This is a genomic window from Methyloparacoccus murrellii (assembly GCF_054657115.1).
Genome location: NZ_BAAHXD010000011.1, coordinates 1 through 56499, shown reverse-complemented (window position 1 = coordinate 56499; position 56499 = coordinate 1). Strand labels below are relative to the sequence as shown.

The 56499-nt window shown below is 65.8% G+C and carries 53 protein-coding genes, 1 tRNA gene and 1 pseudogene (1 of these 55 only partly in view); 27 read left to right on the top strand and 28 right to left on the bottom strand.

What is annotated here, in order from left to right; translation table 11 throughout:
• Both merE and ACYQ1H_RS04940 read left to right on the top strand, forming a co-directional pair.
• Positions 1 to 42: the end of a broad-spectrum mercury transporter MerE gene (gene merE, locus ACYQ1H_RS04945; RefSeq protein ID WP_103018490.1), read on the top strand. Its footprint begins 195 nt before the window's first position; the window shows 42 of its 237 coding nt (coding positions 196–237); its start codon lies off the left edge, out of view; it ends in the stop codon at positions 40 to 42.
• 19 nt (positions 43 to 61) lie between these two features.
• Positions 62 to 289 carry an EAL domain-containing protein gene (locus ACYQ1H_RS04940; protein WP_258007474.1) on the top strand — a complete coding sequence of 76 codons (228 nt, stop codon included), beginning with the start codon at positions 62 to 64 and terminating at the stop codon, positions 287 to 289.
• A gap of 125 nt (positions 290 to 414) precedes the next feature.
• Here the strand turns inward: ACYQ1H_RS04940 and ACYQ1H_RS04935 are convergent, their stop codons facing one another.
• From ACYQ1H_RS04935 to ACYQ1H_RS04905, 7 genes are all read right to left on the bottom strand, one after another.
• Positions 415 to 624 (bottom strand): hypothetical protein, encoded by a 210-nt coding sequence (locus ACYQ1H_RS04935; RefSeq protein ID WP_103018502.1) that lies wholly within the window; start codon positions 622 to 624, stop codon positions 415 to 417.
• 62 nt (positions 625 to 686) lie between these two features.
• The gene (locus ACYQ1H_RS04930) at positions 687 to 2738 is read right to left on the bottom strand and encodes a ParB/RepB/Spo0J family partition protein (RefSeq protein ID WP_460026949.1); all 2052 of its coding nucleotides are present in this window, start codon (positions 2736 to 2738) and stop codon (positions 687 to 689) included.
• A 65-nt stretch (positions 2739 to 2803) separates the two neighbouring features.
• Positions 2804 to 3634: a DUF932 domain-containing protein gene (locus ACYQ1H_RS04925; RefSeq protein WP_103018488.1), complete on the bottom strand. Its 831-nt coding sequence runs from the start codon at positions 3632 to 3634 to the stop codon at positions 2804 to 2806.
• Positions 3635 to 4414: 780 nt separating this feature from the next.
• Positions 4415 to 4825 carry a hypothetical protein gene (locus ACYQ1H_RS04920; RefSeq protein ID WP_460026948.1) on the bottom strand — a complete coding sequence of 137 codons (411 nt, stop codon included), beginning with the start codon at positions 4823 to 4825 and terminating at the stop codon, positions 4415 to 4417.
• 304 nt (positions 4826 to 5129) lie between these two features.
• On the bottom strand, positions 5130 to 6293 hold the full coding sequence (locus tag ACYQ1H_RS04915) for a PDDEXK nuclease domain-containing protein (protein ID WP_460026947.1): 1164 nt from the start codon (positions 6291 to 6293) through the stop codon (positions 5130 to 5132).
• On the bottom strand, positions 6290 to 7495 hold the full coding sequence (locus tag ACYQ1H_RS04910) for a tyrosine-type recombinase/integrase (protein ID WP_103018484.1): 1206 nt from the start codon (positions 7493 to 7495) through the stop codon (positions 6290 to 6292). Before ACYQ1H_RS04910 ends, ACYQ1H_RS04915 begins: the two co-directional genes overlap by 4 nt.
• 226 nt (positions 7496 to 7721) lie before the next feature.
• A complete protein-coding gene (locus ACYQ1H_RS04905) occupies positions 7722 to 8678 on the bottom strand; it encodes a hypothetical protein (RefSeq protein ID WP_460026946.1) in 957 nt (318 codons plus the stop codon).
• 442 nt (positions 8679 to 9120) lie between these two features.
• Here ACYQ1H_RS04905 and ACYQ1H_RS04900 point away from each other — a divergent pair, with 442 nt between their 5' ends.
• From ACYQ1H_RS04900 to dtd, 5 genes are all read left to right on the top strand, one after another.
• Positions 9121 to 10086, top strand: a complete 966-nt coding sequence (locus ACYQ1H_RS04900) for an HpcH/HpaI aldolase/citrate lyase family protein (protein WP_460026945.1) — start codon at positions 9121 to 9123, stop codon at positions 10084 to 10086.
• A 116-nt stretch (positions 10087 to 10202) separates the two neighbouring features.
• Complete coding sequence (gene sucC, locus ACYQ1H_RS04895) at positions 10203 to 11387, top strand: ADP-forming succinate--CoA ligase subunit beta (RefSeq protein ID WP_460026944.1); 1185 nt, start codon at positions 10203 to 10205, stop codon at positions 11385 to 11387.
• Positions 11384 to 12274 (top strand): succinate--CoA ligase subunit alpha, encoded by an 891-nt coding sequence (gene sucD, locus ACYQ1H_RS04890; protein WP_460026943.1) that lies wholly within the window; start codon positions 11384 to 11386, stop codon positions 12272 to 12274. Before sucC ends, sucD begins: the two co-directional genes overlap by 4 nt.
• Positions 12275 to 12338: 64 nt before the next feature.
• The gene (locus ACYQ1H_RS04885) at positions 12339 to 12659 is read left to right on the top strand and encodes a rhodanese-like domain-containing protein (RefSeq protein WP_460026942.1); all 321 of its coding nucleotides are present in this window, start codon (positions 12339 to 12341) and stop codon (positions 12657 to 12659) included.
• Between the two features lie 3 nt (positions 12660 to 12662).
• Positions 12663 to 13154, top strand: coding sequence for a D-aminoacyl-tRNA deacylase (gene dtd, locus ACYQ1H_RS04880; RefSeq protein WP_460026941.1), 492 nt, complete (start codon positions 12663 to 12665; stop codon positions 13152 to 13154).
• Positions 13155 to 13444: 290 nt separating this feature from the next.
• On the opposite strand, the gene ACYQ1H_RS04875 is transcribed toward dtd, so the two are convergent.
• The 3 genes from ACYQ1H_RS04875 to yihA all read right to left on the bottom strand — a co-directional run bounded on the left by ACYQ1H_RS04875 (position 13445) and on the right by yihA (position 18222).
• On the bottom strand, positions 13445 to 16801 hold the full coding sequence (locus ACYQ1H_RS04875) for a GH36-type glycosyl hydrolase domain-containing protein (RefSeq protein ID WP_460026940.1): 3357 nt from the start codon (positions 16799 to 16801) through the stop codon (positions 13445 to 13447).
• A gap of 117 nt (positions 16802 to 16918) precedes the next feature.
• Entirely contained in the window at positions 16919 to 17320 is a 402-nt protein-coding gene (locus ACYQ1H_RS04870; RefSeq protein WP_460026939.1) for a hypothetical protein, read from the bottom strand.
• 293 nt (positions 17321 to 17613) lie between these two features.
• Complete coding sequence (yihA, locus tag ACYQ1H_RS04865; RefSeq protein ID WP_460026938.1) at positions 17614 to 18222, bottom strand: ribosome biogenesis GTP-binding protein YihA/YsxC; 609 nt, start codon at positions 18220 to 18222, stop codon at positions 17614 to 17616.
• 151 nt (positions 18223 to 18373) lie between these two features.
• On the opposite strand from yihA, the gene ACYQ1H_RS04860 reads away from it, so the two are divergent.
• From ACYQ1H_RS04860 to ACYQ1H_RS04850, 3 genes are read left to right on the top strand one after another with little or no spacing between them, the layout of a single operon-like run.
• Positions 18374 to 18964 (top strand): c-type cytochrome, encoded by a 591-nt coding sequence (locus tag ACYQ1H_RS04860; RefSeq protein ID WP_460026937.1) that lies wholly within the window; start codon positions 18374 to 18376, stop codon positions 18962 to 18964.
• Between the two features lie 25 nt (positions 18965 to 18989).
• Positions 18990 to 19631, top strand: a complete 642-nt coding sequence (locus ACYQ1H_RS04855; RefSeq protein WP_460026936.1) for a thiol:disulfide interchange protein DsbA/DsbL — start codon at positions 18990 to 18992, stop codon at positions 19629 to 19631.
• 59 nt (positions 19632 to 19690) lie between these two features.
• A complete protein-coding gene (locus ACYQ1H_RS04850; RefSeq protein WP_460026935.1) occupies positions 19691 to 20539 on the top strand; it encodes an endonuclease/exonuclease/phosphatase family protein in 849 nt (282 codons plus the stop codon).
• Here the strand turns inward: ACYQ1H_RS04850 and ACYQ1H_RS04845 are convergent.
• The 5 genes from ACYQ1H_RS04845 to ACYQ1H_RS04825 all read right to left on the bottom strand — a co-directional run bounded on the left by ACYQ1H_RS04845 (position 20526) and on the right by ACYQ1H_RS04825 (position 27112).
• Positions 20526 to 21746, bottom strand: a complete 1221-nt coding sequence (locus tag ACYQ1H_RS04845) for an ABC transporter ATP-binding protein (protein WP_460026934.1) — start codon at positions 21744 to 21746, stop codon at positions 20526 to 20528. The genes ACYQ1H_RS04850 and ACYQ1H_RS04845 overlap by 14 nt on opposite strands.
• Before the next feature lie 45 nt (positions 21747 to 21791).
• Positions 21792 to 23075, bottom strand: coding sequence for a heme biosynthesis protein HemY (locus ACYQ1H_RS04840; protein ID WP_460026933.1), 1284 nt, complete (start codon positions 23073 to 23075; stop codon positions 21792 to 21794).
• Complete coding sequence (gene hemDX / locus ACYQ1H_RS04835; RefSeq protein WP_460026932.1) at positions 23072 to 25453, bottom strand: fused uroporphyrinogen-III synthase HemD/membrane protein HemX; 2382 nt, start codon at positions 25451 to 25453, stop codon at positions 23072 to 23074. The genes ACYQ1H_RS04840 and hemDX overlap by 4 nt, the downstream gene beginning before the upstream one ends.
• Before the next feature lies 1 nt (position 25454).
• Entirely contained in the window at positions 25455 to 26381 is a 927-nt protein-coding gene (gene hemC / locus ACYQ1H_RS04830; protein ID WP_460026953.1) for a hydroxymethylbilane synthase, read from the bottom strand.
• A 77-nt stretch (positions 26382 to 26458) separates the two neighbouring features.
• The gene (locus ACYQ1H_RS04825; protein WP_460026931.1) at positions 26459 to 27112 is read right to left on the bottom strand and encodes a thiopurine S-methyltransferase; all 654 of its coding nucleotides are present in this window, start codon (positions 27110 to 27112) and stop codon (positions 26459 to 26461) included.
• Positions 27113 to 27270: 158 nt separating this feature from the next.
• On the opposite strand from ACYQ1H_RS04825, the gene pgi reads away from it, so the two are divergent.
• From pgi to ACYQ1H_RS04810, 3 genes are all read left to right on the top strand, one after another.
• The gene (gene pgi / locus ACYQ1H_RS04820; protein WP_460026930.1) at positions 27271 to 28911 is read left to right on the top strand and encodes a glucose-6-phosphate isomerase; all 1641 of its coding nucleotides are present in this window, start codon (positions 27271 to 27273) and stop codon (positions 28909 to 28911) included.
• Positions 28908 to 29651, top strand: a complete 744-nt coding sequence (pgl, locus tag ACYQ1H_RS04815; RefSeq protein WP_460026929.1) for a 6-phosphogluconolactonase — start codon at positions 28908 to 28910, stop codon at positions 29649 to 29651. The genes pgi and pgl overlap by 4 nt, the downstream gene beginning before the upstream one ends.
• Before the next feature lie 87 nt (positions 29652 to 29738).
• Positions 29739 to 30968, top strand: coding sequence for a pyrophosphate--fructose-6-phosphate 1-phosphotransferase (locus tag ACYQ1H_RS04810; RefSeq protein ID WP_460026928.1), 1230 nt, complete (start codon positions 29739 to 29741; stop codon positions 30966 to 30968).
• Positions 30969 to 31064: 96 nt separating this feature from the next.
• Here ACYQ1H_RS04810 and ACYQ1H_RS04805 read toward each other — a convergent pair whose 3' ends face one another.
• From ACYQ1H_RS04805 to rpsB, 9 genes are all read right to left on the bottom strand, one after another.
• Positions 31065 to 31826 (bottom strand): DsbC family protein, encoded by a 762-nt coding sequence (locus tag ACYQ1H_RS04805; RefSeq protein ID WP_460026927.1) that lies wholly within the window; start codon positions 31824 to 31826, stop codon positions 31065 to 31067.
• 18 nt (positions 31827 to 31844) lie between these two features.
• Positions 31845 to 33209, bottom strand: coding sequence for an RIP metalloprotease RseP (rseP, locus tag ACYQ1H_RS04800; protein ID WP_460026926.1), 1365 nt, complete (start codon positions 33207 to 33209; stop codon positions 31845 to 31847).
• A gap of 21 nt (positions 33210 to 33230) precedes the next feature.
• Complete coding sequence (gene ispC / locus ACYQ1H_RS04795; RefSeq protein ID WP_460026925.1) at positions 33231 to 34406, bottom strand: 1-deoxy-D-xylulose-5-phosphate reductoisomerase; 1176 nt, start codon at positions 34404 to 34406, stop codon at positions 33231 to 33233.
• The gene (locus ACYQ1H_RS04790; protein WP_460026924.1) at positions 34403 to 35386 is read right to left on the bottom strand and encodes a phosphatidate cytidylyltransferase; all 984 of its coding nucleotides are present in this window, start codon (positions 35384 to 35386) and stop codon (positions 34403 to 34405) included. The genes ispC and ACYQ1H_RS04790 overlap by 4 nt, the downstream gene beginning before the upstream one ends.
• Before the next feature lie 20 nt (positions 35387 to 35406).
• Positions 35407 to 36189: a polyprenyl diphosphate synthase gene (gene uppS / locus ACYQ1H_RS04785; protein WP_460026923.1), complete on the bottom strand. Its 783-nt coding sequence runs from the start codon at positions 36187 to 36189 to the stop codon at positions 35407 to 35409.
• A gap of 102 nt (positions 36190 to 36291) precedes the next feature.
• Entirely contained in the window at positions 36292 to 36849 is a 558-nt protein-coding gene (frr, locus tag ACYQ1H_RS04780) for a ribosome recycling factor (RefSeq protein WP_460026922.1), read from the bottom strand.
• Positions 36846 to 37574 (bottom strand): UMP kinase, encoded by a 729-nt coding sequence (pyrH, locus tag ACYQ1H_RS04775; protein WP_460026921.1) that lies wholly within the window; start codon positions 37572 to 37574, stop codon positions 36846 to 36848. The genes frr and pyrH overlap by 4 nt, the downstream gene beginning before the upstream one ends.
• 74 nt (positions 37575 to 37648) lie before the next feature.
• Entirely contained in the window at positions 37649 to 38536 is an 888-nt protein-coding gene (tsf, locus tag ACYQ1H_RS04770; RefSeq protein ID WP_460026920.1) for a translation elongation factor Ts, read from the bottom strand.
• A gap of 147 nt (positions 38537 to 38683) precedes the next feature.
• The gene (rpsB, locus tag ACYQ1H_RS04765) at positions 38684 to 39448 is read right to left on the bottom strand and encodes a 30S ribosomal protein S2 (protein ID WP_460026919.1); all 765 of its coding nucleotides are present in this window, start codon (positions 39446 to 39448) and stop codon (positions 38684 to 38686) included.
• A gap of 202 nt (positions 39449 to 39650) precedes the next feature.
• On the opposite strand from rpsB, the gene map reads away from it, so the two are divergent.
• The 14 genes and pseudogenes from map to ACYQ1H_RS04695 all read left to right on the top strand — a co-directional run.
• On the top strand, positions 39651 to 40451 hold the full coding sequence (gene map / locus ACYQ1H_RS04760; protein ID WP_460026918.1) for a type I methionyl aminopeptidase: 801 nt from the start codon (positions 39651 to 39653) through the stop codon (positions 40449 to 40451).
• A 25-nt stretch (positions 40452 to 40476) separates the two neighbouring features.
• On the top strand, positions 40477 to 43068 hold the full coding sequence (glnD, locus tag ACYQ1H_RS04755) for a [protein-PII] uridylyltransferase (protein WP_460026952.1): 2592 nt from the start codon (positions 40477 to 40479) through the stop codon (positions 43066 to 43068).
• 121 nt (positions 43069 to 43189) lie between these two features.
• Positions 43190 to 44446: a serine hydroxymethyltransferase gene (glyA, locus tag ACYQ1H_RS04750; protein WP_460026917.1), complete on the top strand. Its 1257-nt coding sequence runs from the start codon at positions 43190 to 43192 to the stop codon at positions 44444 to 44446.
• Positions 44447 to 44480: 34 nt separating this feature from the next.
• Entirely contained in the window at positions 44481 to 44987 is a 507-nt protein-coding gene (nrdR, locus tag ACYQ1H_RS04745; RefSeq protein WP_460026916.1) for a transcriptional regulator NrdR, read from the top strand.
• Positions 44988 to 45062: 75 nt separating this feature from the next.
• Positions 45063 to 46199, top strand: coding sequence for a bifunctional diaminohydroxyphosphoribosylaminopyrimidine deaminase/5-amino-6-(5-phosphoribosylamino)uracil reductase RibD (gene ribD, locus ACYQ1H_RS04740; protein WP_460026915.1), 1137 nt, complete (start codon positions 45063 to 45065; stop codon positions 46197 to 46199).
• A 10-nt stretch (positions 46200 to 46209) separates the two neighbouring features.
• Positions 46210 to 46866, top strand: coding sequence for a riboflavin synthase (locus ACYQ1H_RS04735; protein WP_460026914.1), 657 nt, complete (start codon positions 46210 to 46212; stop codon positions 46864 to 46866).
• Positions 46863 to 47972 (top strand): bifunctional 3,4-dihydroxy-2-butanone-4-phosphate synthase/GTP cyclohydrolase II, encoded by a 1110-nt coding sequence (ribBA, locus tag ACYQ1H_RS04730; RefSeq protein ID WP_460026913.1) that lies wholly within the window; start codon positions 46863 to 46865, stop codon positions 47970 to 47972. Before ACYQ1H_RS04735 ends, ribBA begins: the two co-directional genes overlap by 4 nt.
• A gap of 19 nt (positions 47973 to 47991) precedes the next feature.
• Positions 47992 to 48327 carry a hypothetical protein gene (locus tag ACYQ1H_RS04725; protein ID WP_460026912.1) on the top strand — a complete coding sequence of 112 codons (336 nt, stop codon included), beginning with the start codon at positions 47992 to 47994 and terminating at the stop codon, positions 48325 to 48327.
• Entirely contained in the window at positions 48324 to 48806 is a 483-nt protein-coding gene (gene ribH / locus ACYQ1H_RS04720) for a 6,7-dimethyl-8-ribityllumazine synthase (RefSeq protein WP_460026911.1), read from the top strand. The genes ACYQ1H_RS04725 and ribH overlap by 4 nt, the downstream gene beginning before the upstream one ends.
• Positions 48803 to 49240 (top strand): transcription antitermination factor NusB, encoded by a 438-nt coding sequence (nusB, locus tag ACYQ1H_RS04715; protein WP_460026910.1) that lies wholly within the window; start codon positions 48803 to 48805, stop codon positions 49238 to 49240. Before ribH ends, nusB begins: the two co-directional genes overlap by 4 nt.
• Positions 49241 to 49247: 7 nt before the next feature.
• Positions 49248 to 50210 (top strand): thiamine-phosphate kinase, encoded by a 963-nt coding sequence (gene thiL / locus ACYQ1H_RS04710; protein ID WP_460026909.1) that lies wholly within the window; start codon positions 49248 to 49250, stop codon positions 50208 to 50210.
• The gene (locus tag ACYQ1H_RS04705) at positions 50188 to 50709 is read left to right on the top strand and encodes a phosphatidylglycerophosphatase A family protein (RefSeq protein WP_460026908.1); all 522 of its coding nucleotides are present in this window, start codon (positions 50188 to 50190) and stop codon (positions 50707 to 50709) included. The genes thiL and ACYQ1H_RS04705 overlap by 23 nt, the downstream gene beginning before the upstream one ends.
• Positions 50710 to 50801: 92 nt before the next feature.
• Positions 50802 to 50878, top strand: a tRNA-Met gene (locus ACYQ1H_RS04700).
• 290 nt (positions 50879 to 51168) lie between these two features.
• Positions 51169 to 51468 (top strand): annotated as a pseudogene (locus tag ACYQ1H_RS04695) (tyrosine-type recombinase/integrase); the annotation flags it as partial.
• Here the strand turns inward: ACYQ1H_RS04695 and ACYQ1H_RS04690 are convergent.
• The 4 genes from ACYQ1H_RS04690 to ACYQ1H_RS04675 all read right to left on the bottom strand — a co-directional run bounded on the left by ACYQ1H_RS04690 (position 51417) and on the right by ACYQ1H_RS04675 (position 56279).
• Entirely contained in the window at positions 51417 to 51614 is a 198-nt protein-coding gene (locus ACYQ1H_RS04690) for a cytochrome b/b6 domain-containing protein (RefSeq protein WP_460026951.1), read from the bottom strand. The pseudogene ACYQ1H_RS04695 and the gene ACYQ1H_RS04690 sit on opposite strands and share 52 nt — an antisense overlap.
• Before the next feature lie 222 nt (positions 51615 to 51836).
• Positions 51837 to 52325: a diheme cytochrome c gene (locus tag ACYQ1H_RS04685; protein WP_460026907.1), complete on the bottom strand. Its 489-nt coding sequence runs from the start codon at positions 52323 to 52325 to the stop codon at positions 51837 to 51839.
• A 14-nt stretch (positions 52326 to 52339) separates the two neighbouring features.
• Positions 52340 to 52747 (bottom strand): DUF1924 domain-containing protein, encoded by a 408-nt coding sequence (locus tag ACYQ1H_RS04680; RefSeq protein ID WP_460026906.1) that lies wholly within the window; start codon positions 52745 to 52747, stop codon positions 52340 to 52342.
• An 88-nt stretch (positions 52748 to 52835) separates the two neighbouring features.
• On the bottom strand, positions 52836 to 56279 hold the full coding sequence (locus ACYQ1H_RS04675; protein ID WP_460026905.1) for an HAD-IC family P-type ATPase: 3444 nt from the start codon (positions 56277 to 56279) through the stop codon (positions 52836 to 52838).
• Between the last annotated feature and the right edge of the window lie 220 nt (positions 56280 to 56499).

Genomic DNA, 56499 nt, shown 5'->3' with positions numbered 1-56499 from the left:
TCTGTGACGCGGCTGTTGCGGGTCTTCAGAGGTCGATCATGAGCGCCTCCCAACCCATTGAATGGACGGCGGCTCAACTGGCGAGGCGGTCAAGCGCGGGCAGCTTGAATTGCATTACCAGCCGATTGTCGATTTGCGCAGTGACCAGATTGTCGGCGCGGAAGCCCTGTTGCGCTGGTGCCACCCTGCGCTCGGACTGTTGCCGTCGGGCCAGTTCCTGCCCGTGGCCGAATCATCCGGCCTGATGTCGGAAATTAGCGCATGTAGCGCATTTCAACGCCGCGCCTGATTCCCTGCGAAAGCGGTGGCGTGGTGATTGGGGCTGTTGGGCTTCGACACCGGGCGCGGCCACTGCCGCGCCCGGATTTTTGAATCCACCGGCCCCAGCGCGAAACGCTGGGGCCGGTGCTGGCGTCATTCCTTGGTTTCGATGATCCACCACACGGCGCGCTGCAAAGCGCGGCCCGTGATGGGATGAATGTCGGTGAGGTCGACGCGGGCCGTCCAGCCCGAGGGCGGGCGGTAGCCGCGCACGTCGCTATCGCCGTGCCAGCGGCGGGCGCGCACCGTGCCTGGGGTGTAGATCGCCGCCATGCGCGGGCGGCTGGTGATGGTGCGGGTCATGGGCGGTTCTCCTTCCAGCGAAGCGCCCCGGTCGAGGCCGGGGCGCTTGCCTTCGGCGCTGGTCAAGCAGCCAGCGCCTCGGCGGGTTCATCCGCCATTGCCTCGGCACTCTCCGGGGCATCCTGTGCCTGCGGCTCCTCCGGCGCAGCTTCCGGCCCTTCGGCCTTGAAGATGGCGGGCATCCAGCCGGTGCCACCGGCCAGCCGTTCCGCTTCGCTGGCAATGTCGGCCTTCTTGAGCTTCGCCAGCCGGGTGACGGATTCCGGTGCAAACGCGCCCACGGCATCCAGAATCACGGCCTTGGAAACATGCTTGAAGTAGCCTTCGGCGGTCGGCTTCCACCATGCGGCCATGTCGAGGCCCACGGCCTGCGCCAGTTCCTCGCCGGGCTGGTGCGGCGTGGCGCGAGGCGTCACCACGTCCACCGTGGACGCGACGCACGCGGCCAGCAGCGCCATCAGTTCAGATTGCCCCATCGCCAGCAACGCGGGGAACAATTGGGCATCGTCCTGCGGCAGCCTTTCGGCCCATGCCTGCTGCATTTCGCGCAGGGCCACGGCGGCGAGTGATTCCGGCAAATCCGGGGCCAGGCCTTCCAGCCGGTCTTGCACCGTGAGGCGCACGCCCAGCGGCAGGTCATGCCCATAGCAGCGATCAAACAAAACGGTCTGCACCATGCCATGCACCAGCGCGGCCAGCGCCACCTGCGGACGGCAGGCCACCCCGATTTGCAGCGCGACGGTGCGGTGGGCGCTCAGACGCTGGGCCAGCCGGTCGGACATGGCGAGAGCCTTGGGCGTTTCGTCTTCCTCGCCTTCGCCATCGTTCACGGCGTCCTCGCTGCCGAACCCTTGGCGCAGCCGGTCCAGCGTGCGCAGCGCCTTGGCCTCAGCTTCCCGCAGCAGACCGCGATGAGTCACGGCCTCGCCGTTGCGGTCGATGGTGACGATGGCACCGGCTGCGGCCTTCACGGTCTGGCCGTAATCCTGCAAACCATCCTCCATCGCCTGCAACTGCTCGCCCAGCCGTTCGCCTTCCTCCTGCAAGGCATCGGCCTTGTCCTCGTCCTCGGCATCCATCGCGGCATCCACTACCTCGGCTACTTCCTGCATCTTGGCTTGCAGCTTTTCGATGCGCTGCGCCTCGCGTTTGTTCGGCTCGCGGCGCTCCCTCGGGGCACGCTGGAAGGCTTGCAGGTCGGCATACGTGGCAGCGGGTGCGGCATCCACCCAGGCCCAGCCCTCGGCCTTCACCTCGGCGGCGATGCTCGCCAGCTTGTCTTGCGCCAGCCGTTCCAGCAGCGCGGCGTCGTTGAGGTACACGCCCGCATCGCCTTCCGCGAACAGATCACGGCGCACGCCGCCGCCTGCGGCCTCGTAGCTGTCCAACCCGACGAAGCGCACCAACGGATGCCGGTAGGTGTCGATTTCCCTTTCGGTGAGGCGTTCGCGCAAATGCGAAGAGTGGCGCTGCCATTGCGGGGCGTCGTAGAAAGCGGCTTCCTGCGCGGCGTGGTCGTCGGTGATGGACAACGCCATCAACTGATCCAGCGTCACGGCATCGGCCCGATAGTCCGCCATCAGGCGCGGCGAGACATTCGCCAGCTTCAAGCGGCGCTGCACCACCAGCGGCGTGACGCTGAAATCCGCCGCAATGTCCTCGATGGGCCGGCCTTCGGCCACCAGTGCCGCGAAGGCTTCAAACTGGTCTGCCGGGTGCATGGCTTCGCGCTGCACGTTCTCGGTGAGGCTGGCCGTGCGTGCGGTGCCATCGGCCACCTGCAAACAAGGCACATCCCAATCCTTGGCGATGCGGTGTTTTTTCGCCAGCAGCTTCAACGCGGCGAGGCGACGGCCACCGGCCACCACCTCGTAATGCTCGCCATCGGCGGCGGGAATCACGATCAGGTTTTGCAGCAGGCCCACGCGCTGGATAGACGCTGCTAGCTGGGGAATGGACATGCGCGGGACGGTCTTGCGCACGTTGCGGCCCGTGGGGCGCAACACCAGCCGCGACAGCGGAACCAGAATCATGTGCTTGCTCGGGTCAGCGGCTTGCAGCACGTTGGCGCGGGTGTCGAGGGCTTGGGCTTCGGTGGTGGTAACGGCGTTCATGATGTATCTCCAATCGAGTGAAACAAGGGAATGGAGGGGAACCGCCCCTCCGGCGGGGGAACGGTTCAGGCTTTCAACTGGCGCAGGCCATCGGCCAGCATCCAAAGGGCGCGATTCAGGCGCACATCGGAATCAATGCCCTGCACAGGTCGGGTTTGCTGGCGGCGTCCGTTGGCGCTGCGGCCATGCAATCCGCCCTTGGTCAGGTTCTCCTGCGTGCGGTTGAACACGCTCCACAGGTCGGGGCGGCGGTCATCGAACCGGCGCGGCATCAAGATTTGCGATTCGGTGATGGGCGCGGGCTTGCTGTCGGTAGGGTCGTACTTGAGCGCCAGCGCGGAACGGGCGAACACTTCGGCTTCACCTTCGTCCAGCGTGGTCCCACGCATGGCATCGCGGGACTCCTTCACTCGGTCGAAGCCGCGCAAGACTTCGTAAGCGCCTTCGATGACATGCCCGGAAACATCGCCTTTGTGGGGCACGCGCACATCGGCCACGGTGTCGCCGCACACAAGGCCATTGCTGCACACGAACCGGAACATTCCGGCCAGCATCTGATAGCTGCTGGTGCCGTCGTGCGAGTTCAGCAGCACGATTTCGTTAGCCTCCGCACCGTTGATCTGGCTGGCGTGGCGCAGGCGCAGCATGTGTTTGGTGTGCTCGCGCTTGCCTTCATCGCGCACGCGGGTCTGCGTCACCATGAAGGGTTGAAACCCTTCCTTGCGAAGCTCGGTCAACACGGCAGCCGTGGGGATATAGGCGTACCGCTGCGAACGGCTTTCGTGCGGGGCGTCCGCAAAGATGGATGGGGCTACGCGGTGAATCTGGTCATCGGACAGCGGGTAATCGCTGCGCAGCGAGGGGGAACGGGAAGCGAAACGGGATGCGAGTTGCATGGTCTTTCTCCTGACAAAAAGAGGTTTGCTGTTCACACCGCACACCGGATTCCAAGATTCGGAGCCCAGCCTTTCGGCTGTTCTGTGCGGTCGGCACGAGGAACCCGGTTGGCCCTGTTGCCACCGTCTTTCCTGAGTTCATCGCCCGCGACGGTCAGGAGCGCGCGGACGGGGGCCGTCAAGGAAACAAGCGCAGGGTGGGTGCGGCCCGCAGGCGCAGCCGAGGACACGGCCCTGCGCGCCTTGACGGCGCACGGCCGCGGGCTACAGTCGCGGACAAGGTGATGGAGTCAGGGAAGACGGCTGGACATGGCAACGGCCTCCCCACACGCCGACCGCACGGCAAGCGAAGCGCGCAGGCCCGAAGCTGGAAGCCGGGCCGGAGGCGTCAGCCGAGCGGAGCGAGGGAACGATGGAAGCCCGACAGGGGCGAGACGCCGCAGGCGGCTCGATGCGCAACGCGCACGACAGCGCGACCGGCCATCTCCCAGGTGGCCGGGGACGCCCAGCCTTCAAAGCCGAAGAAACAACAGAATCAGGGCGAGCACACGCAGGGCATCGTGGATCTGTTGCAAATGCGGTCTGGCCGATCCGGCGTAGCCGGGTCGGCGGTCTTCAAGGGGCGCCAAGCCTGCGCGGCGGGGATAGCCCGCAGGGCTTTCCCCTGGAGGCAAGCACAGCGCGCAGCGCCGCAGGCGCGAAGGCATCGGCACCGGGCGCAGCAAAAAGAAAGGTGCGCCGCTCCCGAAGGAACGACGCACCGAAGGCAGCGCGGCGCGATCAGCTCGCCGCCGGCGCCGTCATCGACTGCAACTGTTCGATCACGCCAGGCTCAACGAACACGCAAGCCTGCTCGTCCTCGATCGGCATGTTGAACATCTGCGCGAACACCGTGCGCCGCAGATGGGCCAGTCGGCCCGTCCGGTACGCCTGCTCGGGCTTCATGCGCCCGCCGGCCTGCGAATCGCTGCGCTGCGGATCGCATTCGACCAGCGCCACAAAGCCATCGTCGGCCAGCTTCTGATGCTCGGGGCACAGGCCCCAGCCTGTCGCCGTATGGCGCCCCATGCTCGCGCGCAGGCGCTTGTCCAGCAGGATGGCGCCGGTATCGAACGCCGTGCCGCAAACGAGGCAAACATGCTGTTCGAGTGAAACGTGTGATTTGTCGTTCATGACGATCTCCGGTTGCACGGGCGGAATTGCCCGGAACCGTCGCCCTCACGGCGCAGCGCAAGCAGTCAAAGATCGAAGACGGCCGCTAGGCCGCAAGCGTGCCTGCACGCGCAGTCATTGACGGCGAGAACGCCGTGATACGGTGAAGGGAACAGCAAGACCGCCCACACCCCGCCCGCTGCACACACCCGCCTTTGGGCAAGCGCAGCGCGCAGGCCCGAGAGGGCCGGAGGCGTCAGGGATCAAAGCCGGATGGCCGCGATTCGGCACGAAGCGCGGGGCGTAGCCCGCGAGCCCGACGGCGGCACGCCGAGACGCCCGGTTATTGCTTGCGCCTCTTGGGAAGCAGGGTCACGCGAGATTCGATCAGCCGCCGCGTGTTCTCCAGTTCCTTTTGCAGCACTTCGGCATCCGGCAGCACCATCTTGTAGTTCGCCGCCATCACCTTATTGGGCAAGCCTTCCAGCGCGTACCGCGCCAAGGCGTGTCCCTTGTCGGCGCAGAGGATCAGGCCCACGGGCGGATTTTCCTCGGGGAACGTCCAGTGTTCCTTCGCATAGTTGCAATACAAGTGCATCTGACCCACATCGGCATGGGTCAGCGCACCGAGCTTCAAGTCGATGATGACCAGGCAGCGCAAGCGCCGATGGAAAAACAGCAGATCGACGCGATACCACGTCTGGTCAATGCGCAAGCGACGTTGCCGCCCGACGAAGGTGAAGCCGTCGCCAAGCTCAAGCAGAAAATCCTCCAGCCGTCGAATCAAGGCTTGTTCGAGGTCGGATTCCGAATACTCGTCCTTGAGGTCGAGGAACTCCAGCACATACGGGTCTTTGATCGCATCATCGACCGTCACGGCGTCGTCCGGCTTCGGCACGGCGCCCTTGACCAGCACCGCCGCCTTGTTCTTCGACAGCGCCGTGCGCTCGTAGAACTGGCTGCCGATCTGCCGGTCGAGCTGGCGCACGCTCCAGCCGCCGCGCAGGGCCTCTGCTTCGTAGAACTGGCGCGCGTGGTCGTCCTTGACCATCAGCAGCCGCACATAGGCCGACCACGGCAAGGGGAAGACCTGGGCCAGTTCGTCCAGCCGCCCAGGGCGCCCCTGCGCCAGCAGGAAATGCCCTTGCGACGGCGTTAGGGAAGATTCGCTAGACACTGTCTGGCGAATTGGCCAGGTCAGGAAGAACGACCGCATCTGCTGCAAGTTCGGGCGGCTGAACCCACGCCCGAACTGCGCAGTCAAGTCGGCAGACAGCCGTTCGATCAACTGCTCGCCATAGCCTGCGCGGCGTTTGCCCTGCTGCTCGGCCTCCACGATGCGGCGGCCGATTTCCCAATAGCTGGCGGTCATCAGCGCATTGACGCTGCGCGCTGTTGCACGGCGTGCAGCGTCGAGCAGTTCCACGATGCCGCCATGGATGCCGGCGTAGCCGGCAGGCAAGGCGGCAGGCTTGACCGCCACTGCGGCCGATTTCTTGCTGTTCATGCTGTCGCCTCCTGCGGCTGGCTCTGCCGCGCGCCCGTGATGGCCTGCCGCCGGCTGGCCACCAGCTCGGCCGCATCGCGCACCGGCTTGTCCTCGGTGTGGACGTAGTGCATGAACTGCGCGACGGTCTTGTGCTGGGTCAGCTCCATGCCGACCTTGATGGGGACGCCGGAATTGGCAATGTCCGTCGCCGAGCGGTGGCGGATGCCGTGCGTGCCAACGTGCGGCACGCCAGCGGCCTTGAGCACTCGGCACCAGCCACCGTAGTGCTCGCCGAAGGTCAGGTGCTTGTCCGGGTCGTTGGGCGAAGGCAGGACATAGGGGCAGCCTTCCCGGCGCGGAGCCGTCGAAAGCAGCCGATAGGCTTCCGCGCTCATGGGCTTGGACATGCCGCCGGTCTTGCTGTCAGGCCACTTCACTCGCCGCCCCTCGAAATCCAGCCAATCCCATTCGAGCGGGCAGATTTCGGAGCGACGCGCAGCGAACTCGAATTGCAGCCGGATCGCCAGCGGAATGACGTAGTTCTCCAGTACCTCCGCTTCCAGCTTCTCCAACTGGCGGAAGACGCGCACCAGTTCATCGTCCACGATGAGCCGCGTTTCCTTGCCAGGCGGGTACATCGGAACGTGGCGGCACGGATTCGTGCCGTCCGGGCGGAAGCCCCACACTTCGGCCAGGTTGAACATCTTGCGCAGCACGCCGAAAGCCTTGTTCGCTTCGGTCGGCTTGTAGGCCAGCTTCTCCATCAGGCCGGCAATGTCGGGCCGTTTCACGTCCTGAACCTTCTTGCGGCCTAGCAGCGGGATGATGCAGCGGTCGATGACGCCCTGATAGCCTTCCTGCGTGCTGGGCTTGTTGCGCTTCTTGGAGTAGTCCTCCATGAACTTCTTGCACAACTCGGCTATCGTAGGCGCCTTGCGCGCCTCGGCCTTGGCGCCGCCGGGGTCGCCGCCCCGGCGAACCTCGGCCAGCCAGTCCTGGGCCATGACGCGGGCCTGTTCAACCGTCAGTTCCCCGAACAAACCCAAGGCGGGCTTGCGGCGCTCTCCGGCGTTCGTGCGGTACTGGAGCATGAACACCCGACGGCCCGCCGGGGTGATCTTGCAGAGGAATCCGGGCACCACGGTGTCCCGCAGTTCGATGGCCGTGGCCTGGGGTTGTGCCGCCTCTACGGCGGTCTTGGTGAGCTTGATCTTTGCCATGATGACTCCTTGGAACGACCCGATTCCAGGAGCCAGATAGGAGCGGCGCGAGGGGAAATCGGGTCAGGTTTCAGAAAGCACCGGCATATGATGGACGCGCGTAAGTTATTGATAAACCTGCTGTATCGGGCTACAGCGCAGTCCAGCGAAATGTCGGGCTGGAGTCATCGTGAAACAAAAAAGGGGCCCGAAGGCCCCTTTGGGTCGGCAAACGGAACGGCTTTACTTAGAAGCCGATACCGATATAGCCACCTGCGGTGAGCCCCTGGGTCGGGGTGTTCTGCAGCAAGGTGGTACCGCCGTAGTTGACCTTGTAGTTCAGATCGCCGCCGGTGAACTGGTAACGGAAGTCGGTACCGAGCCAGATATCCTGCCAGAGGCGATATTCCATACCGGTGCCCAGCATCAGGCCCGGGTTGAGCACGGTGACGCCGCTGGAAGGCGGGCTGACGACATTGATTGCGAAACCGGCCGGGATGATCCACGGACGGAAGTTGCCGTCCATGAGGTTGAACTTCAACTTCGGCGACGCCGCGATGGTCAGCATGGTGACCTGGTTGCGAACCTTGACTGGCGCGCCAACCAAGCTGGAGATCTGGGCCGTTGCGTAACCGTTGTAGCCCTCGCCATAGTTCTGGTACTCGAACATCAGTTCGCCGTCCAGGGCGATCAGGTCGGTGGCGCCCCAAAGGTCATCCGTGGCACGGAAGTCCATACCAGCGCCGACGTACCAGCCGTTGCCATTGCCGTTGTTGGAGGGCACACCGGAAAACTGGGACAGGGTCGCGTTGGAGGTGAGCAGTTCGTTGTTGCGGTTGGAGGTCAGGGACGCAAAGCCGCCACGGAAGAAGACCAGGTTGTTCTTGGCATTCTCCTTGGCAGCCTCTTCGGCAACCTGGGTTTCCAGCTGCTGCTGCTTGGTCTCGACCTCGGCGTGGGCCGCCTTGGTGGCGCTGAGTTCGTTGCGCAGTACGCTGACCTCGTCTTCCAGCGCGCGCAGGCGGGCGTCGTCGGCACGCAGAGTCGCGGCGGTGCTGCTGTAGCTGCTGGAATGATGGGTGGCCGTGGTCTTCTTGGCGGACGTGCTGGTCTTGTGGGCCAGTGCCTCGGGGGCCATGGCTGCCATAGCCACGCCTGTGCTGACCGCGGCGGCCAGGCTCAGGGTGTTCTTGAGCGCTTTCATGATTATAGGTCTCCTTACTTTGGAGTTAGGAATGTATTGGTTGCCAACCTACAACAATTGTTGTTGCAGTGCCTAATCGTATCAAATTCCTTCATTTTTACAACTTTTTTGTCCTGCCGGGACTTTCAGGCCGCCTGAGATCAGGTTACGGGCCGGCCAAATCCCCCCACAGCCATCCCCACGAAACGGATTGTTATCCCGACAGACAACAGTGACATTGGCACGCCGGCATTTGTTGCATAAATGACACCTCACGACGCAAGACCGGTCCGATCAGGTTATAATTGGCGGCTTGATTCCAGCCCGGGCCATATCCAGCCGCAGGTGATGACGCCATCACCCCTCACCGGCCGGTCCTTGCCTTGCGATGGGCACGCTGGCCAAGTGGTCAGTAGCCGGGCACCCTCCGAATCCACCCAACATTGACACGAGGCAAGACACCATGGCGGTAAAGAATCGCTTGCACCGCAGCGAACTGGCAGTACCCGGCAGCAACAAGCGCATGCTGGAAAAGGCCCCCCTGTCGGGCGCGGATGTGGTCTTCCTCGACCTTGAGGACGCTGTTGCGCCGGACGACAAGGAACAGGCCCGGACCAACATCATCGAGGCCCTCAACACCTACGACTGGTCCCGCTGCGCCGTGTCCATCCGCATGAACGGCCTGGATACGCACTATGCCTACCGGGACCTGGTCGATATCGTCGAGACCTGTGGCGACAAGCTGGACACCATCCTCATCCCCAAGGTTGGTAGCGCCGCCGACGTCTACTTCGTGGCAACATTGCTGTCGCAGATCGAGGCCGCGAAGGGCCTCAAACCGATCAATATTCACATTCTCATCGAGACCGCGATGGGCATGGCCAATGTCGAGGAAATCGCCCGGGCCTGCCCCGAGCGCCTGGAGGCGATGGTCTTCGGCGTGGCCGACTACGCCGCCTCGGTGCGCGCCCGCACCACCCAGATCGGCGGCGCCAATCCGGAGTACGGCATGCTCACCGACCCGGACGAACAGGGGCACCGCGCCTATCACTGGGGCGACCAGTGGCACTTCGGCATTTCCCGCATGGTGGCGGCCTGCCGCGCCTATGGCCTGCGCCCCATCGACGGCCCCTTCGGCGACTTCAACGATCCGGAAGGCTACAAGGTCGCCGCCCGGCGCGCCGCCGCGCTGGGCTGCGAAGGCAAATGGGCCATTCACCCCTCGCAGGTGGAACTGGCCAACGACGTCTTCACCCCGACGGCCAAGGAGGTCGACCGCGCCCGCCGCATCCTGGTCGAAATGGAAAAGGCCGCCCGTGAGGGCAAGGGCGCCGTCTCCCTGGAGGGTCGCCTGATCGATGCCGCCTCCATCCGCATGGCGGAGAACGTCGTCAAGCAGATCGAGCAGATCGAGGCACGCCAGCACTGAACGGCGGGCGGGGGGCCACCACGGGCCATCCCCGCCGCCGCGAGCACGCGTATACCACGCCAACCGCCGTCCCCGCCACGGTCCGGCACCTGTCAGAAGCAGAGGAAACAGCACCCGTGAACATCCATGAGTACCAAGCCAAGGAACTCCTGCAATCCTATGGCGTTCCGGTCCCCACCGGCGGCGTCGCCTTCAATCCCACGCAGGCCCGCCAGGTAGCCGAAGAGCTGGGCGGCAGCCGCTGGGTCGTCAAGGCGCAGATCCACGCCGGTGGCCGCGGCAAGGCGGGCGGCGTCAAGGTCGTCGATGCCCTGGATGAGGTCAAGAAGGCCGCCGAGGCCATGATCGGCACGCGCCTGGTCACGCATCAGACGGGGCCCGAAGGCTCGCTGGTGCAGCGTGTCTGGATCGAGGAAGCCAGCCCGATCCGCCGGGAGTTCTACCTCGGCTTCGTCATCGACCGCGGCACGCAGCGCATTACCGTCATCGCCTCGAGCGAGGGCGGCATGGACATCGAGGAAGTCGCCAAGACATCGCCCGACAAGATCATCAGGGAAGTCATCGATCCCGCCATCGGCCTGCGCGACTTCCAGTGCCGCAAGGTGGCCACCGCCATCGGCCTGAAGGGCAAGCTGATGCCGCAGATGGTCAAGCTGATGAAGGCCATCTACCGCTGCCTGCGCGATCGCGACGCCCTGCAGGCGGAAATCAACCCGCTGGCAGTGGTCGGCAGCGGCGGAGAGGACGAAAAGCTGATGGTGCTGGACGCCAAGTTCAATTTCGACGACAACGCCCTCTACCGGCAGAAGACCATCGTCGAGATGCGCGACCTGGCCGAGGAAGACCCCAAGGAAGTCGAGGCCACCGGCCATGGCCTCAACTACATCGCCCTGGATGGCAACATCGGCTGCATCGTCAATGGCGCCGGCCTGGCCATGGCCTCGCTGGACGCCATCACCCTGCACGGCGGACGTCCGGCGAATTTCCTGGACGTCGGCGGCGGCGCCTCGCCGGAAAAGGTCACCAACGCCTGCCGCATCGTACTGGAAGACCCCAACGTCAGGTGCATCCTGGTCAACATCTTTGCCGGCATCAATCGTTGCGACTGGATCGCCAAGGGGCTCATCCAGGCCTGCGACAGCCTCAAGATACAGGTTCCGCTGATCGTCCGCCTGGCCGGCACCAACGTCGAGGAGGGCCGGAAAATCCTGGCCGAATCGGGCCTGTCCTTCATCACCGCGGAAAATCTGGATAACGCGGCCGCCAAGGCTGTCGCCATCGTCAAGGAACAACAGCCATGAGCGTATTCGTCAACAAGCACTCCAAGGTCATCTTCCAGGGCTTCACCGGCGAGCACGCCACCTTCCATGCGCAGGACGCCATGAGCATGGGAACCCGGGTGGTCGGCGGCGTCACGCCCGGCAAGGGCGGCACCACCCACCTCGGGCTGCCGGTATTCGATACCGTCGCCGAGGCCGTCGCCGCCACCGGCGCCGATGTTTCGGCCGTGTTCGTACCCCCGCCCTTCAACGCCGACGCCCTGATGGAGGCCATCGACGCCGGCATCAAGGTCGCCGTCACCATCGCCGACGGCATCCCGATCCACGACATGGTGCGCCTGCAACGTTACCGGGTCGGCAAGGACGCCATCATCATCGGCCCCAACACCCCCGGCATCATCACCCCGGGCGAGTGCAAGGTCGGCATCATGCCCTCGAACATCTACCGCAAGGGCAATGTCGGCATCGTCTCGCGCTCGGGCACGCTCAACTATGAAGCCACCGAGCAGATGGCCGCCCTGGGACTGGGCATCACCACCTCGGTCGGCATCGGCGGCGACCCCGTGAACGGCACCGACTTCGTCACCGTGCTCAAGGCCTTCGAGGCCGACCCGGAAACGGAAGTCGTGGTGATGATCGGCGAGATCGGCGGACCGCAGGAAGTCGCCGCCGCCCGCTGGGCCAAGGAGAACCTGAGCAAGCCGCTGATCGGCTTCGTCGCCGGCCTCGCCGCGCCGCCCGGCCGCCGCATGGGCCACGCCGGCGCCATCATCGCCAGCGAGGCGGACACCGCCGCGGCCAAGATGGATGCCATGGAGCAACTGGGCCACTATGTCGCCCGCAACCCGGCCCATATCGGCCGGACCGTGCTCCAGGCCATGCAGGAACGCGGCATCGCCGTCCGATAGGCCCGCCTGCCCGGAGCCGTCACCCACCACGGGCGGCTCCGCCCCAGCCCAGAACAGAATGCCCATGCGCCAGATCAGCCCTGCCGAACTCGACACCCTGCTCAAATCGGCCGATGATGCGCCGATGCTCCTGGATGTGCGCGAACCACACGAATTCGCCCACTGCCGGATCGACGGCAGCATCAACATCCCCATGAACAGCGTACCGTCCCGGCTGAGCGAACTCGACGCGGCAGCCGAGATCGTCACCGTCTGCCATCACGGCATGCGCAGCCAGGCCGTGGCCCAGTTCCTGGAATCGCAAGGCTATACCCGCATCACCAACCTGCAGGGCGGCATCGATGCCTGGGCCCAGACGATCGACCCGGCAATGCCACGCTACTGATCCATGATTGCCGTCATCCAGCGCGTCACCCGCGCCGAGGTGACGGTGCACGGCGAAAGCATCGGGCGCATCGGTCACGGCCTGGTCGCCCTGGTCGCAGTGGAGAAGGGCGACGGCGAGGCCGAGGCCGTGCGACTGGCGGAACGGCTGCTGGGCTATCGCGTCTTCGGCGACACGACCGGCAGGATGAACCTGAATGTCGGCGAGGTCGGCGGTGGCGTGCTGCTGATCTCCCAGTTCACTCTCGCCGCCGACACCCGCAAAGGCATGCGCCCCAGCTTCACCCCGGCGGCGGAGCCCGAGACCGGCCGCCGACTGTTCGCAGCGCTGGTGGAACAGGTGCGACAACGACACCCGACCGTCGCCACCGGCCAGTTCGGCGCCGACATGCAGGTATCGCTGGTGAACGATGGCCCGGTCACCTTCTGCCTGCGAGTGGCGCCGGCGGGCCCGGCAGGCGTATACCGGAATCCCCTGCCGCATCCCGCTGCCTGACCCGACCGGACTCGCCGCTTCCCCGCGTCCCCATCATCGCCTGCCCGAGACGGGGGACGGGTCGCATACTTGCGCAAACCGCAACCGGATGCCCTCTCCCAGGCGGGCACAGCGCCCCGGCTTGCTGCCGGGTTTCGCGGGTACCTGCCTGGGCCCCGCCGGCCGATCCTCGATTTTGCGCAACCCCGGCCTGGCCGGCCCGGTGACCTTGCTCGGCCAGCAGCCCATGACCACCCCGACAAGCCTCGGCAAGCTCGGCATATCCGAGCGCCGCTCGGGCGGGGTGCGACTCAGCCCAGCCTGACGGTCAGGCAGCCCGGCGCTTCCCCAAGCCTTTCCAGGATGCGTGCACGGGGGACCTCCACGCCCCCTGTGCGATAGGGATTGTCGAGCCGCCGGAACGGCAGATCCACCCCGTTCAGCGTCAGTGAGAGAGGACCGCAGCCGACGGGGCCGACCTGGTAGTGGATATCGAACGGGTGGCCATACAGATCGAGCCTCACCCGCAGCCCGTCGCAGCAGGCCGGCAACAGGGGATCGACCACCAGATGCGTGGCCGAGCGACGAAGGCCGAGGAGGCAGCGCAGTATCAGGCTGGTGGCAATGCCCGCACCGCTGGAGTAGACCCGCCAGCCGCCCTCCAGGGGGATGTCGCCGGTCAGGGCGCGCCGATAGTCAGCATGAGCCCGATAGCGGTCCCGGAATGCCGCGTCCGAGCTGGAGTAATAGCAATTGGCCTGGCGGGGAGCGGCGGCCGCCACCTGGGCCTTGATGTCGATGGGCACGATCTGCGACAGGGCCTCGCAGAAACCCTCGGCATCGCCGACCCGCCACAGCGCCTCGGCATAGCGCAGGTGCGCATGGGTATACATGTTGCCGATCTCGCGGCCGAAGAAACTGCTGCTCTCGGCGCGCTGGAAGATGCGCACGGGACCGCCACGGTACGCCATCGGCCAGTCGAACAGATGCGCCCCGTCCGGACCTCGCAGGTGCTGGCGGATCAGTGCCAGATGCTGGCGGGCCTCGTCGGGCGCCAGCATGTCGTTGATCACGGCGTGGATCATCGGCAGCAGGCTGTAGGTCAGGCCGGTTCTGCGGTCGCGCGGATGCAGCAGATAGTCGACGTCGCCGTCTACCCCGAAATACGCGTAACCGGCGATGACGCCATCCACCAGTAAATGGCGGCGGAAATCGGCCGCCACCTCGCCCGCCATGGACTCCAGGGCCGCAGCCGGCGCGACCTGGCCGATAAGGCCCAGCGCCTGGGCCAGGGTCGTCAGCGTCTGGTAATGCAGGGTGACGGTCCAGGCGCTGCAGAGCCGCTCCCGCAGCGCGGGATCGGCGGGCTGCAGGGAATCGTTCCAGTCACCATGGCCATAGGCGGCCAGATGCGTCCCGGGAATCACCCGCGCCTGGATCAGCGCCAGCGCCCGCTCGACATGCTGCCAGAGGGGGACCGGCCCGGCCTGCGCCGCATCGTCGGCGAAAAATGGCACGGGTGCCTCCAGCACGCCAGTGTCGCCGGTTGCGACCAGATACTGCGCCAGGGCCAGCAAGGGCCAGAAGACGATGTCGCCATGCGAATCGCCGGGCCGGATCAGGCGCTCGCGCTCGAAGAACATGAACCACTGCGGCCAGTCGCCATCCGGGTTCTGCTGACGGAAGACCCGCAGCAGCAACTCCCGCACGGGCGCGGACTGACCAATGGCCAGCATCAGCTCGACGGGACCCTGGGTGACGTCGCGCGTGCCCCAGCCACCGCCGGAATACTGCTCCAGCCCGCGCGGCGAGAGGAAATGGACGAGGGCGTTGTGCACGAACCAGGGCAGGATTTCGGCCAGGCGCTGCACTGGCAGGGGCGCCGGGGCGGAAATCGCCAGGCCGGCCGTCACCATGCGCCAGTAGCCGTCGGCATCCTCCAGGCCGGTCGCGGGCGCCGGCACCAGGTCGGCGGTAAGCCGTAGCCGTCGCTCGCGGGCCGGCGACAGCACCAGGCAGAGGAACGGCAGCCCGCGACGCCTGCCGTCGTCGAACAGGCATCGGTCGTCGTCGATGGCCTCGATCGTCGTGCCCGGCTGGGGTTCGATCAGGAAACCGCCGGCCGGGAAACGCCGGCCGACATCGCTGTCAGGCAGCGCCCGGACGCGCACGCCGGCGCCATGCCTCTCCCAGAGCACGGCCCGAGACTCGCTGCCATCGTCACCGTTCAGCGCCACGTGATGGGTGACCAGGCAGCGCATCGGCGATCCCTCATGGACGACGATGTCCAGGGTCAGCGCATGACATGTCGTCAGGGCGGCGCTGCGAATCTCGATCAGCACCTCCGGGAGCCGGTAAAGCCAGCGGCAGGCGTCCGGCCGCATGTCGAAGGCCGACGGCAGATCCAGCCGCCGCCAGCCTGCCGCCGTCTCGATGAAGATACGCTGACCGTGGCTGCGGAACAGGCTCAGATAGCCGTGGGTGGTGGACAGGAAACGGTTGATGCTGACGTGCCCCTGCGTGACCATCGAGTGGAACACGCCATCCATCCAGACGGTGGAGGTCATGGCCGCCTCGTCCGGCAGCAGCGTGCCGCCGCTGCGCAGAATGTGGCCATGCGGCCGCAGCACCGCCAGTTCCTTGCGTCGCAGCACGCCATGACGGCACCCCTCCAGGAAGAACGACAGCAAGTGGCCGTCGTCCCGCTCTTCCAGGCGGCGCGGGTTGCCGAACCAGCGGTCCAGCTCGGATTCGTCAAGATCCTGCGCCGTCAGCCCGGTCTGGCGGCTGAACAGGCCGGCGCCGGAAGGCCACGCCGGGCCGTCGCCGGCCGGCAACGCTGCGGAGCATTCCGGCAGGGCCAGCGCCCGGTCGACGAACGCAAGATCCGCCGCCGAGCTGGCATCCGGATGGTGTGCCTCCAGCCAGCCGAAGAAACCGCGCTCGACCGTTTCGCCGGGAGCGAGGCTGAAGGGCGCATCCTGGATCGCCACCATGGCATGCTCGTGCTGCCAGCGCTCATCCGGCAGCCCCCGGAGCAGACCGGGCGGCGGCGCGCCGGTGCGTCCCGCGAAGCCGAACACCTGCAAGGCATCGGTGGCGCAGGCGGCACCCTCGCCCAGCGCTCCCAGCAGGCACCAGGGATGGCGCCCGCCCACCGCCAGGTTCTGGCGGGTGGCGACCACCCGCCCCCGGCGTGGGTGCCGGATCGGCGCATGATCCAGATACTGGCTGACGTAGTACTCGTTCAGGCGGATCGCGCCGTAGCTCGCCAGGGCCAGGTCCTGCGTATGGATCAGATCGAGCCGGACAAGCTCGGTGCCGGTGTTTTCCAGCCTCACCCGCCAGAACCAGGCGGGGGACGCCTCGGCCAGCACGAGGCAGGCCCGGTAGCGGATACCCGACCATTCGCCGCAGGCGATGAAGCAACCCTGCTCGATCCGGAAAGTGGCAGGACTGCCCGGCCCCAGCAGGGGCGTGAAGGTCACGGATTCGTCGTGCCGGCGCAGATACAGATTGACCAGCCCCGGCTCAAGCTCGTTGGCGGGAAAGAGATTGACAACGATATCGCCATAATCCAGGCGCCGCAGGGTACCGTTGGCGTTGATCGTCGCGGTCAGTCCGCTGGCGCTGACGAGGCGTTGGGGAAACTGGCTGGGCTGGGACATGCGGCTATCCGGGTTTCGTGGCTGCGCGAGATGGGCAGCCGGTGGCGATGATGCGGCCGGGAACTGCCGCATCATAGGGCTGAAACCCGCCGATCGGGAAGCGCGATGACCTGCCTCTCAGGTCGATGGCGATTCGGCGTCTTGCGCCGGAGGACGTCCCAGAAAGTAGTACAGCCCGTGCGCGGCGGCAAAATAGAACAGGGCGCCAATGAAATAGGCGGACACCGGCAGACCATTGACCTCGGCATAAACCTGGGCACCGAAGGCGGTGGCGAGAAACGTGTAGCCCATCAGCAAGGCTTCGGAATAGCCGCCCCTGAGGTAACGGAGATACCAGAGACCAATCTGCCCCAGCAGGAGATAGGCAACAGCGAACAGCAGGTTGTGGCGCAGCGGTCCGAACAGACCCTCGTCATCGACGATGATCAGGTCGGGATAGGTGAACGCGGCAATACCGCCCAGGATGGACAGCCAGACCGCGAGGTGAAAGTGCAGGGTGACAAATTTCCTGAGCATCATGGCGGGCTCTGCGTTTGATGGAACCAGTCGGGTCCGTTCGTGAGCCACGGGCAGGATTAAGTTCCCGCGTTTCCCGCCGGGCGATGGACGGTCGCCCCTTCCTGCCTGATCAGAGGGGGCAAGACGGTTGCTATGGAACTTCTTGTCCGAACAGGAGGTCTTTGTTGTGCCTTCCACAGATTTGACAGTGACGAACTGCGGGTATGGCGAGTGGTTTCTACCCGGTATCCCCCGACCGGGCATCTGATGCCCCGAAGCGGAAGCAACCCCGACGGGGCTTTTTTTGCCGGTCGTCAGCCGATGGCCAGCCAGCCGTCGAGCACGGCATGTGCCTCCTCGATACCCTGACGCTTGAGCGAGGAGAACAACTGCACGCTGATCGGCTGGGCGTACTCTCGCCGCAGCGTCGCGGCAACCTTGTGGAGAGTATCGAGCGCGGCGCCGCGGCTGAGCTTGTCGGATTTGGTCAAGGCGACGTGCAGGGGCAGTCCGAAATGCTGGCACCAGTCGATCATGCGCGCGTCGAAGGGCGTCAGTGGATGACGGGCATCCATGATCAGGAAAACGCCCTTCAGCGCCTCGCGCCGGCTCAGATACTGCTCGATCATCTGCCCCCACGCATGCTGCATGCCTTCCGGCACCTTGGCATAGCCATAACCGGGCAGGTCCACCAGGCGCCGCGCGTCGTCCAGACGGAAGAAATTGAGCAGTTGCGTCCGTCCGGGTGTCTTGCTGACCCGGGCCAGGGTTTTCTGCTGTGTCAGGGTGTTGATGGCACTGGACTTGCCGGCATTCGAACGGCCCGCGAAAGCCACCTCGAAACCCTGGTCGGCGGGAGCATTGCCGAGCCTCGACGCGCTGGCGAGAAAGCAGGCCTGGTGATAGAGCGGATTCAGCGCCATCCTGGAATTCCTGATTGTTGACTTTTCAAGTTTACCCGTATTTGATGATGGGTTGGCGAAGGTGGGATATCCGTCCCATCGTCATGCGGCGCCAACCGAGGCACCGCGTCCGGATGAGCACATCGAGAATTACAGTAAAGAGGTAGTGGGCATGAGGGTCATCACATATCTGGCCGGTGTCGGTCTACTGGGCTGCGCCACGCTGGTCCAGGCCGCAGGGAACCCTGCGGAGGGCAAGGAAAAGGCGGCGGCATGCGGCGGTTGCCATGGCGAGAACGGCAACGGTGCCGCGCCGATCTTTCCCAAACTGGCGGACCAGCATGCCTCCTACCTGTTCAAGCAACTGTCCGACTTCAAGACACAGCGGCGGGTGGAACCCACCATGAACGCCATGGCGGAGCCCCTGTCCGAGCAGGACATGCACGATATCGCCGCGTATTATGCGGCACAGCCGATCACCGCCGAAAACGGCGAAACCAACCGCCTCGGCGAGAAGCTCTACCGCAGCGGCAATCCCGCCAGCGGCGTGCCGGCCTGCACCGGCTGCCACAGCCCGGAAGGCGCCGGCAATCCGCAGGCGAACTTCCCGCAGCTGCACGGCCAGTACGCGGCCTATGTCGAGAAGACCCTGCACGACTTCAAGGCGGGCGAGCGCGCCAACGCCATGATGCGCACCATCGCCGCCAAGCTGAGCGATGCCGAAATCAGCGCTGTCGCCGAATACGTCTCCACCCTCAAGTAAACCGACCCTGCGAGCCGAGAAATCCATGCGCAAACATTTCCTGGGCCTGCTGACCGCCCTGAGCCTCGTTGCATCCGTTTTCGCCGCCGCCCCCGCTGGCGCGGAAGAGTTCAAGGCCGGCACCGACTACGATCTGATCAATCCGCCGCAGCCGACCGCCGACCCCGGCAAGATCGAGGTGATGGAGTTCTTCTGGTATGGCTGCCCGCATTGCTATCACTTCGAACCGGAACTCAACGCCTGGCTCAAGCACAAGCCCGCCAATGTCGCTTTCATCCGCCAGCCGGCCGTGTTCAACGAGCAATGGGGCGCCCATGCCAAGGCCTTCTTCACCGCCGAGGCGCTGGGCGTGCTGGACAGACTGCATCCGGAGCTCTACGACGCCATCCAGAACAAGCACGAAAAGCTGGTGAGCGAGGATGAGCAGGCGGCATTCTTCAAGGCGCAGGGCGTCGATGAGGCGGCCTTCCGCCAGGCCTACAAATCCTTCGCGGTGGACTCCAAGATGCGCCAGGCCGGCGGCATGGGCGCGAAATACGGCATCACCGGGACGCCCTCCATCGTCATCAACGGCAAGTACCTGGTCAGCCCCGGCAAGGCCAAGTCCTTCCCGCGCATGCTCGAGATCACCAACGCGCTGATCAAGCAGGAATCCGGCGCCCGCTAACGAACCTCGCGCGCCGCGCCTGACAGGCCGGCGCGCGCCGTCTTCCGCAACACCGCGCCATGACCTTGGCCATCGAAACCCGTCTGGCGGGGATCGCCGACCGCCCGGCAACCGCCCACCCACGACGGCTGCGCCTCGCCAGCTTCAATATCCAGACCGGTATCAGCACCAGTTCCTACCGGGACATGATCACCGGCAGCTGGCGTCACGTCTGGCCGAGTCGCAAGCGACTGCCGAACCTCAACCGTATCGCCCAGGTCATCCGCCCCTTCGACATCGTCGGCTTGCAGGAAGTGGACGGTGGCGGGCTTCGCAGCCACCGCATCGTGCAGACCCAGTACCTGGCCGAGCACGGCGGCTTTCCCCACTGGCACAACCAGATCAACCGCCGTATCGGCGACATCGCGCTGCACAGCAATGGCCTGCTCAGCCGCATCAAGCCGCACGAGGTCGCCGACTACAAGCTGCCGGGACTGCCCGGCCGCGGCGCAGTGGTGGCGCGCTTCGGGCGCCATGTGGAGGACTCGCTGCACGTCTGTGTCGTGCATCTGGCCCTGAGCCAGCGCGCACGCCTGCGCCAGCTCCAGTTTGTCGGCGAGATATTGCGCGGACTGCCGCACGCGGTGGTGATGGGTGACTTCAACTGCGAGCCCGACTCCCCGGAAATCCGGCTGCTGACCCGAACGGCCCGGCTTGGCGACCCTGCCGGCAACCTGCATACCTGGCCCAGCTGGCAGCCCAGCCGCATGATCGACCATATCCTGGTCAGCCCCAGCCTCCAGGTGGAGCACGCCCAGGTACTGCACTTCCCCTGCTCCGACCATCTGCCCATCGCCCTGGACGTGATGTTGCCGGACGGCCTTACCCTGGCCGCCTGGGACGCGCCGCCGGCCGCTAGCGCAGACTGAGCCGGCCCGGCAGGGCAAACAGCCCCTCGGCCGGGAACGCGGCCTGGAGCACGGGCAGGCGCAGCAGTTCCGATCGGTAGCCCAGCCAGCGTCCCGCCTCCGTGCGGAATCCTCCGGCAATCCGGTAGACGCCGGCCGGAAGCCCGAGGAAAGGCAGTTCGAGTGTGCCCTCGCCCTGGCTGGACAAGCCGGTCCCGGCCGCCTGCGGATGCGCATCGCAGGCCGCCAGCAGCAGTCCGCTGGCGCTCCAGAACTGTAGATGGAGATGCACGCCCACTGTCGTTGCGGAAGGATTGCGGTAGCGAAACCCCAGCCGCAGCGACGCGCCGGTACGGATCCGCTCCGCATCCGGCTCGCTACCCTCCCGCCAGAGCGCGGTCAGGGACAGCCCGCCGTCGAACTCCTCCGGCACCGGCGGGGCGAACCCCAGGGGTTCCAGCGCGCGGTCCAGGAATCCGGCAGCTTCATAGTAGCGACGGAAGAGACCGTCGGTCTCGCCCAAGGCCAGCGCCTCGCCGTCAAACAGCAGCAGGCAGCGGTCGGCAATGTGGCGGACATTCATCTCGGCGTGGGAGACGAAAAGAATGGTCGTGCCAGCCCGCTTGAGCTGCTCCAGACGTTGTAGGCAACGCATCTGGAAGGCGACGTCGCCGACGGCCAGCACCTCGTCGATCAGCAGGATGGGCATCGGCTCGCTGGTCGCGATGGCGAATTCCAGCCGCGCGTACATGCCGTCCGAGTAACGCTTGACCAGTAGATCCAGCGACCTTTCGAGCCCGGAAAACGCGACGATCTGCGCCAGCCGGTCGTCGGTCTCGCGCTTGCTGAAACCCCGTTCGGCGCATTTCACATAGATGTTCTCGCGCCCGGTCAGCAGGGGCTGCAGGCCGTTGCCCAGGCGGATCAGCGAGGTGACGCCGCCCTGCCGCTCGAGGCGGCCGACGGTGGGCTTCAGATCGCCGTTGACGAGCTTGAGCAGGGTGCTCTTGCCGGCGCCATTGGGGCCGATGATGCCCAGGCACTCGCCGCGCCGCGCCGCGAACGTGACCTCGCGCAAGGCCCAGAACTCGTCGCCGCGCAGGCGGGTGACGGGCGGCAGGCGCAGAGCCCGCCGCAACAGGTCGGCAGAGCCATGGATGAGCGAGGCCCGCGTGGTCCGGCGGAAGATTTTCCCCAGCCCTTCGCAGCGGATGACGATATCGTTCACGTCCCCTCGAACGATGGCAGGCCAGCCGACCGGCGGGAAACGGGCTCAGGTCGCGCCGGCGTCCAGGGATTCGCCGGCCGGCGGCGCCAATATCCGGGCGGCACGCTCAAGCGCATCGGCATCGATCGGCTCTCCACTGGCCAGGCGCATCCCCTGCCGATAGACGCCGGCCGCGGCGACAAAATCCCGCGCTTCGTAAAGCAGGTCGCCCATCAGCTGGCAGGCTTCGGCCGTCGGCCTGATGGCCAGGCTACGCAGGACATACTCGCGGGCCTTGTCGGCCTGCCCCGCCCGGCGGGCCAGGATGGCCAGTACCTGCAACAGCTGCGGATCCTCGTGGTGCGGCCCCAGCCAATGTTCGGCACTGGCCAGCTGCCGCTCCGCATCGCCCGCGATCCGGGCATAGAGCGCCAACAGGCGCGGCTGCCAGTCACGGCCCAGGGCCAGGCGGACATCCTCTTCGACCTCGTCGCCGACACCGGCATCGATCATGCCCTGGCAATAGGGAAAGGCCACGTCCGCCTCGCTGCGGACCACGTCCGGCACCATGCGCCAGATCTCGCGGATGAGCGCCGGGTCGCGGGTCAGGGCGCGCTTCTCCAGCAATGACCGGTAGGCGCGTATCTCCAGTCCGCGCAGTTCCTTCTCGCCGAACAGCTTGCCTTCGCGCAGGACGGGAATCAGATGATGCAGGGCATCCCAGTCGCGGGTCTGGACATAGGACTCGCACATGAGACGCAGGGCCACGGGATGATTGGCCGTCTTGCGGTTGATCTCGTTCAGGCACTCGAGTGCCTCGGCAAACTGATGGCTGCCCATCAGCAGCTTGACGCGACTGAGGTCGACTGCCAGTTCGGCTTGCGGTGCGCTGTTGCGGGCCCGCTGCAGATAGTCCTCGCGCTGCTCCGGCGCACCGCGGGCATGGGCGGCACGCGCCGCGGTCAGGTAATTGAGCAGTGGCAGGCTGCTGTCGGCAGCATGCCGGATAAGGTTGCGCTCGGCCTTTTCCCACTTGCCCTCGACCGTGTCGATCAGGCCGCTGAGCAAGGCTTCCACCGATTTCCGGACGCGCTGCTCGGTGTTGCGCTTCTTGATCGAGTCGGGCAGCCTGGCTGCGCCGGTCAGGAAGCGGATACCCAGATACAGGGCCAGAAACAGCAGCACCAGCACCACGATCACGAAGTAGAGCGACGTCTCCAGCACCCAGTCACCAAGGCCGACGATGACATAGCCGGCGTTGCCGGCGGACGAGAGATGACGGTAGCCCAGCGCGACCAGCGCGAACGCCAGCAGGAAGGCCGCCAGGGAAAAGACGATGCGGCGTCTCACAGACGCTCTCCCGCATCCTGGGCGGGGCTGGCCTCGGTGGGCGGCGAGCCTTCGGCCGGCGCTGCCGGTTGGCCGGCGGGAACCGGCGTTTCCTCTTTTGGCTGCGCTGCGGACGACTCGCTCGCGGCCGGCGAGAGGACAGAGGGCGCCACCGGCGCGGCAACCGGTGCCGGCGAGGAGGATTTGCCACGCAGCACGGCATCCTCCGCCTCGAGCCGCAGCTTCTCGATGTTCTGCAACATGAGCATCGACTGGCTGATGTCGGGATAGGCGACCTTGAGGGAGCGATCCGCCAGCGCCTCCAGCTCCTCGCGCATGGCCCGTGTTTCCGGCGCCTTGCCGTCGAAATGCCGTTCGAGCCAGTCGATCGCCGCGGACAGGCTGTCGCGGTACAACTGGTCGTCATTCCTGAGCAGTGCCGCCCGGGTGGCTTCCAGCTTGAGCAACAGCAGCTGCCGCAGGACTTCGACCTGCTCCGGGGTCAGCAACGCCTCGACCGGCTGATCGGTCCGGCGCACGGTGACCAGTTCCTTGAAACCCTTGAGGGCACTGTCCAGCGCATCGCCCTGCGCCGCCTCATCCGGCTGCTGGACAGGCGCCTCGTCCCTGGCCTTCTCATGCTGCTTGACCGTGCCGGCATGAGGCAGGATCAGCGGCAGGCCGGGCACCTTCTTCTCTAGGGCCAGCAACCGGGCGGAAACGCCGACCACGTCCGGGGCCTGGATTTTCCGCAGCGCGGCGATCTCGCCGGCGAGCACCTCGCGCACCTTGTAGACGGCCGGATCGCCGCTTTCGTGCAGCCGCTGATCGGCGGCTTCCATGGCTGCGAGGACCGATTTCACATCGCCGACCAGGCTGAGCTTCTGGTTGGCGACATTGAGCAGGTATTCGGCGTCGGTAATCAGGACATCGCCCCGCGTCTTGTCGAGCTGGCGCTGGATCTGCTGGATCGCGTCCGCCAGTTCGCTGCGGGCGGCGTCCAGCTTCAGGTCGAGCTGCTCGCCCTGCTCGCCCAGCCGGCGCTCCAGCTTGGCGTCGCTGCCGGAGAACTGGTTCTGCAGCGTCGCCAGCTGCGAGTGCAGCGCAGCCAGTTCCGACTGCACGGCGCTCATCTGATGGCTCACCTCCTGAACCTGCTGCGACTTGTCGGAAATCTGGCCGCCCAGCCCCTCCTGGCGCGAGCGCAGCTCCTGCAGCAGGAACCAGCCGCCGACGGCCAGGCCGACGACCCCCAGCAGGATCAGATACCCGACCCAGGCCAGGCTGCGGGACTTCTTCGGCCCGGTGGAGCCGGTCTCGCCCGCCGCCGGCCGGCCTTTGCCCCTGGCCTTCGTCTGCGGCTGTTCGGGTGCCTTTTCCTCGGCGCTGGGCGGCGTGGTCTCCGCGAGGGAGGGCTCGGGAGCCGGGCCAGCCGGCGCGGAAATGGTTTCAGACTCGGTCAAGGGATGCTCCCCCCGCAGCGCGGGTTCTGGGGATGACGGCGGCAAACCCGGCGCGACCGTCGGTGTGGATTCGGGTTCGGGCGGGATCACTTCGGCCGGGGACACGGATGGCGGCACGGCCAGCAGGGCGGCGGGCCCCTGACCGGTCTTGCGGGCATGGGCGAGCTGCTTCAGCGACTGGACAATGGCCTCGTCGCTGGCCTGCTCGGCAATCATCACCTGTGACCAGCCCAAGGTGCGGGCCAGCCCGGCGATGCGGGCCCCCGGCACGATCAGTGTCGGTCGCTCGCGATCGGCCAGGGCGGCTCCGCGCAGGAGCTCGGCGAGATGCGACAGCGCCTCGCCACTGGTGACCACCACGGCGGCTAGATTACCCTCCTGCCAGGCGGCGAGCGCCGGCGCGAAAATCTCCGCCGCGACCGGCACCCGGCGGTAGACCTCGGCATAGTCGACCTCCGCCCCGCGCTGGCGGAGTACGTCGGCCATATGCTCGCGGCCGCCCCGGCCGCGCACGATGAGTATCCGCTGGCCTGAGACCTCGGCCAGTCGCGGATCGGCGAGCAGGGTCTCGCTGTTGAAATCCGGGTAGGGAATCAGGTCGACCGCCAGTCCCGCCTGCTCCAGCGCCGCCGCCGTCGCCTCGCCCACGGCGGCGAGGCGGGTGCCGGGCGGACGCTGGCCGGCCCACGGAACCAGCCGCAGCGATTGCCGGACCGCATTGGCGCTGACGAAGACCAGCCAGTCCCAGGAGGACAACGCCGCCAGCCGCTGCTGCGCCTCGGCCGGGGACTCAACCGGCGCGATCGCCAGCAGTGGCGCTAGCAGTGGCCGGCCGCCAGCCTCGGCAATCAGCCGGGCCAGCCCCTCGCCCTGGCCCTCGGGCCGGGTCACGAGGATGGTCATATCCGCCAGCGGCTGCAGGGCATGCGTCTTCATGTCATGAGGCGGCGTACAGTTCCCGGAGAATCCGCTCGGCCCCCTCGGCAAGCAGGCGGTCCGCCAGCGCCACCCCCAAGGCTTCGGCCTGGTCCCGGGGTCCCCGTATCTCGCCACGGACAACATGGCCGGTCACGGGGTCGGCCACCAGGCCCCGCAGCCACAGCCGCTGGTCGGCGAGTTCGGCGTAGCCGGCGATCGGCACCTGGCAGCCGCCGTTGAGGCGCTGGTTGAAGGCCCGCTCGGCACCGACGCAGGTGGCGGTGTCGCTATCGTGCAGCGGGGCCAGCAGATCGTTGACGGCGGCATCGTCCCGGCGGCTCTCGATACCGATCGCGCCCTGGCCGACAGCCGGCAGACTGTCCTCGGGCGCCAGCACCTGGGTGATGCGCTCGGCCAGGCCGAGGCGGATCAGGCCGGCCGCCGCCAGCACGATCGCGTCCAGGTTCTCGCTTGCGAGCTTTTCCAGCCGCGTACCGACATTGCCGCGCAGGCTGCTGATGCGGCAATCGGGGCGGTGCTGGCGCAGCTGGCACTGGCGACGCAGGCTGGAGGTACCGATACGCGCGTCGGCGGGAAGCTCATGCAACCCGGCATGGCGGTGCGAGACCAGGGCATCGCGCGGATCCTCGCGCGTGAGGATGGCGCTGAGCTGCAGGCCTTCGGGCAGTTCGGCCGGAACATCCTTCATCGAATGCACGGCAATGTCGGCCTCGCCGTCCTGCAGTCCCTGCTCGAGTTCCTTGACGAACAGCCCCTTGCCGCCCACCTTGGCCAGCGGTGCGTCCAGTATCTTGTCGCCGCGCGTCACCATCGTGACGAGGCGCACCTCCAGGCCGGGATGCGCACACCGAAGGCGTTCGGCGACATGTTCGGCCTGCCACAGTGCCAGCGGACTCTTGCGGGTGGCGATCCGTAGGATTTTCAGCACGTCGGGCGGTTCCGGTCCAGCGAAAAATGGCGCGAGTTTACCAGATAGCGCAGCGCCCGCGGGACGCGCCTTCCTCAACGGGGCCGAAGGTGCCAGACGGTTTCGCTCAGGCCTGTCAGGCCCCGCCGCGCGAGGCCGGGGTTGTCGGCCAGGGCGTCCTGCCGCGCCAGGCAATGTATCCGGTAACGCTCGTCGAACAGCCGCTCGACCTGCGCCGGCGGCGTTGCGAAGGGAGGCCCCTGCATCTCCGCCGGATCGTAATCGAGCGTGACCAGGAGAATCGGCGCCGTCGCCGCCAGGGGCTCGAGTTGCCGGACATAGTCCGTCTGCCGCTCGGGCGGCATGGCGATCAGGGCAGCCCGGTCGTAGACCGCGTCGACCGGCCCCACGAGGCCGGTCTCCAGGGCGAAGAAATCGCCCTCGATCAGCCTCAGCGCCCCGGCGGCATGCACCCGGAACCCGGCCCGCGCCGAGGTCTCGGGCTCAAGGCCCTGCTCGGCGAAGAACTGGCGGATGGCCAGGGCGCTCAACTCGATGCCGGTGACGGCATGATCCAGGCCCGCAAGATAGACCATGTCCACCGACTTGCCGCACAGGGGCACTAGAACCCGACAACCGGGCCCCCGCTCCAGCGCCGGCCAATGCCGGACCAGCAACGGATGGACCTGGTCCTGGTGAAATCCGGTTTCGGCGTCTTCCCACTTCTTCAACCAGAATTCGGCACGCATGCTTGGCTCCCTGATTCGCGATAATTTCCCATGATAAATCCCCTTTGTCGCCAGCACGATCTTCCCCGGTAACTGCGCCGCGTGCCGCTAGAACTAAATGTTCCTCTGGCCAGCGCGGTTTGATAGCATCGCGCTCATCATTTGTCGGTGATCACTGAATGACTCAACCTACCCAATTACCGGCCTGGCGGGCACTCGATAAACACCGGCAAGAGATGGCGGGCGTGGATATGCGCGACCTTTTCGCGGCTGATCCACAGCGTTTCGAGCGCTTCTCCCTGACCTTCAACGACATCCTGTTCGACTTCTCGAAGAACCGGATCACCGAGAAGACGATGAGCCTGCTGGAACAGCTGGCCGAGGAGTCCAAGCTTTCGGCCAAGATCGAGGCCATGTTCCGCGGCGCCCGCATCAACGTCACGGAAAACCGCGCGGTGCTGCACATCGCGCTCCGCAACCGGTCCAACCGGCCGATCCTGCTCGACGGCGACGACGTGATGCCGGACGTCAACCGCGTGCTGGGCATGATGCGCCGCTTCACCGAGGCGGTGCGCTCCGGTCGCTGGAAGGGCTGCACCGGCAAGTCGATCACGGATGTCGTCAACATCGGCATCGGTGGTTCGGATCTCGGCTCGCGCATGGTGGTGCGGGCGCTCTGGCCCTATGTCGATCCCGGTCTGCGGGTGCATTTCATTTCCAATGTCGACGATGCCGACCTGGTGAAGACCCTGTTCGGGCTGGATCCCGAGACCACGCTGTTCTGCGTCGCCTCGAAGACCTTCACCACCCTCGAGACCATGGCCAACGCCAAGTCGGCCCGGGAATGGCTGCTGGCGCGGGTGCAGGATTCCAGCGCCGTCGCCAAGCATTTCGTGGCCATCTCGACGAACTCGGAAAAGGTCGCCGAGTTCGGCATCGACACCGCCAACATGTTCGAATTCTGGGACTGGGTCGGCGGGCGCTATTCGATCTGGGCGGCCATCGGCCTGCCCATCGCGCTGGCGGTCGGCATGGACCGTTTCGAGGCCATGCTGGAAGGCGCTCACCGCATCGACGAGCATTTCCGTACCGCGCCCTTCCACCGCAACATCCCGGTGATCATGGCGCTGCTCGGCATCTGGTACGATAATTTCTTCGCCGCCGACGCCTACGCCATCCTGCCCTACGACCAGCATCTGGAATACCTGCCCGCCTATCTCCAGCAGGGCGACATGGAGAGCAACGGCAAGACCGTCGATCTCGAGGGACATCCGGTCAACTACAGTACCGGGCCGATCATCTTCGGCCAGCCCGGCACCAACGGCCAGCATGCCTTCTACCAGCTGATGCACCAGGGCAGCGCGCTGATTCCCTGCGATTTCATTGCCGCCGCCCAGAGCCATCACAACCTCGGCGAGCACCACGAACTGCTGATTTCCAATTTCATCGCCCAGACCGAGGCGCTGATGCTGGGCAAGACCTTCGAGGAGGCCAAGGCCGAACTGAAGGCCGAAGGCATCAAGGGAGAACGCTTGCAGGAGCTTGCCGCGGCCAAGACCTTCCGCGGCAACCGGCCGTCCAACTCCATCCTCTACCGCAAGCTGACGCCGGAGACACTGGGCAGCCTGATCGCGCTCTACGAACACAAGATATTCGTGCAGGGCGCCATCTGGAACATCAACTCCTTCGACCAGATGGGAGTGGAGCTGGGCAAGCAGCTGGCGCGCAAGATCCTCGCCGACCTCAAGGGACCGGAGCCCTCGCACGCCCACGACAGCTCGACCAACGGGCTGATCAACCGCTACAAGTCCCTGCGATGAGCCACGGGCGCGAACTCTTCGTCGCCGGCAGCGCCGACGATCTGGCCCGCGAGGCAGCCAGCCGGCTGGTCGAACTGGCCACCCAGGCGCTGCGGGAACGCGCGCGCTTCACCGTCGCCCTCTCGGGCGGTTCGACACCCCGGCGGCTCTACCAGCTGCTGACCCAGCCCCCCTACCGCCAGGCGCTCGACTGGAGCCGGGTGCATCTGTTCCTGGCCGACGAGCGCTTCGTGCCGCCAGCGGATGCCGAGAGCACCGCCCGCCTGGTGCGGGAAACCCTGCTGGCGGGCCTGCCCATCGCCGCCGAACAGTTCCACGCCATGCCGACCGAGGGCGAATCCCCGGAGACCTGTGCCACGGCCTATGCGGAGGAATTGGCCCGCTTCTTCCGGCCGGACCCCATCGTGCTGGACCTGGCGCTGCTCGGCATGGGCCCCGATGGCCATACCGCATCCCTGTTTCCCGGCCGGCCCGAGCCGGCGGGTGCGGTGTCCGTCGTCCGCGACTCGCCGAAACCGCCGCCGACGCGGCTGACCCTGACGGCGGCAACGCTCAACCGATCCCGGGCGGTCTGGTTTCTGGTCACCGGCACCGACAAGGCCGCCACACTGAGAACCGTTTTCGAAACCCCGCCCGGCGCGCCCGCCGCCTTGCCCGCCGCCCGCATCCGGGCGGCAGAGGGCGGATCGCTCTGGTTGACGGATCGCGAGGCGGCGGCCCAGCTGCCGGCCGGGAGCTAGCGCCGCACAAGACCCGCCGACCTTATCCGCCGAGCCGGCTTCCGCTATTCTTTCCGGTTTTTCCACCCACAACTCTTACAGAGATCCATGAGCAAACCCAAGAAAGTCGCACTCCTGACCGCAGGTGGCCTTGCCCCCTGCCTCAGCTCCGCCGTCGGCGGCCTGATCGAGCGTTACACCGAGATCGATCCCAGCATCGAAATCATCGCCTACCATGGCGGCTACAAGGGACTGCTGCTGGGCGACTCCTACAAGATCACGCCGGAAATCCGCGAAAAGGCGCACCTGCTGCACAAGTTCGGCGGTTCGCCGATCGGCAACAGCCGCGTCAAGCTGACCAACGTCAAGGACTGCGTCAAGCGGGGCCTGGTGAAGGAGGGCGAGGACCCGCAGAAGGTCGCGGCCGACCAGCTGGTCAAGGACGGCGTCGACATCCTGCACACCATCGGCGGCGACGACACCAATACCGCCGCGGCGGATCTGGCGGCCTTCTTGGCCAAGAATAATTATGGCCTGACCGTGATCGGCCTGCCCAAGACCGTCGACAACGACGTCTTCCCCATCAGGCAGTCACTGGGCGCCTGGACCGCCGCCGAGCAGGGCGCGCGTTATTACCGCAATGTCGTCGCCGAAACCGGCGCCAACCCGCGCATGCTGATCGTGCACGAAGTCATGGGCCGCAACTGCGGCTGGCTGACCGCCGCCACCGCGCTGGAATACCGCAAACTGCTGGATCGCGAAGAGTGGGTTCCTGGCATCGGTCTGGGTCGTGATTGCTATGACGTCCACGCCGTCTTTGTGCCGGAGATGGACATCGATCTGGCCGCCGAAGCCGAGCGTCTGCGCGGTGTCATGGATAAGCATGACTGCGTCAATCTGTTCATTTCCGAAGGCGCCGGCGTCGATGCCATCGTCGCGGAAATGCAGGCCAAGGGTCAGGAAGTGGAACGCGATGCCTTCGGTCACATCAAGCTGGATACCATCAACCCGGGCAAGTGGTTTGGCGAACAGTTCGCCAAGATGCTGGGCGCCGAAAAGGTGTTGGTGCAGAAGTCCGGTTACTTTGCCCGCGCCGCCGCTGCCAACGCCGACGACCTGCGTCTGATCAAGTCCTGCACCGATTTGGCCGTCGAGTGCGCGTTCAAGCGCGAGTCTGGCGTCATCGGCCACGACGAGGACAACAACAATGTCCTGCGCGCCATCGAGTTCCCGCGAATCAAGGGCGGCAAGCCGTTCGACATCGATGCGCCCTGGTTCGGCGAGATGCTCAAGGCCATCGGTCAGGCCAAGGGCAAGAAGGTCGAGGTCAGCCACTGAGGGTTAACCTTCAGCCATGAAAAAGGCCGGCATTGCCGGCCTTTTTTCTGTCCCTTCCGTCCATCCCGGCCCTGTTGCAGACCAAGTGGCGGCGCCTCAAGGCTTTTTGGCTTCCTCGACGGTATCCTGCGCGGCCTCTGGGAGCGCCACCGGTTTTTCCTCCATCATCTTGGTCAGCTGCGGCGCGGGAACGTAACCCGGCAGAATCGCGCCCTTCTCGGTCACGATCATCGGCGTCCCGTTGGCCCCCATGGCCGAGGCCAGTTCCATGTGCTCGTCCACCGGATTGTCACAGGTCTTGCGAGCCAGGTTCTCGCCGTTCTTGGCCCGGGTCAGGGCCTCGTTGCGATCCTTGGCGCACCAGACGGTTACCGCCTTGTAGTAGGAGTCGGAATCCTTGCCGGCACGGGGGAAGAACAGGTAGCGGATCTCGATGCCTTCCTTCAGGTACTGATCCATTTCCGAATGGAGTTTCCGGCAGTAACCGCAGTCGATATCGGTGAACACATAGGCGACATGGCGGAGAATCTTGGGCTTGAAGACGATCATCTTGTCCGTACCCAGCTTCTTGAGTGCCCCGAGACGGGCATCGGCAAGCTTCTTCTCGGTCAGATCCTCCCGACTCTTGAGGTCGATCATCGACCCCTGCATCAGGTAGCGGCCATCCTCCGACACGTAAAACAGCCGGGCACCGACGACAACCTCGTACAGCCCCTTCAGGGGCGACTCGCTGATCGCATCCGGCTTGATGGTCGGCAGGGCCTGCTTGAGCGCCGCTTCAACCGTCTTGGTATCGGCCTCGGCCTGGGTGCCGAACAGGGCCAGACCAGCAATGGCAGCCAGAGTCATCTTCTTCATGAGTAACCTCAATGGGGATTAGGAGGCGAAAACGCGCCCGATGTCGAGGTAGAACCCCAGCGCCATCAGGCACAGAAGGATAAACATGCCGACCTGCTGGAACGCCATCTGGGCCTGATCCGACAGGGGACTGCCCTTGATCGCCTCGACCAGATAGAAGAACAGATGCCCACCGTCCAGCACAGGAATCGGCAGCAGGTTCAGGACACCCAGGCTGATGCTGACCAGGGCGAGAAACTTCATGAACTGGCCGAAGCCGAGGCTGGCGGACTGGCCGGCATACTGGGCGATGCTGATGGGGCCGCTGAGGTTCTCCACGGCGGCCTTGCCGACCAGCATGCGACCAGCCATCCTGAGGGTGGCCAGGGAAATATCGGCGGTCTTGCGGGTGGCCGCGACCAAGGCCGGCCAGACGCCGAGACGATACTCGACCGTCATCGCCTCGATCAGCTTCGGCGGCACCTGCACGGCGGCGCCAATGCGGCCGATCCGCTGTCCGTCCGCCTCGGCGATGGCCGGCGTGATGACGAGGCCAAGGCGCGCCCCGTCGCGCTCGATCACGGTCTGGATGGCCTGATCGGGTCGGTCGCGCACGAAGTCGACCCACTGCTTCCAGTTCCTGATGGCCAGGCCGTCGGCGCTGACGATGCGATCGGCCGCCATGAGACCGGCCCGTTCCGCGGCGCCGCCGGGCTCGACACGCTCGACCACGGGCTCCAGCACCGGTTCCCAGGGCCGCAGGCCGAGCCGGCGATAGAGCACCTCCGGCTTCTGCACATCCTCATGGGGAATCACCAGCGTCAGATGGCGGGTGGAGCCGTCGGCCTCGGTCACGGTGACGGGAATCGGCTCCTCGTCCAGCGCCAGTTCCAGAATCCGGCTGATGGCGAGGCTCCAGGTCGGCGTGCCCTCATCGCCGATGACGACGATTTCGTCGCCTTCACGGAAGCCGGCACGCTCGGCCAGGGTGCCGGACTTGAGTTCGCCGACCACCGGCCGCGTTCCGGTCTCACCCCACAGGAAGGCCAGCCAGTAGACCAGGATCGCCAGCAGGAAATTGAACACGGGCCCCGCCAGCACGATAGCGGCACGGCGCGCGACCGGCTGCCGGTTGAAGGCGTACGGCAGGTCGGCGCTCGCCACCTCGCCCTCCCGCTCATCAACCATCTTCACATAGCCGCCCAGGGGCAGCGCCGAGAGGGTGAACTCGGTGTCCTGCGGCGTCTTCTGCCAGCGCCAGATGATGCGGCCGAAGCCCAGCGAGAAGCGCAGAACCTTGACGCCGAGCTTTCTGGCCATCCAGTAATGGCCAAACTCGTGCACGGCAATCAGGATGACCAGCGCGACGACGAAGAAGAACAGCGTGTGGGGTAGCGATGACATGACATTGGCCTGTGGGTGGCGTCAGAGCTTCCGAATATACGCCCCGGCCGTCTCGCGCGCCGAACGGTCGGCCTCCAGCACCGTTTCGATACTGTCCGCCCGCCCGACCGGCACCGACATCATGCAGTGACTGATCACATCGGGGATATCGGTGAAGCGGATGCCGCCATCGAGAAACGATGCCACTGCCAGCTCGTTGGCCGCGTTGAGTATCGCCGGCATGGTGCCACCTGCCCGTACGGCGTCATAGGCCCGCTGCAGACAGGGGAAGCGCTGGAAGTCGGGCGCCTCGAAATCAAGCCGTTTGACCGCGAACAGGTCCAGCGGTTCGGCGCCGGAATCGAACCGCTCGGGCCAAGCCATGGCATGGGCGATCGGAATCCGCATGTCGGGATTGCCCATCTGCGCCAGCACGGTACCGTCGACATAGTCGACCATGGAGTGGATCACGCTCTGCGGGTGGATCACCACCTGCACCAGCTCCGGCGGCGCATTGAACAGCAGACAGGCCTCGATGAGTTCCAGCCCCTTGTTCATCATGGTGGCCGAGTCCACCGATATCTTGCGCCCCATCACCCAGTTCGGATGGGCCACGGCCTCGGCCGGCGTGACATCGTGCAGTTCGCCCAGGCCCTTGCGCAGGAACGGGCCACCCGACGCAGTGAGCAGGATACGACGCACCTCGGGGGCGGTCCGGCCGGCATGATAGTTGGCCGGCATGCACTGGAAGATGGCATTGTGCTCGCTGTCGATCGGCAGGAGGTCCGCCCCGGATTCGCGCACGGCGGACATGAACAGCGGACCGGACATCACCAGCGCTTCCTTGTTGGCCAGCAGCACGGTCTTGCCGGCCCTGGCCGCGGCCAGCGTGGGCAGCAGGCCGGCCGCGCCGACGATGGCGGCCATCACCGAGTCCACCTCGGGCAGCACGCAGACCGCCTCCAGCGCGCGCACGCCGCTCAGAACCTCGGTCTCGATACCGGCGTCCCGGAGCCGCCGGCGCAGCTCGGCCGCCGGCGGCTCGTCGATCATGACGGCATAGGGGGGGCGGAAACGCTGGCACTGCTCGAACAGCCGGTCGATGTTGTGGTTGGCGGTCAGCGCGACCACGCGATAGCGGTCGGGATGCCGGCCGGCCACATCCAGCGTGCTGACACCAATCGATCCGGTCGAACCCAGTACGCAGATCCCCTTCATAGCCGGGTCTCCGCATCGTCGTGCCGGGCGTCGGGTTCCAGTTCCGGCGGCACTTCCATCGGACCATCGTAGTGATGGTCGGCCGGCGGCGCCTCCAGTGCCGGCGCCTCGTCCATCTGCATGATGATCTCCGGCTCCAGCATCGGTCCCGGCAGCAGGAACACGGGAATCAGCAGGGAGCCGGCATAGAAGATAGCTGCGGCCGACAGCAGGCTGTCGATGCGGTCCAGGACGCCGCCATGCCCCGGCAGGATGCCGCTGCTGTCCTTGACCCCGCGGACGCGTTTGGCCAGGCTCTCGAACAGATCGCCGCAGACCGAGAAGGCCACCGTCAGCAGCGACAGGAAGACGAAATCCACCAGCGTCATGGTTTCAAGCCCGACCAGCAGGCCCACCGGAACCGCCAGCACCACGGCGGCGAACAGCGCGCCATACACGCCCTCGATGGTCTTACCGGGGCTGACCGCCTGCACCAGTTTCGCGAAGCCCCAGCGCTTGCCGACGAAATAGGCGGCGATGTCGGCCAGCCAGATCAGCAGCACCAGGTAGAGCACCTGGTATTCGGAAAAATTCAGCCGCAGCCACACCATCAGTACCCAGCCGGAAATCAGCACCAGCGCGCCGCCGGCCAGCCGCGCCGGCACCGGATAGCGCAGCTTGACCAGCTTCTCCGGCATCTTCCGGAAGGCAATGCCCCAGCCGAGCCACCAGACGAGCACCGGCGCATAGAACCAGATCGGCAACTCGCCCGGCGCCCAGTAGATGGCGAAGAAGCGGGCCACCAGCAGCACCAGCAGGATACCGAGAGTGAAACCGATGCGCCCGTCCTGCGGCAGGCCGGACAGCCCGCCCCACTCCCAGGCACCCAGCAGGATGATGGCACCCCACAGTCCGGCGAAACCGTCCGGCGGCAGGAACAGGATCGCCGCGATGATGAACGGCGCCAATAGCGAAGCGGTAAGTACGCGGTTCTTGAGCATGAGGTTCTTCCGGGAAACGTTCAGGTTTGGGTCGGATCGGGCGGGACTTGGCGCTGGGTGATCTGCTCGATCTGGTCGCCGGTGTAACCGAAGCGCCGCTGGCGGCTGGCAAAACTCGCCAGCGCCTCGCCGAAGGCCGTCTCGTCGAAGTCGGGCCAGAGGCGCGGGGTGAAATACAGCTCGGTATAGGCCAGCTGCCAGAGCAGGAAATTGCTGATGCGCTGCTCGCCGCCGGTACGGATGAACAGGTCCGGCTCCGGCAGGTCGGCCAGCACCAGGCGTGACGCCAGCCGCTCCGAAGTGATCTCGTCGGGCCGCAGGCGACCCTCGGCCACCTCGATGGCCAGCTGCCGGCTGGCCTGCGCGATGTCCCAGCGGCCGCCATAGTTGGCGGCAATGACCAGATGCAGGCCGCGATTGGCGGCGGTCATGGCCTCGGCCTCGGCAATCTTGTCCTGGAGCCTGGGCGCGAAGGCGGTGCGCTCGCCGATGACGCGCAGGCGCACGCCATTCTCGTGCAGCTTGCGGGTTTCCCGCTCCAGGCTGGCGATGAAAAGCTCCATCAGCAGCGAGACCTCCTGCGGCGGACGCCGCCAGTTCTCGCTGCTGAAAGCAAACAGGGTCAGCACCTCGATCCCCTTGGCGATGCACTGCTCGACGGTCCGGCGCACGGAGGTCACCCCGGCGCGATGGCCGGCGGGCCGCGGCAGATAACGCTGCTTGGCCCAGCGCCCATTCCCATCCATGATGATGGCGACATGCCGGGGCAGGCGGGAATCGGGCGAGACCGGGGGAACGGACATGGACACTACCGGGTGGGTCGGCCAGCCATCCGGGCCCAACCACCGGGTCGGGCCGCCTGGCCGGCGCCGTGGAAAGACGGGGGAAACAGCCCTCGGAAGGCCTCAGATCGCCATCAGGTCCTTTTCCTTCTCCGCCAGCACGACATCGACCTCCTTCACGTATTGGTCGGTCAGTTTCTGGACCTGCTCCTGGCTGCGCCGCTCCTCGTCCTCGGAGATCAGCTTGTCCTTGAGCGCATTCTTGAGATCGTTGTTGGCATCGCGGCGGATATTGCGGATGGCGACGCGGGCGTTCTCGGCCTCATGCCGCACGACCTTGATGAGGTCGCGGCGACGCTCCTCGGTCAGCGGCGGCATCGGCACCCGGATCACGGTGCCGGCGGTGGACGGGTTGAGCCCCAGGTCGGAGGTCATGATGGCCTTCTCGATCGCCTGCACCATGTTGCGTTCCCAGGGCGCCACCGCCAGGGTACGGGCATCCTCGACCGTGATGTTGGCCGTCTGGCTGAGAGGCACCTCGTTGCCGTAATAGGACACGGTGACGTGATCGAGCAGGCTGGGATGGGCGCGGCCGGTGCGAATCTTGGCTAGTTCGTGCCTGAGCGAGTCGATGCTCTTGCCCATGCGCTCGGCGGTACGTTTGTGGAGATCGTCAATCATGCTGGTTTACCCGTTACTATCAGGGAGCCGACGTCCTCGCCCTGCACCAGGCGCATGACGGCTCCGGATTCGAATACATTCATGACCCTGAGGGGCATGTCGTGGTCGCGGCAGAGCACCAGTGCGGAGGCATCCATCACGTTCAGGCGCTGGTCGAGCGCCTCGTCGTAGGTGAGCCGCTTGTAGAGCGTGGCGCCCGGGTCCTTCATCGGGTCTGCGCTGTAGACGCCATCGACCTTGGTGGCCTTGATCAGCAGCTCGGCGTTGATTTCGATGGCCCGCAGGCTGGCAGCGGTATCGGTGGTGAAGAAGGGATTGCCCGTCCCGGCCGCGAAGATCACCACGCGGCCCTTTTCTAGGTGCCGCACGGCACGGCGGCGAATGTAGTCCTCGCACACCTGGTTGATCTTGAGCGCCGACATCACCCGCACGGGACGGCCACGGTGCTCGAGGGCGTCCTGCATGGCCAGCGCATTGAGGACCGTGGCCAGCATGCCCATGTAATCGCCGGTGGTCCGCTCCAGCCCCTCACCCGCGGTCTGGGCGCCACGAATGAAGTTGCCGCCGCCGATGACCAGGCCGACCTGGACGCCGGCATCGCAGAGATCGGCCACTTCCTGCGCCAGACGGCGAATGACACCGGGGTCGATGCCGCCGGCTTGCTCGCCCATCAGGGCTTCGCCACTGAGTTTCAGCAGGATGCGCGTATATCGGGGTGTACTCATCGGTAAGCCGCTGCGATGGGGGATGAAACCACCCGTCCGGGCACCCTTGCCGGCACCCGGACGGCACTGGGAGATCAGGACGCCCGGACCTGCGCCATGACCTCTTCGGCGAAATTGCTCTCGACCTTCTCGATGCCCTCGCCGACTTCCAGACGGACGAAGTGCGCGACCTTGGCACCCTTGTCCGCCAGCAGCTTGCCGACAGTCTGGTCCGGATCCTTGACGAAGGGCTGGCCGACCAGCGTGATCTCGCCCAGGAATTTCTTGATGCGGCCCTCGATCATTTTCTCGATGACATTGGCCGGCTTGCCGCTGGCCTCGGCCTGGGCGCTGAAGATGACCCTTTCCTTCTCGACGACATCGGGGTCGACGCCGCTTTCATCGACGCAGGCCGGCTTGCTGGCGGCCACGTGCATCGCAATGTCCTTGCCGAGCTCGGCGTCGCCGCCGTCCAGGGCGACCAGGACACCGATGCGGCTGCCGTGCAGATAGCTGGCCACCAGGCCGGCCGGGGCTTCCAGACGCTCGAAACGGCGCACGGCGATGTTCTCGCCGATCTTGGCCACCATGGCCCGGCGGGTTTCCTCGACGGTGGCGCCGTTGCCCGGAATGCGGGCCTCCAGCAGTGCCTCGACCGTATCGGCGCCGGAGTCCAGCGCGGTCTGCGCCACCAGGTTGGCGAATTCGACGAAATCATCGCCCTTGGCCACGAAGTCGGTTTCGCTGTTGATCTCGACGATCGCGGCGCGCTTGCCGTCGGCGCTGGCCTTGCAGCAGATGCAACCCTCGGCGGCGGTGCGCCCGGACTTCTTGTCGGCCTTGGCGAGACCGGCCTTGCGCATCAGTTCGACTGCCGCTTCCAGATCGCCATTGGTTTCCGTCAGGGCCTTCTTGCACTCCATCATGCCGGAACCGGTGCGTTCGCGCAGTTCCTTCACCATACCAGCCGTAATATTCGACATTGACCAATCCTCTATCTTCTAAAGCTAACGTGGGTAATCCAGTCGGGGCTTCCCTGCCTAACAAAACGCCCCCGGACTCGGGGGCGTTATCCTTGAGCACCCGGGCCCGGACCGCCCGGCGAGGGCCAGTCCGGCGGGGCCCCGTGATCAGGCGTCCGCGCCGGCGGCAGCGGGAACGGCATCCATCTCGACGAACTCATCCTCGCCTTCGGCGACGCTGGCGGTCAGGCTGTTGGCCCTGCCCTGCAGGATGGCGGTCGCAGCGCCCTGCACATACAGCTGCACGGCGCGGATGGAGTCATCATTACCGGGGATGATGTAGTCGATGCCGGTCGGGTTGTTGTTGGTGTCGACCACGCCGACCACCGGAATGCCCAGCTTGTGCGCCTCGCTGATGGCGTTGTGCTCGTAGCCGACATCCAGCACGAACAGCACGTCGGGCAGCCGATCCATGTCACGGATACCGCCCATGCTGTTCACCAGCTTGTCGAGCTCGCGCATCATCCCCAGCGCTTCCTTCTTGCTGAACCGCTGCAGGCGGCCATCGTCGCGCATGGCCTCGAGCTCCTTCATGCGCGCCACCGACTGCTTGATGGTCTTGAAGTTGGTCAGCATGCCGCCCAGCCAGCGATGGTTGACGTAGGGCATGCCGCAGCGCAGCGCCTCTTCCTGCACCACGGTGCGGGTGGTGCGCTTGGTGCCAACGAAGAGGATCTTGCCGCGCTTGGCGGAAACCTGCTCCAGGTACGCCATGGCCTGCTTGAACAGCGGCAGGGTCTTCTCAAGGTTGATGATGTGGATATTGCTGCGGGCACCGAAGATGAACGGGGCCATCTTGGGATTCCAGTAACGCGTCTGGTGGCCGAAATGGACACCGGCCTCGAGCATCTGACGCATCGTGACGTTCGACATCGATAATCTCCTAAGGAACGTTCAGGGTTGAGCCTCCACATATCCCGACCGGCGACCAGCCCGCGCGGACGGGGCGGCACCCTGCCGGACGTGACGATATGTGTGTGTGGTTGCCAAAAAAAGCAGGCCTTTATACCATGAACCGCTTGCCTCAACAATCCGCGGACCGCCGCCGGGCCCGCCAGCGCCACCCTATCCCGCCATGAGCATCAGCATCAAGACGCCGGACGAAATCGAGAAAATGCGCGTCGCCGGGCGTCTCGCCGCGGAGGTCCTGGACATGATCGCCCCCTACGTCATCCCGGGCGTCACCACCGACGAACTGGACCGCATCTGCCACGACCACATCGTCGACGTCCAGCAGGCCATCCCGGCGCCCCTCAACTACAAGGGCTTCCCCAAGTCCATCTGCACCTCCGTCAACCATACGGTGTGCCATGGCATCCCGGGCCCGAAGAAGCTGAAAAGCGGCGACATCATCAATGTCGACATCACCGTCATCAAGGACGGCTACCACGGCGACACCAGCCAGATGTTCCTGGTCGGCGAGGTACCGATCCGCGCCAGCCGGCTGGCGCGGGTCTGCCAGGAGTGCCTCTATCTCGGCATACACGAGGTCAGGCCGGGCGTGCGGCTCGGCAGCATCGGCCACGCCATCCAGCGCCATGCCGAGTCGCACGGCTACTCGGTGGTACAGGAGTTCTGCGGACACGGCATCGGCCGGGAATTCCACGAGGACCCGCAGGTCCTGCACTATGGCCGGCCGGATGATGGTCCGATCCTGCAGGCCGGGATGATCTTCACGATCGAACCGATGATCAATCTCGGCAAGCGCCACGTCAAAATCCTGCCCGATGGCTGGACCGCGGTCACCAAGGATCACAGCCTGTCGGCCCAGTGGGAACACACGATCCTGGTCACGGAAACCGGCCACGAAATCCTGACCCTGCGCCAAGAGGAAGCACACGCCCTTGAAAACGGACATCTTAAGGAACTGGCTTGAGCAGGGCGGCCACCACCCCTCCGACCTGCACCAGGTTTTCAGCGACTGTCTCAGGGCCAACCGGACCCAGCTGACCGAGAGCTTTCGCGCCGGCACCGCTGCCGCCCTGCTCATCCGCCAGCGTTCGGACTTCATCGACGAAATCCTCGCCCTCGCCTGGCGGCAGTTCCTCGCCGAGCACAGCGAGCGGCTGGCCCTGATCGCGGTCGGCGGCTACGGCCGGCAGGAACTGCACCCGCACTCGGACATCGACATCCTGGTGCTGCTCGACGACACCGACGCCGCCCACCCCGAACTGAATGCCCGCGTCTCCGGCTTCCTGAGCTTTCTCTGGGACATCGGCCTCAAGCTGGCGCAGAGCGTGCGCACACTGGAGGACTGCATCGAGCAGGCGCGGGCCGACCAGACGGTGATGACCAATCTGCTCGAATGCCGGCTGATCCTCGGCTCGGCGTCCCTGTTCGACCGGCTGTGGGAACGCCTGGCCCCGAACCAGCTGTGGCCCTCGCCGGCATTCTTCGAGGCCAAGCAGGCGGAACAGGCGGCCCGCTACGCCAAGTACCACGATACCGCCTACAACCTCGAACCCAACATCAAGGAAGGCCCCGGCGGCCTGCGCGACATCCAGAACATCCACTGGATCATCAAGCGTCACTACAACACCCGCTCGCTCAACCTGGTGCAGGAAGGCTGGCTGACCGAGGCGGAACAGGCAGAGCTGCTGCGGGCGCGGGACTTCCTCTGGGAAATCCGGTTCGCGCTGCATGCGATGACCGACCGCTGCGAGGACCGGCTGCTGTTCGAATACCAGAAGGATCTCGCCCGCCAGTTCGGGGTCCAGGACCAGAACATCAACCAGGCGGTCGAGCAGTTCATGCAGCTCTACTACCGCACGGTGATGGGGCTGGAACGCCTGAACGAGCTGCTGATGCAGCTGTTCCAGGAGGTTGCCCTGGGCCAGGGCCGGGACCTGCGGATCGAGCCCATCGACGAGCAGTTCCAGGCAGTCAATCGCTACGTCGAGGTCCGCCACCCGGACGTGTTCCGCGAGCAGCCGCTGGCGCTGTTCCAGATCTTCCTGCTGCTCCAGACCCGCCCCGAACTCAAGGGCATCCGCGCCTCCACCATCCGCCTGATCCGGCAGCACCTGTACCTGATCGACGACCGGTTCCGCAGCGAGACGGAAGCCTGCCGGCTGTTCATGACCATCCTGCGCCAGCCGATCGGCGTCACCCACCAGCTGCGGCGCATGAACCGCTATGGCGTGCTGGCGGCCTATCTGCCGGCCTTCGCCCGGGTCGTCGGGCGCATGCAGTACGACCTCTTCCATGTCTACACGGTCGACGAGCACACCCTGTTCGTGGTCCGCAACCTGCGGCGCTTCGCGCTGGAGGAACACCGCCCCGACCACCCGCTGTGCAACGAGGTCTTCGAGCTGATCGACCGGCCGGAACTGCTCTATGTCGCCGCCCTGATGCACGACATCGCCAAGGGCAGCGGCGGCGATCACTCCACCGTGGGCGCAACCATCGCCCGCGATTTCTGCCAGCGACACAGCCTGAGCCAGCGCGAAACCGGGCTGGTCTGCTGGCTGGTGCAGAACCATCTGCTGATGTCGCTGACCGCCCAGCGCAAGGACATCAACGATCCGGAAGTCATCCAGTCCTTCGCCACCGCCGTCGGCGACCAGAGCGCGCTGGATCACCTCTATCTCCTCACCTGCGCCGACATCCGCGCCACCAATCCCAACCTCTGGAATTCCTGGAAGGACGCGCTGCTGCGGGAACTCTACCTGCAGACCCGCTGGCTGTTCCGGCGCGGGCTCGCCAAGCCCTGGCAGCAGGCGGAGAAGATCGCCGACGTCAAGGCCGAAAGCCACGCCCTGCTGACCCGGCTGGGCCTGGACGACGACGCCATCGACCGGGTCTGGGCGGCGCAGCTGACCGACGAATATTTCCTGCGCTACCACGCCGAGGAAGCAGCCTGGCACACCATCGCCCTCAGCGCCGCCCGCCCCGACGAACTGCCACTGATCCTGCTGCGACCGGTCAGCCAGCGCGGCAGCGCCGAGATCTTCATCCGCGCACAGCGGCAGGACTTCCTGTTCGCCCACACCACGGCCGTGCTCGACCAGCTCAACCTGACGGTCTTCGATGCCCGCATCATCACCGGACAGGACGGCCATGTGCTGCACAGCTACCACGTGCTGGAGCAAACCGGCGAGCCGATTCGCGATCCCATGCGCCAGGTCCAGATCTGCGTCAGGCTGAAGGAGTGCCTGTGCGGTGCCGTGCAGGCCCCGTTCAAGGTCCAGCGACGCGAATCGCGCCAGATCCGCCATTTCAACGTGCCGACCCAGGTCTACTTCCACGAGGACCCGCAGCAGCGCCATACCATCCTGGAGTTGATCGCCACCGACCGGCCGGGTCTCCTGTCCAAGGTCGGCCGGGCCTTCTCGCTCTGTGGACTGCGGCTTTTCAACGCGCGGATTTCCACCATCGGCAGCCGGGCCGAGGACATTTTCTACCTGACCGGCCAGGACAACCTGCCGATCAGCGACCCGGCCCACCGGCAGGCGCTCAAGGACACCATCATCGGCCTGGTCGGCGCCTCCTGACCGTGCCGGCAAACGGTGCATTTCGTGTCAATACGGCATGATTCTGCTATAAAGCGCGATCGACCGCGCCCGGGCCCCGCCGACCGGCCGGCCTCACTTCTGCCACACAAGGGTTCCCTTCATGTTCAGCAAAGGCATGGAAATCGCTGGTTTCGACGATGAGCTCTGGTCTGCCATCCGCGACGAGGAACGGCGCCAGGAAGATCACATCGAGCTGATCGCCTCGGAAAATTACGCCAGCCCGCGCGTGCTGCAAGCCCAGGGCAGCGCGCTGACCAACAAGTATGCCGAGGGCTATCCCGGCAAGCGCTATTACGGCGGCTGCGAATTCGTCGACATCGTCGAGTCGCTGGCCATCGAACGCGCCCGCCGGCTGTTCGGCGCGGACTATGCCAATGTGCAGCCGCACTCCGGCTCGCAGGCCAATGCCGCCGCCTACATGGCGCTGCTGAATCCCGGCGACACCATCCTCGGCATGAGCCTCGCCCACGGCGGCCACCTGACCCACGGCGCCAAGGTCAATTTCTCCGGCAAGATCTACCACGCCATACAGTATGGACTCGATACCGAAACCGGCCTGATCGACTATGACCAGGTCGAGGCGCTGGCCCGCGAGCATCGTCCGCGCATGATCGTAGCCGGTTTCTCGGCCTACAGCCGGGTGGTCGACTGGCAACGCTTCCGCGACATCGCCGACGAGGCCGGCGCCTACCTGCTGGTCGACATGGCGCATGTCGCCGGCCTGGTGGCGGCGGGCGTCTACCCGAGCCCGGTCGGCATCGCCGACGTGACCACGACCACCACCCACAAGACCCTGCGCGGCCCGCGCGGCGGACTGATCCTCGCCAGGGCCAACGAGGAAATCGAGCGGAAGCTGAATTCGCTGGTCTTCCCGGGCATCCAGGGCGGCCCCCTGATGCATGTCATCGCCGCCAAGGCCGTGGCCCTGAAGGAAGCCATGCAGCCGGAATTCCACACCTACCAGCAGCAGGTGCTCGCCAATGCCCGCGCCATGGCGCACAGGTTCCTCGAGCGCGGCCTCAGCATCGTCTCCGGCGGAACCGACAATCATCTGATGTTGGTGGATCTGATCGCCCGCGGCATTACCGGCAAGGCCGCCGACGCGGCGCTTGGCCGGGCCCACATCACCGTCAACAAGAACGCCGTGCCCAATGATCCGCAATCGCCGTTCGTCACCAGCGGCATCCGCATCGGCACGCCGGCGGTCACCACGCGCGGCTTCACCGAAAGCGAGTGCATCACCCTGGCCGACTGGATCTGCGACATCCTCGACGATCTCGACAACGACGCCGTGATCGACCGGGTTCGCGACCAGGTCAGCCAGCTGTGCCGCCGCTACCCGGTGTACGCCGACTGAGGCGCAAGTCGGACCAAGGGGCCAGGGCCCGACCATGAGATGCCCTTTCTGCGGCGCCCAGGACACCCGCGTCATCGACTCCCGGCTGTCCCAGGAAGGCGATCAGGTGCGCCGGCGGCGCGAGTGCACGGAATGCCGCGAGCGCTTCACCACCTTCGAATCCGCGGAGCTGAGCCTGCCCCGCGTGATCAAGACCAATGGTAGTCGCGAGCCCTTCCGGGAGGACAAGCTGCGGGCAGGCATGCTGCGCGCCCTGGAGAAACGCCCGGTGGGCAGCGACCAGATCGAGGCGGCCATCACGCGCATCAAGAAGAAACTGCTGGCCTGCGGCGAGCGCGAAATCCCTTCCCGCCTGATCGGGGAAAACGTCATGGCGGAACTGGCCCGGCTCGATCATGTTGCCTATGTCCGGTTCGCCTCGGTCTATCGCAGCTTTGAAGGCATCAACGAATTCCGCGAAGTCATTGACCACCTCGAACACGAACCCAAGCCTGATGATAGCGGGCAGGCCGACGTTTTCCGTGGCGGCACCCGCGCCTGAACCGGGAACGGGCCCCAGCTCCCGCCGTAAGGCGGCGGCGAGCCAACCGCCGGCACCAACACGCGACTGCCCCTGATGGCTGGCCCGCCCCCGACCCGCGAGGATGCCGCCTACATGGCGCGCGCCATCGAGCTGGCGCGCCGCGGCCTGTACACTACCGACCCCAACCCGCGGGTGGGCTGCGTCATCGTCAGGGAGGGCCGCATCGTCGGCGAGGGCTGGCACCAGCGCGCCGGCGAACCGCATGCCGAGGTCATCGCCCTGCGCGCCGCCGGCAGCGCGGCTGCCGGCGCCGATGTCTACGTGAGTCTCGAGCCCTGCAGCCATCATGGCAAGACGCCGCCCTGCAGTCAGGCGCTGATCCAGGCCAACGTCCGCCGGGTGGTTGCGGCGATGGAAGACCCGAATCCGAAGGTGGCCGGCTCGGGCCTGCGGCAATTGCGCGAAGCCGGCATCCAGACCGCCTGCGACCTGCTGCGTCCGGAGGCGGAGGCGCTCAACCCGGGCTTCTGCCAGCGCATGCGACGGGGCAAGCCCCTGGTCCGCAGCAAGCTGGCCATGAGCCTGGATGGCCGCACCGCCATGGCCTCCGGCGAAAGCCGCTGGATCACCGGCGCGCAAGCCCGCCGCGATGTCCACCGCCTGCGAGCGCGCAGCTCGGCGATCGTGACCGGCACAGGCACGGTCCTGGCCGACGATCCGCAGCTGACCGCCCGGCTGGAAACCAGCGGCACCGCCGTTCACCAGCCCGTGCGCGTCATCCTCGATTCGCGCCTCAGGATACCGCCGGGCGCACGCCTGATCGACGCGCCGGGCCGGACGGTCATCCTCACCGTGCAGACCAGGCTGCAACGCGAGAACTGGCCGGGCTGCGAGATCGTCACCCTACCCGGCGACGCCCACGGCCGGCTGGTGCTGGAGGCAGTGCTCGCCTGGCTCGCGGAACAGGAGTTCAACGAGGTCCTGTTCGAGGCCGGTCCCACGCTCAACGGCGCGCTGCTGCAGGCAGGCTGGGTCGACGAATGGATCGTGTACCTGGCGCCGGTGGTGCTGGGCGACGCAGCGCGCGGCCTGTTCCACCTGCCGGGGCTGAGCCGGATGGCGGACCGGCCGGCGCTGGAACTGCACGCGACACACCAGCTGGGGCAGGACCTGCGGCTGACCCTCCGCGCCCCGTCCCGGCAGGGCCCCCCATCACCGATCCATCCATAGGCAACGCGCCATGTTCACCGGCATCATCCAGGCCATCGGGACCCTGACCCAGATCGACTCTCGTGGCGGCGATTGCCGCCTATGCATCGCCACCGGCAAGCTGCCGATGGACGAGGTCCGGCTCGGCGACAGCATCGCCGTGAATGGCGTCTGCCTGACGGCCGTCGGCCTCGGCCCGCAGGCTTTCTGCGCCGATGTCTCGCGCGAGACGCTGTCGCGCACCACGCTCGGCCAGGCCCGCGCCGGCTCGCCGGTCAACCTCGAACTGGCCCTGCTGCCAACCATGCGCCTCGGCGGCCATCTGGTCAGCGGCCATGTCGACGGCATCGGCCGGGTGCTGAACAGGCGCGACGACGGCCGCTCCTGGCGTTTCGAACTCGAGGCCCCGGCGGCGCTGGCCCGCTACATCGCCGAAAAGGGCTCCATCTGCATCGATGGCGTCAGCCTGACCGTCAATGCCGTGCAGGGTGCGCGCTTTGGCGTCAACATCGTGCCGCACACGCTGGCCGAAACCACCTTCGGCAAGCTGCAACCCGGCGACGCGGTCAACCTGGAGGTCGATCTCCTGGCCCGCTACCTGGAACGCCTGCTGCAGGGCGACGCAGCGGCGGAACCGGCTGGCGGCGTATCCCTGGAACTCCTCAAGCACACAGGCTTCCTGTCATGAACAGCACCGCGGAACTGATCGAGGACATCCGGCTCGGCAAGATGGTCGTCCTGCTGGACGACGAGGATCGCGAGAACGAGGGGGATCTGGTGCTGGCGGCCATGCATACCCGGCCCGAGGACATCAACTTCATGGCCCGCTATGGCCGCGGGCTCATCTGCCTGACCCTGACCCGGGAGCGTTGCCAGCAGCTGCGGCTGCCCCTGATGGTGAACGAGAACCGGACCCCCCACTCCACCAATTTCACCGTATCCATCGAAGCCGCGACCGGCGTCACCACCGGCATCTCGGCGGCCGACCGGGCGCGTACCATCCAATGCGCCGTGGCGCCGTCCGCCAAGCCCGACGACCTGGTCCAGCCCGGCCATGTGTTTCCGCTGATGGCCCAGCCCGGCGGCGTGCTCAACCGCGCCGGCCACACCGAGGCCGGCTGCGATCTGGCCCGGCTTGCCGGACTGGAACCGGCGGCGGTGATCGTCGAGATACTCAACGAAGACGGCTCCATGGCACGCCGCGCCGATCTGGAGGCATTTGCCACCGAGCACGGCCTCAGGATCGGCACCATCACCGACCTGATCCAGTACCGTATCCAGAACGAAAAGACCGTCGAGCGCATCTGTGAATGCGATTTCCCGACCGACTACGGCCAGTTCCGCATGATCGCCTACCAGGATCAGGTCGACCGACGGCTGCATCTGGCGCTGACCATGGGCCGGATCGCCGGCGACGAGCCGGTGCTGGTGCGTGTGCACGGACGCAACCTGCTCAGCGATCTACTCAGCGGCAAGCGCGAGGGCACCTCGCTGCCCCTGCGCACGGCCATGCAGCGCATTGCCGACGAGGGCCGCGGCGCGCTGGTGGTGATCCGCCGGGAAGAGGACGACAAATCCCTGGTGGAACGCATCCACCAGTACCAGATGGAGGACCACGGGGTAGAATTGGCCACCCCGGCGATCTCGCAGGAAGACTGGCGAACCACCGGCACCGGCGCGCAGATCCTGGCCGATCTCGGCATCCGCAAGCTGCGCGTGCTCGGCAGTTCGCCGAAGAAGTACCTGGGGCTGTCGGGATACGGGCTGGAGGTCGTCGAGCTGGTCAGCCCCTGAGCCGCCCGGGGCCGACGCCATGATCAACCACACCACGGACGACATCGCCGGCCTGTCCCGGCAGCTGAGCAAACTGATCGCCGCACTGGAGCGACAGCGGCAGGAAGAGCTGGGCCATCCAGCCGTTCTGCTCACGGAACAGGCGCTGCAGCAAACCCGGCGCCTGCTGGCCGGGCTACGGGCCGGCCGCGCCGCCTGGCCGAGCGGATGGCGGAGCCTCGGCGACTATCTGGGCGCCACCTGGGTCGACCAGAATCCCTGGGTCGTCCCCCACCTCGGCCGCCTTGCGGCGGGGCTGTCCGACCTGGCCGCGGGAACCGCCATCCCACCCACTTCAGAGAGACAAGCAACATGACAAGCATACTCAAGACCTACGAGGGCCAGATGCTGGTGCAAGGGGCCCATTTCTGCCTGGTCGCCGCCCGCTTCAACAGCTTCATCGTCGATGCGCTGACGGCTGGCGCCACCGATGCGCTGGTCCGGCACGGCGCCCAGCGCGACGACATTCACCTGATCCGGGTTCCGGGCGCCTATGAGCTGCCGCTGGCCGTGCAGAAGGCCGCCGCGACCGGCCGTTACGACGCCATCATCGCGCTGGGCGCCGTCATCCGCGGCGCGACCCCGCATTTCGACTACGTGGCCGGCGAATGCGTGAAGGGTATCAGCAGCATCTCCCTCAAGCACGAGATCCCCGTTGCCTTCGGGGTGCTGACCGTGGACACCATCGAGCAGGCCATCGAGCGCGCCGGCACCAAGGCCGGCAACAAAGGGGCGGAAGCCGCGCTGTCCGCCATCGAGATGGTCAACCTGCTGCGGGAAATCGACGCCGGATGAGCAGCAGCCCGAAAAGTCTCGCCCGCCGCAGTGCCGTCCAGGCCCTCTACCAATGGCAGCTGACCGGCGACAACCTGTCGGAGATCGAACGGCAGTTCGTCGAGGAGCATGGCCTGACGACGGCGGAACGGCCCTACTTCCAGGATCTGCTGCACAACGTGCCCAGGTCGCTGGACGAAATCGATGCCGCCCTGGCCGAATTCACCAGCCGGCCGATCGAGCAGATCGACCCGGTAGAGCGCGCGGTGCTGCGCATCAGCACCTACGAGCTGTTGAGACACCCGGAAATTCCCTACCGCGTCGTCGTCAACGAAGGCATCAACCTGGCCAAGGAATTCGGCGCCAGCCAGAGCCACAGGTTCGTCAATGGCCTGCTCGACCGGCTCGCCCACAAGCTGCGCGCCGTGGAGACGGCCGCCCGCAAGACACGCTGACAGCGGCATGGCCCTGGGCGAGTTCGAGCTGATCCGCCGCTATTTCGCCGATACCCGTCCCGGCCGGGGCGATACCGCGCTGGGCATCGGCGACGACGCCGCACTGCTGCGCCCGCCCGCAGGCCTGGAACTGGCGGTCACCACCGATACCCTGCTGGCGGGCGTGCATTTCCTGCCCGGCGTCGATCCGGCCACGCTCGGCCACAAGGTCCTGGCCGTGAATCTCAGCGATCTGGCGGCCATGGGCGCGGAGCCCGCCTGGTGCCTGCTGGCCCTGACCCTGCCGGCCGCCGACGAGGACTGGCTGCGGCGCTTCTCCGGCGGTTTCCGCGACCTGGCCCGGGCACACGGCGTCGACCTGGTGGGCGGCGACACGACGCGCGGTCCCCTGTCCATCACCGTCCAGGCCATCGGCCTGGTGCCGCCGGGGCAGGCGCTCGGACGCTCGGGAGCCCGCCCCGGCGACCTGATCTATGTCAGCGGTCCGCTGGGCAGTGCCGGGCTGGGGCTTGCGATGCAGCAGGGTACGGTGCTGCCGCTGGACCCGCCCACCGTCGCCGCGCTGGAAACGCCGCAACCCCGCTGTGCCCTGGGCAGGGCGCTGCGCGGACTGGCCAGCGCCTGCATCGATGTTTCCGATGGTCTCGCCGCCGATCTGGGACACCTGCTGACCGCCAGCCGGGTCGGAGCCCGTCTGCTTTATGAGCAGGTCCCCCTGAGCGACAGGGTCAGGCGGCATATCGCGTCCGGCGGGGACGCGGCACTTCCCCTGATGGCCGGGGACGACTACGAACTCTGCTTCACGATCCCCAGGGCACGCCGCCGCGAGGCTGACGAACTGCTGCGACGGCTCGAGCTGGCCGGCGGCTGCATCGGCGAGGTCGAGGAGCAGCCCGGACTGAGGATATTCAGGCATGGAGCGCCCCTCACCTTGCAGAAGAAGGGTTATGACCACTTCCTCTCCCCCTGACAGACCGGCCAAGCGGGGAGCGATCCCTTTTCCCGCCCGGCATCTCCTGACCGATCCCCTCTGCCTGCTCGGCCTCGGCTTCGGCACGGGGCTTTCGCCCAAGGCGCCCGGCACCCTGGGCACGCTGGCCGCCCTGCCGCTCTATGCCCTGCTGTCCCCGCTGGATTGGCCCGCCTACCTCGCCATCGCCGGTCTGCTGTTCATCGCTGGCATCCGGATCTGCCAGCACACCGAAGATCGCCTGGGCGTCAGCGACCATTCCGGCATTGTCTGGGATGAGATCGTCGGTTATCTCATCACCATGACCGGTACTCCCTTGGACTGGCGAACCCTGGCGGCAGGCTTCCTGCTTTTCCGCCTGTTCGACATCCTGAAACCCTGGCCCATCCGCAAACTGGACCGCTCGCTGCATGGCGGCCTGGGTATCATGCTCGACGATGTCCTGGCCGGCATCCTCGCCGCCGTCAGCCTGTGGACTGTCCGGCCCTACCTGGCCTGATAAGTGGGGCATCCCGCCATCCTGATGTCGGGACCGTGAAGAAATCCGCGCTTGCGAACGCGGGAAAGGTTCGGCTATAATTGCGTTTCTTTCGCGGGGTGGAGCAGTCTGGTAGCTCGTCGGGCTCATAACCCGAAGGTCGTAGGTTCAAATCCTGCCCCCGCTACCACCTTATGGTTTACGAGCTTCCGTAAACGCACAGAAAACCGGCTAACTGCCGGTTTTTTATTGCCTTTTGCCTCCATTCGCTTCCGCTGACATTCGCGGGCAGCCACGCCCTGATGCGGGTAACATCGCGGGTAACTCACCTACCCACTATAGAGTTACCCGCATATGGCCTTGACAGACACCGCCGTCCGGCTTGCCAAGCCCGGACCCAAGCCAATCAAGAAGGCTGACGGCAAAGGCTTGTTCATCCTGATCCAGCCAACTGGCGCGAAGTGGTAGCGCTTCCGGTATCGCATCAATGGCAAGGAAAAACTGTTAAGTCTCGGCACCTACCCGGAAGTGGCCCTCAGTCAGGCGCGGGTGACGCGCGATCAGTATCGTGCCATGCTTGCGCAAGGCATAGACCCCAGCGACCAGCGCAAGGCGACCAGGGAGGCGCGTGAAAATTCCTTCCGGGCCATCGCTGACGAATGGCACAGCCGCCATGCTCCGACCTGGGCACCAGCCCATGCCAAACGAGTGAAAGAGCGGCTGGACAATCACGTCATGCCATACATCGGCGGCAAGCCGATCACCGAGATCACCGCGCCCATGATCCTGCCGCTCACCATGGCCCGGATCAGCTTCTGCCCGCTCAACCGGCTGGTCACGATCACCCCGACTATGTGCAAGGCCACGATGGCCAACATGAGCGAGGCGGCAGCTTCATGAATTTCCTCCAGCCAGTCGCCGCCCATGTACTCGAAGGTCAGCCAACCGCTGATACCGGTGACGATTCCCAGACCAGGCGAAACAGGATCAGCCCCACCAGGGTGTAACCCGCCACGACGTGGACCTTGGCCCATCACTCGCTCCCCCCGCTCAGATAGGCCAGCAGAAAACTCCCGGCCAGCGTCCAGTGGAAGATTCGGGTAAGCAAATCCCAGACCAGAATGGATATCTTTTTCATCGGGTTGACCTCACCGCGGCATGCGCACCTTGTGTTCGGAAAATTTCCCCTGCTCGGCGCCATCATGGCAAGCGCCGCAGTTGCCGGGGGTTCCGACCGACTTCGATTTCCAGATGGCATCCGGCACCTCATCGTGCTCGTGACGAAACCAGGGTGTCTCCGTCACCCGCAACAGCGGTCTTCCGCCGTCGTCCCGCGTCGGTTTGTGACGGGCATGGCCAACCAGATAATCCTCGATGGCTTTCGCCGTCGCCGGCTGATCCAGGCTGACATCCGTGCCGAAGTGCTGGTCGAGCCCCCGCATGAGGGCTTTCCAGGAGTCCTCCGACAACAGACGGGCCGGATACGGCGCGTGACAACTCCCGCACTCCTGCAGATACACCGGATCGGGCGGACTCCTTTTCGATTCACCGCCACCGCTGGCCTGAACACAGCTTGCGCTCGCTCCGATCATCAATCCCATCAGGCCGAGCATCGGATAGTTGGTTTTCCGTTTCATGCGGTGTCTCCCGCTCACTTGCCAACGCTCAGCAAATAGGTCAGCACATCGCCCTTTTCCTCGGGGGTGCATGCCCGCTTGAGTACATCCAGGCAATTGCGCTTGAACCATTTCTCGACCTTGGCCACATTGCGAAAACGCCCGGGATTGGCCGCCGGCGCCAGGGGCTGAATGCTTTTCCGCGTGACCGCATGGGTCCCGGTGGCCGCCGGATTGTCGGTATGACAACTGGAGCAACTCCAATCCTGGCCGTACGGCGTCACAAAAAATTGGTGTCCCCACTGGCCATCGAATCCGGTGAAGGCGGGATCAGCCTGGCGGGCTTCAAGACGGTAGCGGTCGAGAAAATCCCGGGGCTCTTCCGCCAGGGACGGCAGGGATATCGCCAGAACGCAGAGAACTGGCAGGGATTGCTTGATCATCATGCTCCTCCGTGGGAATGGTGAGAGCAAGCATGAACGGTGAAGATTAAGCCAACATTATGGACAACGGTGATTGTCGCGACGAAGCTCAGTCGATCATTTCATGCCGGAAGGATGCCGGGTCATCGAGTGGCTCTACATGGGTAACGATCAGGAGATTGGGCAACTTCCGGGCAATGGCCGCCTCGATCTCGTCCAGCAGTTGATGGGCATCCTGGATGGTCATGTCGCCGGGCACCAGAACGTGGAACGTGACAAAGCGATGGCTGCCGGCGATTCGAGCGCGAAGATCATGGAAATCATAGCCGCGCTGTCGATAGGGCTTGAGAATGTCCTCGATGATTTGCCGATCCTCCTCCGGCAGGGCGCTGCCCATCAGGCCGGAGAGCGACCGCGAGATCAGCCGGATCCCCGCGAAGACAATATTGAGCGCGGCCAGGATGGCAATGGCCGAATCGAGCCACAGCCAGTCGGTCAGGGCGACACCGCCAAGCCCCAGCAGGATCGCGACGGTCGTCCAGACATCGGTCATCAAGTGATGGCCATCCGCTTCCAGAATGATGGAACGGTGTTGCCGACCGGCCCTCAGCAGGGCTCGGGCCATCAGCAGATTGAGCGCGGATGCCACGATCGCCACGCCCATGCCCCAATCCAGCGAGGTGAGCGGATGGGGATCAAAGAGTCGCTCGACCGCGGAATAGATGATGCCGGCGGCCGCCAGCAGGATCATCGCGCCCTCGAAGCCGCTGGAAAAATATTCGGCCGTGCCGTGACCGAAGGGATGCTTGCGATCCGCCGGCTGTGAGGCCACCTTGAGGGTGAACAGAGCGAAACAGGCCGCCACCAGATTGACCAGCGATTCGGCGGCATCCGACAGTAAGGCCACCGATCCGGTCATGAGGTAGGCGCCAGCCTTCAAGGCAATGGTGACCAATGCCGTGATCACCGACCAGACCGCGTAGCGCATCAGCCCGGGCGCCGGGGTCATGATGGGTGCTTCGACCTCCTTGGAGGCGGCGAGATTGACCTGACCCAGTTCCCTCCCTCGTTTTCGGGCGGCATCCTTGAGTCGGCCCACGACCTGCATGATGCCAACGGGAACCGACACGCACAGCATGCCGCCTGCCATGGCAATCAGCCAGTCGTCCCAGTGCAGGGGTTCCATGTCGAGGGCCCGGGACAACGGGTCAACCTGCACCAACAGCAGCGAGGACGCCAAGGTCAGCAGCACGATCATACCGGCGGCGACCGTCCGCAAGCGGGACAGAACGGCGGTTGCTGAAGCGCTGGCACAGGTCAGGACCACCATCGCCATGGCCCGGGCATGGGGCAGATTTTCATCGGGGTAGAGGCTGCGATCGAAGGTCCAGAGCAACAGCAGCGTCAGCAAGGCGCCGACGGCGCCGATCAGCAGCCAATCGCCGCGCGAGAAGAATCGCGCGGCCTCGCGTTTTTCCAGGGCTCGAAGCGGACCCAGACCGGCGGGCGCCTGGAAGGCCAGCAAGGCAGTGGGATGGATGATCATCTCGTACCAGACGATATGGATCGGCAGGTAAAGAATCGGGTATCCGGCCAGGGGCACGAAAGCGGCGGTGACCACCAGCGGGATGTGCAGCATCAGGATGTACAGAAAGCTGAGCTGCAGGTTGAGAAACAATTGCCTGCCCTCGGCGATGGCGCGAACGATGGTGCTGAAATTGTCGTTCAACAGAACGATCGAAGCGATTTCACGCGCGCTGCGGGTGCCTCGCTCGCCCATGGCGATGCCGATGTCCGCCGCTTGCAGGGCGGGAACATCGTTGACGCCATCCCCGGTGACGGCCACGATCTCGCCGGCGTTCCGCAAGGCCCTGACGAGATCGAGCTTCTGGGCCGGGAGCGCCCTGGCCACGACGCGAATATCGGCCAGGTCGCGCAGGGTTCCGGCATCCTCCAGATTCTCGCCGAGAATGACCCCATCGGTCGAACTGTCGATCAGGCCGATGTCCCGCGCGACGCTGGCGGCGGTGGCCGGATGGTCGCCGGTCAGCATGATGACGCGAATCCCGGCGTCAAGGCATTCCCGCACGGCCTCGCGAACGCCATGCCGAATGCGATCCTCGCAGGCCAGCAAGCCCGCGAAGACCGCGTTGCGATCGGGTTCCCCGCCGACCCAGTCGGCGTCGAGATGCCAGTGAACGCAAGCCAGGACCTTGTGTCCTTGAGCCGCGAACCGGCGCACCTGTTCCAGCCAGAATTCGCGCTCGGTCGGATCAAGACCGGAAATCTCCAGCAAGGCTTCCGGAGCGCCCTTGCTGACCGCACGCAGACCCTCAGGGGTCCTGATGACGGTCGTCTCCCGCCGGCGGCCCTCAGTGTAGGGGTAATTCGCCACGACACCCTCGCGGGATGAGCCCTGGCGCTCGATGATGGCCTGATCCACGGGATCACCGGATTCAGCCCGCGAAGCCAGTGCGGCGAATTCGAGCAGATCCTCCTCGGTCACGTTACTGGCGGGCAGCAGGTGTTCAAGCCGCAAGCAGCCTTCGGTGATCGTGCCGGTCTTGTCCGAGCAGACACAGGTCACCCGGCCTATGTTTTCCACGGAGACGCCGCGTCTCACCAGGGCCTTGCTGCGGGCCAGCCGATACACGCCCACGCCCAGAAACACGGAGAAGACCACCGGGAACTCTTCCGGCAGCGCCGCCACGGCCAGGGTGGCTGCGCTGACCAGCGCGTCGAGCCAGTCATGCCCCTGCCGGAGTCTCACCGCGGCCAGCATCAGGCAGAGAATGGCAGCGGCCACCATCAGGAACTTCACCAGGCTGCCGATGGCGACTTGCAGCGGTGTCTGCTCGACCGTCCGCGCGCTGGCGGCCTGCACGATCTGGCCGTAGAGGGTTTCCCTGCCCGTGAAAATCACCTGCATGTCGGCCGTGCCGGTCAGCAGGCGGGTTCCGGCGAATCCCCATTGGTCGCCCTCAAGCCAGATGGAGTCGGCTCGATCATCGGAACTGACGAGGGGCATCGCGTCATGACGCTTGGCGACCGGCAGAGACTCACCGGTAAGGGAGGATTCATCGACCTGGATATCCAGCCCCTCGACGATGCGGCCGTCGGCGGGAAAGGACTCGCCGGCCTTGATGCGCACCCGGTCCCCCGGAACCAGCTCGGCAGCTGGAATGGCGCAGAGCCGGCCGTCGCGCATGACCACAGCCGTGTCGGCCAGTTGCCGACTCAAGCCTTCGGTGGAAGCCTGCGTTCGCCGATGCAGAAAGGCATCCATGCCGATGAGCGGCAGGATGGCCACCAGGAGGGTGAGCGACTCGGTGTAGCTGCCCAGCAGCCCATAGACCGCGCCGGTCACGACCAGGAAACCTATCATGGGATCCTTGAGCGTATCCCGAGCCACGGCCATCCAGGGGTTGGCGACCACCTCGATGATGTCGTTCCGGCCAAAGCGGGCACGTTGCTGGTGGACCTGCAGACTGGTCAGGCAGGTAGCCTCTGGCGACAAGGCTTGCCAGCGGGCGCGGGGGATATCTCGACGCATTGATCGATTGCCTCAGGTAAGCCGCAGCGGGACCCGAGTTAAAGATTTGGTGTTCTTACCCTGCAACTTGGGTGGATGTATTCGATTGGAATGGCGATTCGATGAGGTTCTCACCACTGCTTGATTCTCCGCAGCACATTTCCTCCGACCGCTTGTAGTAATTATTGAGTGGGCGATCGGGATGCGCATGATGCGCTGATTTCAGGAGCGTGTGAATAGA

Bases quoted from the DNA above. Each gene is read 5' to 3' on its own strand.
- ribBA (WP_460026913.1), top strand. From the start codon at position 46,863: ATGAACAGCACCGCGGAACTGATCGAGGACATCCGGCTCGGCAAGATG.
- ACYQ1H_RS04935 (WP_103018502.1), bottom strand. From the start codon at position 624: ATGACCCGCACCATCACCAGCCGCCCGCGCATGGCGGCGATCTACACC.
- glyA (WP_460026917.1), top strand. From the start codon at position 43,190: ATGTTCAGCAAAGGCATGGAAATCGCTGGTTTCGACGATGAGCTCTGG.
- ispC (WP_460026925.1), bottom strand. From the start codon at position 34,406: ATGAAGGGGATCTGCGTACTGGGTTCGACCGGATCGATTGGTGTCAGC.
- pyrH (WP_460026921.1), bottom strand. From the start codon at position 37,574: ATGAGTACACCCCGATATACGCGCATCCTGCTGAAACTCAGTGGCGAA.
- ACYQ1H_RS04825 (WP_460026931.1), bottom strand. From the start codon at position 27,112: ATGCGTGCCGAATTCTGGTTGAAGAAGTGGGAAGACGCCGAAACCGGA.
- yihA (WP_460026938.1), bottom strand. From the start codon at position 18,222: ATGGCGCTGAATCCGCTCTATCACCAGGCCTGCTTTCTCGCCAGCGCG.
- ACYQ1H_RS04680 (WP_460026906.1), bottom strand. From the start codon at position 52,747: ATGATCAAGCAATCCCTGCCAGTTCTCTGCGTTCTGGCGATATCCCTG.
- ACYQ1H_RS04925 (WP_103018488.1), bottom strand. From the start codon at position 3,634: ATGCAACTCGCATCCCGTTTCGCTTCCCGTTCCCCCTCGCTGCGCAGC.
- ACYQ1H_RS04850 (WP_460026935.1), top strand. From the start codon at position 19,691: ATGACCTTGGCCATCGAAACCCGTCTGGCGGGGATCGCCGACCGCCCG.
- ACYQ1H_RS04790 (WP_460026924.1), bottom strand. From the start codon at position 35,386: ATGCTCAAGAACCGCGTACTTACCGCTTCGCTATTGGCGCCGTTCATC.
- sucD (WP_460026943.1), top strand. From the start codon at position 11,384: ATGAGCGTATTCGTCAACAAGCACTCCAAGGTCATCTTCCAGGGCTTC.
- ribD (WP_460026915.1), top strand. From the start codon at position 45,063: ATGGCTGGCCCGCCCCCGACCCGCGAGGATGCCGCCTACATGGCGCGC.
- dtd (WP_460026941.1), top strand. From the start codon at position 12,663: ATGATTGCCGTCATCCAGCGCGTCACCCGCGCCGAGGTGACGGTGCAC.
- frr (WP_460026922.1), bottom strand. From the start codon at position 36,849: ATGATTGACGATCTCCACAAACGTACCGCCGAGCGCATGGGCAAGAGC.
- ACYQ1H_RS04675 (WP_460026905.1), bottom strand. From the start codon at position 56,279: ATGCGTCGAGATATCCCCCGCGCCCGCTGGCAAGCCTTGTCGCCAGAG.
- ACYQ1H_RS04875 (WP_460026940.1), bottom strand. From the start codon at position 16,801: ATGTCCCAGCCCAGCCAGTTTCCCCAACGCCTCGTCAGCGCCAGCGGA.
- pgl (WP_460026929.1), top strand. From the start codon at position 28,908: ATGAGCCACGGGCGCGAACTCTTCGTCGCCGGCAGCGCCGACGATCTG.
- hemDX (WP_460026932.1), bottom strand. From the start codon at position 25,453: ATGAAGACGCATGCCCTGCAGCCGCTGGCGGATATGACCATCCTCGTG.
- ACYQ1H_RS04805 (WP_460026927.1), bottom strand. From the start codon at position 31,826: ATGAAGAAGATGACTCTGGCTGCCATTGCTGGTCTGGCCCTGTTCGGC.
- ACYQ1H_RS04915 (WP_460026947.1), bottom strand. From the start codon at position 6,293: ATGAACAGCAAGAAATCGGCCGCAGTGGCGGTCAAGCCTGCCGCCTTG.
- tsf (WP_460026920.1), bottom strand. From the start codon at position 38,536: ATGTCGAATATTACGGCTGGTATGGTGAAGGAACTGCGCGAACGCACC.
- nusB (WP_460026910.1), top strand. From the start codon at position 48,803: ATGAGCAGCAGCCCGAAAAGTCTCGCCCGCCGCAGTGCCGTCCAGGCC.
- ACYQ1H_RS04810 (WP_460026928.1), top strand. From the start codon at position 29,739: ATGAGCAAACCCAAGAAAGTCGCACTCCTGACCGCAGGTGGCCTTGCC.
- ACYQ1H_RS04855 (WP_460026936.1), top strand. From the start codon at position 18,990: ATGCGCAAACATTTCCTGGGCCTGCTGACCGCCCTGAGCCTCGTTGCA.
- map (WP_460026918.1), top strand. From the start codon at position 39,651: ATGAGCATCAGCATCAAGACGCCGGACGAAATCGAGAAAATGCGCGTC.
- ACYQ1H_RS04870 (WP_460026939.1), bottom strand. From the start codon at position 17,320: ATGATGCTCAGGAAATTTGTCACCCTGCACTTTCACCTCGCGGTCTGG.
- thiL (WP_460026909.1), top strand. From the start codon at position 49,248: ATGGCCCTGGGCGAGTTCGAGCTGATCCGCCGCTATTTCGCCGATACC.
- ACYQ1H_RS04735 (WP_460026914.1), top strand. From the start codon at position 46,210: ATGTTCACCGGCATCATCCAGGCCATCGGGACCCTGACCCAGATCGAC.
- nrdR (WP_460026916.1), top strand. From the start codon at position 44,481: ATGAGATGCCCTTTCTGCGGCGCCCAGGACACCCGCGTCATCGACTCC.
- ACYQ1H_RS04910 (WP_103018484.1), bottom strand. From the start codon at position 7,495: ATGGCAAAGATCAAGCTCACCAAGACCGCCGTAGAGGCGGCACAACCC.
- pgi (WP_460026930.1), top strand. From the start codon at position 27,271: ATGACTCAACCTACCCAATTACCGGCCTGGCGGGCACTCGATAAACAC.
- ACYQ1H_RS04705 (WP_460026908.1), top strand. From the start codon at position 50,188: ATGACCACTTCCTCTCCCCCTGACAGACCGGCCAAGCGGGGAGCGATC.
- uppS (WP_460026923.1), bottom strand. From the start codon at position 36,189: ATGTCCGTTCCCCCGGTCTCGCCCGATTCCCGCCTGCCCCGGCATGTC.
- ACYQ1H_RS04885 (WP_460026942.1), top strand. From the start codon at position 12,339: ATGCGCCAGATCAGCCCTGCCGAACTCGACACCCTGCTCAAATCGGCC.
- rpsB (WP_460026919.1), bottom strand. From the start codon at position 39,448: ATGTCGAACGTCACGATGCGTCAGATGCTCGAGGCCGGTGTCCATTTC.
- ACYQ1H_RS04905 (WP_460026946.1), bottom strand. From the start codon at position 8,678: ATGAAAGCGCTCAAGAACACCCTGAGCCTGGCCGCCGCGGTCAGCACA.
- ACYQ1H_RS04940 (WP_258007474.1), top strand. From the start codon at position 62: ATGGACGGCGGCTCAACTGGCGAGGCGGTCAAGCGCGGGCAGCTTGAA.
- ribH (WP_460026911.1), top strand. From the start codon at position 48,324: ATGACAAGCATACTCAAGACCTACGAGGGCCAGATGCTGGTGCAAGGG.
- ACYQ1H_RS04930 (WP_460026949.1), bottom strand. From the start codon at position 2,738: ATGAACGCCGTTACCACCACCGAAGCCCAAGCCCTCGACACCCGCGCC.
- ACYQ1H_RS04690 (WP_460026951.1), bottom strand. From the start codon at position 51,614: ATGGGCGGCGACTGGCTGGAGGAAATTCATGAAGCTGCCGCCTCGCTC.
- rseP (WP_460026926.1), bottom strand. From the start codon at position 33,209: ATGTCATCGCTACCCCACACGCTGTTCTTCTTCGTCGTCGCGCTGGTC.
- ACYQ1H_RS04725 (WP_460026912.1), top strand. From the start codon at position 47,992: ATGATCAACCACACCACGGACGACATCGCCGGCCTGTCCCGGCAGCTG.
- ACYQ1H_RS04860 (WP_460026937.1), top strand. From the start codon at position 18,374: ATGAGGGTCATCACATATCTGGCCGGTGTCGGTCTACTGGGCTGCGCC.
- ACYQ1H_RS04685 (WP_460026907.1), bottom strand. From the start codon at position 52,325: ATGAAACGGAAAACCAACTATCCGATGCTCGGCCTGATGGGATTGATG.
- ACYQ1H_RS04900 (WP_460026945.1), top strand. From the start codon at position 9,121: ATGGCGGTAAAGAATCGCTTGCACCGCAGCGAACTGGCAGTACCCGGC.